At 53.9% G+C, this 50,727-nt stretch carries 52 protein-coding genes; 17 read left to right on the top strand and 35 right to left on the bottom strand.

Annotated elements, in window-relative coordinates:
* Nucleotides 1-1,393 (bottom strand): 1,4-alpha-glucan branching enzyme (gene glgB, locus NG42_RS23375; RefSeq protein WP_420911301.1); only part of this gene is annotated, 1,393 nt, incomplete at its 3' end.
* 392 nt (nucleotides 1,394-1,785) lie between these two features.
* Nucleotides 1,786-2,895 carry an aspartate-semialdehyde dehydrogenase gene (asd, locus tag NG42_RS06480; protein ID WP_052898457.1) on the bottom strand — a complete coding sequence of 370 codons (1,110 nt, stop codon included), beginning with the start codon at nucleotides 2,893-2,895 and terminating at the stop codon, nucleotides 1,786-1,788.
* A 189-nt stretch (nucleotides 2,896-3,084) separates the two neighbouring features.
* On the opposite strand from asd, the gene NG42_RS06475 reads away from it, so the two are divergent.
* Both NG42_RS06475 and NG42_RS06470 read left to right on the top strand, forming a co-directional pair.
* On the top strand, nucleotides 3,085-3,678 hold the full coding sequence (locus NG42_RS06475; protein WP_052898456.1) for a YhgN family NAAT transporter: 594 nt from the start codon (nucleotides 3,085-3,087) through the stop codon (nucleotides 3,676-3,678).
* Nucleotides 3,679-3,824: 146 nt separating this feature from the next.
* Nucleotides 3,825-4,205 (top strand): hypothetical protein, encoded by a 381-nt coding sequence (locus NG42_RS06470; protein ID WP_052898455.1) that lies wholly within the window; start codon nucleotides 3,825-3,827, stop codon nucleotides 4,203-4,205.
* Here the strand turns inward: NG42_RS06470 and NG42_RS06465 are convergent.
* The 6 genes from NG42_RS06465 to NG42_RS06440 all read right to left on the bottom strand — a co-directional run bounded on the left by NG42_RS06465 (nucleotide 4,188) and on the right by NG42_RS06440 (nucleotide 9,620).
* A complete protein-coding gene (locus tag NG42_RS06465; protein ID WP_053115775.1) occupies nucleotides 4,188-5,036 on the bottom strand; it encodes a DUF4225 domain-containing protein in 849 nt (282 codons plus the stop codon). The genes NG42_RS06470 and NG42_RS06465 overlap by 18 nt on opposite strands.
* A gap of 20 nt (nucleotides 5,037-5,056) precedes the next feature.
* Entirely contained in the window at nucleotides 5,057-5,518 is a 462-nt protein-coding gene (locus tag NG42_RS06460) for an Hcp family type VI secretion system effector (protein ID WP_052898454.1), read from the bottom strand.
* A gap of 265 nt (nucleotides 5,519-5,783) precedes the next feature.
* Entirely contained in the window at nucleotides 5,784-7,124 is a 1,341-nt protein-coding gene (gene gntU, locus NG42_RS06455; protein WP_052898453.1) for a gluconate transporter, read from the bottom strand.
* A gap of 5 nt (nucleotides 7,125-7,129) precedes the next feature.
* Nucleotides 7,130-7,666, bottom strand: coding sequence for a gluconokinase (gene gntK, locus NG42_RS06450; RefSeq protein WP_052898452.1), 537 nt, complete (start codon nucleotides 7,664-7,666; stop codon nucleotides 7,130-7,132).
* A gap of 139 nt (nucleotides 7,667-7,805) precedes the next feature.
* On the bottom strand, nucleotides 7,806-8,801 hold the full coding sequence (gene gntR / locus NG42_RS06445; RefSeq protein ID WP_052898451.1) for a gluconate operon transcriptional repressor GntR: 996 nt from the start codon (nucleotides 8,799-8,801) through the stop codon (nucleotides 7,806-7,808).
* 123 nt (nucleotides 8,802-8,924) lie between these two features.
* Nucleotides 8,925-9,620 (bottom strand): pirin family protein, encoded by a 696-nt coding sequence (locus NG42_RS06440; protein WP_052898450.1) that lies wholly within the window; start codon nucleotides 9,618-9,620, stop codon nucleotides 8,925-8,927.
* 228 nt (nucleotides 9,621-9,848) lie between these two features.
* On the opposite strand from NG42_RS06440, the gene NG42_RS06435 reads away from it, so the two are divergent.
* The 3 genes from NG42_RS06435 to NG42_RS06425 all read left to right on the top strand — a co-directional run bounded on the left by NG42_RS06435 (nucleotide 9,849) and on the right by NG42_RS06425 (nucleotide 12,357).
* A complete protein-coding gene (locus tag NG42_RS06435) occupies nucleotides 9,849-10,028 on the top strand; it encodes a hypothetical protein (RefSeq protein ID WP_052898449.1) in 180 nt (59 codons plus the stop codon).
* 21 nt (nucleotides 10,029-10,049) lie between these two features.
* Nucleotides 10,050-11,621 carry an AbgT family transporter gene (locus tag NG42_RS06430; RefSeq protein ID WP_052898448.1) on the top strand — a complete coding sequence of 524 codons (1,572 nt, stop codon included), beginning with the start codon at nucleotides 10,050-10,052 and terminating at the stop codon, nucleotides 11,619-11,621.
* Nucleotides 11,622-11,862: 241 nt separating this feature from the next.
* The gene (locus tag NG42_RS06425) at nucleotides 11,863-12,357 is read left to right on the top strand and encodes a GNAT family N-acetyltransferase (RefSeq protein ID WP_052898447.1); all 495 of its coding nucleotides are present in this window, start codon (nucleotides 11,863-11,865) and stop codon (nucleotides 12,355-12,357) included.
* 36 nt (nucleotides 12,358-12,393) lie between these two features.
* Here the strand turns inward: NG42_RS06425 and ggt are convergent, their stop codons facing one another.
* Entirely contained in the window at nucleotides 12,394-14,142 is a 1,749-nt protein-coding gene (ggt, locus tag NG42_RS06420; protein ID WP_052898446.1) for a gamma-glutamyltransferase, read from the bottom strand.
* Nucleotides 14,143-14,364: 222 nt separating this feature from the next.
* On the opposite strand from ggt, the gene NG42_RS06415 reads away from it, so the two are divergent.
* Nucleotides 14,365-14,646, top strand: a complete 282-nt coding sequence (locus NG42_RS06415) for a DUF2756 domain-containing protein (RefSeq protein WP_052898445.1) — start codon at nucleotides 14,365-14,367, stop codon at nucleotides 14,644-14,646.
* Here NG42_RS06415 and ugpQ read toward each other — a convergent pair.
* The 11 genes from ugpQ to NG42_RS06360 all read right to left on the bottom strand — a co-directional run bounded on the left by ugpQ (nucleotide 14,643) and on the right by NG42_RS06360 (nucleotide 24,970).
* Nucleotides 14,643-15,386, bottom strand: a complete 744-nt coding sequence (gene ugpQ / locus NG42_RS06410; protein WP_173581487.1) for a glycerophosphodiester phosphodiesterase — start codon at nucleotides 15,384-15,386, stop codon at nucleotides 14,643-14,645. The two genes, NG42_RS06415 and ugpQ, sit on opposite strands and share 4 nt — an antisense overlap.
* Nucleotides 15,383-16,456, bottom strand: a complete 1,074-nt coding sequence (locus NG42_RS06405) for a sn-glycerol-3-phosphate import ATP-binding protein UgpC (RefSeq protein WP_052898444.1) — start codon at nucleotides 16,454-16,456, stop codon at nucleotides 15,383-15,385. Before NG42_RS06405 ends, ugpQ begins: the two co-directional genes overlap by 4 nt.
* A 3-nt stretch (nucleotides 16,457-16,459) precedes the next feature.
* Complete coding sequence (gene ugpE / locus NG42_RS06400) at nucleotides 16,460-17,305, bottom strand: sn-glycerol-3-phosphate ABC transporter permease UgpE (RefSeq protein ID WP_052898443.1); 846 nt, start codon at nucleotides 17,303-17,305, stop codon at nucleotides 16,460-16,462.
* Nucleotides 17,302-18,189: a sn-glycerol-3-phosphate ABC transporter permease UgpA gene (ugpA, locus tag NG42_RS06395; protein ID WP_052898442.1), complete on the bottom strand. Its 888-nt coding sequence runs from the start codon at nucleotides 18,187-18,189 to the stop codon at nucleotides 17,302-17,304. Before ugpA ends, ugpE begins: the two co-directional genes overlap by 4 nt.
* 55 nt (nucleotides 18,190-18,244) lie before the next feature.
* A complete protein-coding gene (gene ugpB / locus NG42_RS06390; RefSeq protein ID WP_052898441.1) occupies nucleotides 18,245-19,564 on the bottom strand; it encodes a sn-glycerol-3-phosphate ABC transporter substrate-binding protein UgpB in 1,320 nt (439 codons plus the stop codon).
* Nucleotides 19,565-19,840: 276 nt separating this feature from the next.
* The gene (gene livF, locus NG42_RS06385) at nucleotides 19,841-20,554 is read right to left on the bottom strand and encodes a high-affinity branched-chain amino acid ABC transporter ATP-binding protein LivF (protein WP_052898440.1); all 714 of its coding nucleotides are present in this window, start codon (nucleotides 20,552-20,554) and stop codon (nucleotides 19,841-19,843) included.
* A 1-nt stretch (nucleotide 20,555) separates the two neighbouring features.
* Entirely contained in the window at nucleotides 20,556-21,323 is a 768-nt protein-coding gene (livG, locus tag NG42_RS06380) for a high-affinity branched-chain amino acid ABC transporter ATP-binding protein LivG (RefSeq protein ID WP_052898439.1), read from the bottom strand.
* On the bottom strand, nucleotides 21,320-22,594 hold the full coding sequence (locus NG42_RS06375) for a high-affinity branched-chain amino acid ABC transporter permease LivM (protein ID WP_052898438.1): 1,275 nt from the start codon (nucleotides 22,592-22,594) through the stop codon (nucleotides 21,320-21,322). The genes livG and NG42_RS06375 overlap by 4 nt, the downstream gene beginning before the upstream one ends.
* A complete protein-coding gene (gene livH / locus NG42_RS06370; protein ID WP_052898437.1) occupies nucleotides 22,591-23,517 on the bottom strand; it encodes a high-affinity branched-chain amino acid ABC transporter permease LivH in 927 nt (308 codons plus the stop codon). The genes NG42_RS06375 and livH overlap by 4 nt, the downstream gene beginning before the upstream one ends.
* Nucleotides 23,518-23,627: 110 nt before the next feature.
* Nucleotides 23,628-24,743 carry a branched-chain amino acid ABC transporter substrate-binding protein gene (locus NG42_RS06365; RefSeq protein ID WP_052898436.1) on the bottom strand — a complete coding sequence of 372 codons (1,116 nt, stop codon included), beginning with the start codon at nucleotides 24,741-24,743 and terminating at the stop codon, nucleotides 23,628-23,630.
* Entirely contained in the window at nucleotides 24,740-24,970 is a 231-nt protein-coding gene (locus tag NG42_RS06360) for a hypothetical protein (protein ID WP_052898435.1), read from the bottom strand. Before NG42_RS06360 ends, NG42_RS06365 begins: the two co-directional genes overlap by 4 nt.
* A gap of 174 nt (nucleotides 24,971-25,144) precedes the next feature.
* Here NG42_RS06360 and panM point away from each other — a divergent pair, with 174 nt between their 5' ends.
* Complete coding sequence (gene panM, locus NG42_RS06355; protein ID WP_052898434.1) at nucleotides 25,145-25,546, top strand: aspartate 1-decarboxylase autocleavage activator PanM; 402 nt, start codon at nucleotides 25,145-25,147, stop codon at nucleotides 25,544-25,546.
* Nucleotides 25,547-25,564: 18 nt separating this feature from the next.
* Here the strand turns inward: panM and NG42_RS06350 are convergent, their stop codons facing one another.
* The 5 genes from NG42_RS06350 to NG42_RS06330 all read right to left on the bottom strand — a co-directional run bounded on the left by NG42_RS06350 (nucleotide 25,565) and on the right by NG42_RS06330 (nucleotide 31,589).
* Nucleotides 25,565-26,371 (bottom strand): ABC transporter ATP-binding protein, encoded by an 807-nt coding sequence (locus tag NG42_RS06350; RefSeq protein WP_052898433.1) that lies wholly within the window; start codon nucleotides 26,369-26,371, stop codon nucleotides 25,565-25,567.
* Nucleotides 26,368-27,366 (bottom strand): FecCD family ABC transporter permease, encoded by a 999-nt coding sequence (locus tag NG42_RS06345; RefSeq protein WP_052898432.1) that lies wholly within the window; start codon nucleotides 27,364-27,366, stop codon nucleotides 26,368-26,370. The genes NG42_RS06350 and NG42_RS06345 overlap by 4 nt, the downstream gene beginning before the upstream one ends.
* On the bottom strand, nucleotides 27,350-28,375 hold the full coding sequence (locus NG42_RS06340; protein WP_052898431.1) for a FecCD family ABC transporter permease: 1,026 nt from the start codon (nucleotides 28,373-28,375) through the stop codon (nucleotides 27,350-27,352). Before NG42_RS06340 ends, NG42_RS06345 begins: the two co-directional genes overlap by 17 nt.
* Nucleotides 28,353-29,336 carry an ABC transporter substrate-binding protein gene (locus NG42_RS06335; protein WP_052898430.1) on the bottom strand — a complete coding sequence of 328 codons (984 nt, stop codon included), beginning with the start codon at nucleotides 29,334-29,336 and terminating at the stop codon, nucleotides 28,353-28,355. Before NG42_RS06335 ends, NG42_RS06340 begins: the two co-directional genes overlap by 23 nt.
* Before the next feature lie 66 nt (nucleotides 29,337-29,402).
* Nucleotides 29,403-31,589, bottom strand: coding sequence for a TonB-dependent siderophore receptor (locus NG42_RS06330; protein WP_082203839.1), 2,187 nt, complete (start codon nucleotides 31,587-31,589; stop codon nucleotides 29,403-29,405).
* 360 nt (nucleotides 31,590-31,949) lie between these two features.
* Here NG42_RS06330 and NG42_RS06325 point away from each other — a divergent pair, with 360 nt between their 5' ends.
* Nucleotides 31,950-32,591: a hypothetical protein gene (locus tag NG42_RS06325; RefSeq protein WP_052898429.1), complete on the top strand. Its 642-nt coding sequence runs from the start codon at nucleotides 31,950-31,952 to the stop codon at nucleotides 32,589-32,591.
* A 52-nt stretch (nucleotides 32,592-32,643) separates the two neighbouring features.
* Here the strand turns inward: NG42_RS06325 and rpoH are convergent, their stop codons facing one another.
* The 4 genes from rpoH to ftsY all read right to left on the bottom strand — a co-directional run bounded on the left by rpoH (nucleotide 32,644) and on the right by ftsY (nucleotide 37,058).
* Nucleotides 32,644-33,501 (bottom strand): RNA polymerase sigma factor RpoH, encoded by an 858-nt coding sequence (rpoH, locus tag NG42_RS06320; protein WP_052898428.1) that lies wholly within the window; start codon nucleotides 33,499-33,501, stop codon nucleotides 32,644-32,646.
* Nucleotides 33,502-33,773: 272 nt separating this feature from the next.
* Nucleotides 33,774-34,757: a permease-like cell division protein FtsX gene (gene ftsX / locus NG42_RS06315; RefSeq protein ID WP_052898427.1), complete on the bottom strand. Its 984-nt coding sequence runs from the start codon at nucleotides 34,755-34,757 to the stop codon at nucleotides 33,774-33,776.
* Nucleotides 34,747-35,415 carry a cell division ATP-binding protein FtsE gene (gene ftsE, locus NG42_RS06310; protein WP_052898426.1) on the bottom strand — a complete coding sequence of 223 codons (669 nt, stop codon included), beginning with the start codon at nucleotides 35,413-35,415 and terminating at the stop codon, nucleotides 34,747-34,749. The genes ftsX and ftsE overlap by 11 nt, the downstream gene beginning before the upstream one ends.
* Before the next feature lie 5 nt (nucleotides 35,416-35,420).
* Nucleotides 35,421-37,058, bottom strand: coding sequence for a signal recognition particle-docking protein FtsY (gene ftsY / locus NG42_RS06305; protein ID WP_052898425.1), 1,638 nt, complete (start codon nucleotides 37,056-37,058; stop codon nucleotides 35,421-35,423).
* Nucleotides 37,059-37,247: 189 nt separating this feature from the next.
* Between ftsY and rsmD the strand changes: the two genes are divergently transcribed.
* Nucleotides 37,248-37,853, top strand: a complete 606-nt coding sequence (gene rsmD, locus NG42_RS06300; RefSeq protein ID WP_052898424.1) for a 16S rRNA (guanine(966)-N(2))-methyltransferase — start codon at nucleotides 37,248-37,250, stop codon at nucleotides 37,851-37,853.
* A complete protein-coding gene (locus tag NG42_RS06295; RefSeq protein WP_052898423.1) occupies nucleotides 37,843-38,112 on the top strand; it encodes a DUF1145 family protein in 270 nt (89 codons plus the stop codon). Before rsmD ends, NG42_RS06295 begins: the two co-directional genes overlap by 11 nt.
* A gap of 46 nt (nucleotides 38,113-38,158) precedes the next feature.
* On the opposite strand, the gene NG42_RS06290 is transcribed toward NG42_RS06295, so the two are convergent.
* Nucleotides 38,159-38,518, bottom strand: a complete 360-nt coding sequence (locus NG42_RS06290) for a DUF2500 domain-containing protein (protein ID WP_052898422.1) — start codon at nucleotides 38,516-38,518, stop codon at nucleotides 38,159-38,161.
* Between the two features lie 174 nt (nucleotides 38,519-38,692).
* Here NG42_RS06290 and NG42_RS06285 point away from each other — a divergent pair, with 174 nt between their 5' ends.
* From NG42_RS06285 to NG42_RS06270, 4 genes are all read left to right on the top strand, one after another.
* The gene (locus NG42_RS06285) at nucleotides 38,693-39,319 is read left to right on the top strand and encodes a lysoplasmalogenase (RefSeq protein ID WP_052898421.1); all 627 of its coding nucleotides are present in this window, start codon (nucleotides 38,693-38,695) and stop codon (nucleotides 39,317-39,319) included.
* A gap of 126 nt (nucleotides 39,320-39,445) precedes the next feature.
* Nucleotides 39,446-41,701 carry a zinc/cadmium/mercury/lead-transporting ATPase gene (locus NG42_RS06280; protein WP_052898420.1) on the top strand — a complete coding sequence of 752 codons (2,256 nt, stop codon included), beginning with the start codon at nucleotides 39,446-39,448 and terminating at the stop codon, nucleotides 41,699-41,701.
* A gap of 78 nt (nucleotides 41,702-41,779) precedes the next feature.
* Nucleotides 41,780-42,070 (top strand): type II toxin-antitoxin system TacA family antitoxin, encoded by a 291-nt coding sequence (locus NG42_RS06275; RefSeq protein WP_052898532.1) that lies wholly within the window; start codon nucleotides 41,780-41,782, stop codon nucleotides 42,068-42,070.
* Nucleotides 42,058-42,594, top strand: a complete 537-nt coding sequence (locus NG42_RS06270; protein WP_052898419.1) for a GNAT family N-acetyltransferase — start codon at nucleotides 42,058-42,060, stop codon at nucleotides 42,592-42,594. Before NG42_RS06275 ends, NG42_RS06270 begins: the two co-directional genes overlap by 13 nt.
* Before the next feature lies 1 nt (nucleotide 42,595).
* Here the strand turns inward: NG42_RS06270 and tusA are convergent, their stop codons facing one another.
* A complete protein-coding gene (gene tusA / locus NG42_RS06265; protein ID WP_052898418.1) occupies nucleotides 42,596-42,841 on the bottom strand; it encodes a sulfurtransferase TusA in 246 nt (81 codons plus the stop codon).
* Between the two features lie 218 nt (nucleotides 42,842-43,059).
* Between tusA and NG42_RS06260 the strand changes: the two genes are divergently transcribed.
* Both NG42_RS06260 and NG42_RS06255 read left to right on the top strand, forming a co-directional pair.
* Nucleotides 43,060-43,725, top strand: a complete 666-nt coding sequence (locus NG42_RS06260) for a 7-cyano-7-deazaguanine/7-aminomethyl-7-deazaguanine transporter (RefSeq protein WP_052898417.1) — start codon at nucleotides 43,060-43,062, stop codon at nucleotides 43,723-43,725.
* A 165-nt stretch (nucleotides 43,726-43,890) separates the two neighbouring features.
* Nucleotides 43,891-44,445 (top strand): DcrB family lipoprotein, encoded by a 555-nt coding sequence (locus NG42_RS06255; RefSeq protein ID WP_052898416.1) that lies wholly within the window; start codon nucleotides 43,891-43,893, stop codon nucleotides 44,443-44,445.
* A 53-nt stretch (nucleotides 44,446-44,498) separates the two neighbouring features.
* Here the strand turns inward: NG42_RS06255 and iolE are convergent, their stop codons facing one another.
* The 4 genes from iolE to iolD form a co-directional block, all read right to left on the bottom strand.
* Nucleotides 44,499-45,395 (bottom strand): myo-inosose-2 dehydratase, encoded by an 897-nt coding sequence (gene iolE / locus NG42_RS06250; RefSeq protein ID WP_052898531.1) that lies wholly within the window; start codon nucleotides 45,393-45,395, stop codon nucleotides 44,499-44,501.
* A gap of 46 nt (nucleotides 45,396-45,441) precedes the next feature.
* The gene (locus tag NG42_RS06245) at nucleotides 45,442-46,326 is read right to left on the bottom strand and encodes a sugar phosphate isomerase/epimerase family protein (RefSeq protein ID WP_052898415.1); all 885 of its coding nucleotides are present in this window, start codon (nucleotides 46,324-46,326) and stop codon (nucleotides 45,442-45,444) included.
* 77 nt (nucleotides 46,327-46,403) lie between these two features.
* Complete coding sequence (iolG, locus tag NG42_RS06240) at nucleotides 46,404-47,417, bottom strand: bifunctional inositol 2-dehydrogenase/D-chiro-inositol 1-dehydrogenase (RefSeq protein ID WP_052898414.1); 1,014 nt, start codon at nucleotides 47,415-47,417, stop codon at nucleotides 46,404-46,406.
* An 82-nt stretch (nucleotides 47,418-47,499) separates the two neighbouring features.
* Nucleotides 47,500-49,440 (bottom strand): 3D-(3,5/4)-trihydroxycyclohexane-1,2-dione acylhydrolase (decyclizing), encoded by a 1,941-nt coding sequence (gene iolD / locus NG42_RS06235; protein WP_052898413.1) that lies wholly within the window; start codon nucleotides 49,438-49,440, stop codon nucleotides 47,500-47,502.
* A gap of 588 nt (nucleotides 49,441-50,028) precedes the next feature.
* Between iolD and NG42_RS23370 the strand changes: the two genes are divergently transcribed.
* A partial coding sequence (locus NG42_RS23370; protein WP_052898538.1) for a PfkB family carbohydrate kinase occupies nucleotides 50,029-50,727 on the top strand: 699 nt, incomplete at its 3' end.

Genomic DNA, 50,727 nt, shown 5'->3' with positions numbered 1-50,727 from the left:
CGGGATAGTCCGTCGACTCTTCGGCAACGGTAATACTGCCCGGTGCCGCATTGCCCAGCGTCCGGTTGGTGTAGCGCAGAAACGACACCGCTTCGAGGTTTTCGCGCCCCCCATAAGCATTGGGAATCCACTCGCCCTCTTTACGGCTGTAATCGCGATAAATCATCGACGCAACCGCATCTACCCGCAGGCCGTCGATGCCAAAGCGCTCCATCCAGTAGAGCGCATTGCCCGCCAGATAGTTACTCACTTCACGGCGGCCAAAGTTGTAAATCAGCGTATTCCAGTCCTGATGATAGCCCTCGCGCGGATCGCCGTGCTCATACAGCTCCGTGCCATCAAACTTTGCCAGCCCAAACTCATCGGAAGGAAAATGGCCCGGCACCCAGTCGAGCAGCACATTCAGCCCGGCGGCATGCGCGGCAGCGATAAAATAGCGGAAGTCATCACGGGTGCCGAAACGGCGGGTCGGGGCGTACATACCCAGCGGCTGATAGCCCCAGCTGCCGTCAAACGGGTGTTCATTAATCGGCAGCAGCTCAATGTGGGTAAAGCCCATCTCTTTAACATAGGGAACCAGCTGTTCGGCCAGCTCGCGATAACTGAGCCAGAAGTGATTATCGGTATGGCGACGCCAGGAACCGAGATGCACTTCATAGATGGAGATCGGTGCGTCAAAGGCATTCGCCGTTTTACGCTCCGGTTTCATTTCCACTTTTTCCGGCAGACCACAAATCATCGAGGCGGTTTGCGGTCGCATCTGCGCTTCAAAGGCGTAAGGGTCGGCTTTCAGCCGCAGCTGGCCGTAAACATCAATGATTTCGAATTTATACAACTGTCCCTGCCGCGCGCCCGGAATAAACAGTTCCCACATACCGCTTTCACGCCGAAAGCGCATCGGATGGCGGCGACCGTCCCAGTAGTTAAATTCACCCACGACCGAGACGCGCCGGGCATTCGGTGCCCAGACGGAAAAACGCGTGCCGGTAACGCCATCAATCACGTCGGCATGGGCACCCATGGTTTCATACGGACGCAGATGGGTACCTTCCGCCAGCAGCCAGCTGTCCAGCTCGGCCAGTAGCGGACCGAAACGGTAGGCGTCATCAATTAAATTCTGTTCACCATGCCAGATCACCGCCAGTTGATAGCGAAACGGGTTTTTACGCCGTGGCACCACCGCACTGAAAAAGCCGCGTGAATCGAGGCACTTCAGTTGCACACACTTACGACCGGTTTTGGTCTCAATCACCCAGACTTCTGAAGCATCAGGCAATAAAGCACGCACCTCCAGCCCGGCGTCGGTTTGATGCATACCGAGCAGCGCAAAAGGGTCGGCGTAATGACCAGAAATAATCGCATTGATCGCGTGGCGATCGGGAAGCTCAGACATGACATTCTTCCTGTGACATTTGGCAAGCGAATCAATGACGCATCGACAAACGGTGCATCAGCTGAGTGCTGCTCTTCGTTGAGCCATCAGCTCGCAGGCAAGGTGAGTATCCATCCGCTGGAACAGAAAACCATTGCCGCGAACAAATTCAATTCAGTTGGAAAGCAAAAACAGTCAAAAATCAGAACATCTGTTCTAAGCATAGCTAAGGGCGACAATTAGCCTGGTAAGAATGCATAAAATAATTTTTGTCAGTGCTAAAAAGGAGAAGCATAAAGGGCTTAGTGGGCGCAGGAACACAGGTCAGTTGTTCCGAAATGGACAGAATTTTCCTCGGTCAGTTAAGAATTATCGATTAACAGGCCCGGTTAGCCGGGCCCGTCAGTACAGGATTAATCCACCAGCAGACGCAGCATGCGGCGCAGCGGTTCAGCCGCGCCCCACAACAGCTGATCGCCCACGGTAAAGGCCGAGAGATAATCCGGGCCCATATTGAGTTTACGCAGACGGCCAACCGGCGTGTTCAGCGTGCCGGTCACTGCCGCAGGAGTCAGTTCACGCATAGTGATTTCGCGGTCATTCGGCACCACTTTAACCCAGTCGTTATGCGCTGCCAGCAGCTGTTCAATTTCACTCAGCGGCACATCTTTTTTCAGTTTCAGGGTGAATGCCTGGCTGTGGCAGCGCAGTGCGCCGACGCGAACACACAGACCATCAACCGGAATGGTGCTGGCAGGTTGCAGAATCTTGTTGGTTTCCGCCTGGCCTTTCCACTCTTCGCGGCTCTGGCCATTTTCCAGCTGTTTGTCGATCCATGGGATCAGGCTACCCGCCAGTGGCACACCAAAGTTATCGACCGGCAGCACGCCAGCGCGGCTCATTTCGGTCACTTTGCGTTCGATATCCAGAATCGCAGAAGCCGGGTTTTCCAGCTCTTTTGCCACATGGTTATGCAGCATCCCCATCTGGCTCAGCAGCTCACGCATATGGCGCGCGCCGCCGCCGGAAGCCGCCTGATAAGTCGCCACCGAGGCCCACTCCACCAGATCGTTAGCAAACAGGCCGCCAAGTGACATCAGCATCAGGCTGACGGTACAGTTGCCGCCAACAAAGGTTTTGATGCCGTTATCCAGCCCCTGACGAATCACATGATGGTTAACCGGATCGAGAATAATGATCGCATCATCATTCATACGCAGCGAAGAAGCCGCATCAATCCAGTATCCCTGCCAGCCGCTGGCGCGCAGTTTCGGATACACCTCATTGGTGTAATCGCCGCCCTGACAGGTAATAATGATATCCAGCGCCTTCAGTGCTTCAATATCGAAAGCGTCCTGTAGCGTACCTGCGGACTGACCGGCAAACTCCGGCGCGGCCTGGCCGTGCTGTGAAGTGGAGAAGAACACCGGACGCACCACATCAAAGTCGCGCTCTTCAATCATACGCTGCATTAATACTGACCCGACCATGCCGCGCCAGCCTACTAGTCCTACATTTTTCATGTCCTGGTACCTGCTTCAGGCTGCGCCAACATCGCCTGACCTGTTAGAGTAAGTAAAACAAAAGAAAGATACCTACCACCTTACAAAATGCAGCAAAACAGGCAAGTGAATTAAATCGATGGTCCGCATTTTTTCAGCAGTGCGGCTTATAACCGATGATTTTGGTGATGGAAAAAGAGAACCACAACGATGACTGAGATGATCTCCGCAACAATATTATTGTTGCTTATTATGGATCCACTGGGCAATTTGCCGATTTTTATGTCGGTTTTAAAGCATCTGGAGCCGAAACGTCGACGAGTGGTGTTAATCCGCGAAATGTTGATCGCGCTGGTTATCATGCTGCTGTTTCTGTTTGCTGGCGAAAAAATTCTGACTTTCCTTAATCTGCGTACCGAGACGGTATCGATTTCCGGCGGCATCATTTTGTTTCTGATCGCGATTAAAATGATTTTCCCCTCGAATGAGAGCAACAGCAGCGGCTTATCAGCCGGGGAAGAGCCGTTTCTGGTGCCGCTGGCCATTCCGCTGGTCGCCGGGCCGTCGCTGCTGGCGACCCTGATGCTGTTATCACATCAGTATCCAAATCAGATGGGGTATCTGGTGGCGGCACTGATGATTGCCTGGGGCGCGACGGTGGTGATCTTGCTGCTTTCCGGTCTGTTTCTGCGTCTGCTGGGCGATAAAGGCGTTAACGCGCTGGAACGTCTGATGGGATTGATTCTGATTATGCTGGCAACGCAGATGTTTCTGGATGGGATTCGGGCATATTTAAAAATATGACAAGCGGGTGGCGAAAAGTTAACCCTGCAAAAAAATCATAGTGTTATGAAAGGGCTGCGTTCTGATTCGGGATTTCAGCAGCCACTTTCAATCTGATTAGCTTCATGTTAAATTTTAAAAAAGTAAGTTCATTATAAGGGAAGATAATGAAAATAACTGATCACCAAACTAAAGTAATTCGAACAAAAATACTGAATAATGGATTTCAATTAGAAGAATTATTATCTCTGAAAAAAACACACAAATATTTCAAAGAAATACACAATAAAAAATTAACCCGTGAAACCAATTTTCAGCACTCAATAACGCTTATCGCATATAATGCCCTAAAATCATTACGCGATGTCACGCTGATAACGCTAATTCTCTTAGTGCTGGCTATTTATTTCCATAAGGCATTCATTTTAACATTTACAATTTCATTTTCTATTATTGCATTATCAACTCTGTTAAATGCCAGAGAAAAAGGCTGCAAACTCATTACGGAATTAAAACTTATTAAGTTAGCATTAAGGCTCATCTTCTGATTCATTAAAGCGATAGTTACCTTCTACAAATGACATTCTGAATTTATTAGCAGCATAACCAAATTGAAATATCCTCATTGGCCTGTTCATTCTGGATATTTTAGAGGAAAAATCCTGACTTACATTTCTGAACAGCTTTCCTGTTCCCGGTTTCTCAAACTTGCCTTTTTTCAATATGCTTTTATGACTTTCCGTTAGTACGGGCATTTTGAATGCAGAATAGGCTGTAAGTGTAAAATCAATTGCGCTATAGGAAAAATCCCCTGCGGAGTCTGAACCACCCAGATTCCCTGAGATTGAGCGATATAAGTCTCTTAACGGACCAGAATCCATACCTTTATAGAAAACAGGGTATAAAGTCTCATATAAATTATTCCCCCCGTGAGCGATAAGAATCACCCCCATTCCTTTCATTCTTTTACTGTTCAGCACCCCACTTAACCTGAAAATCTGTAAACCAGATGCTACCTGAATACCACCAGACAACACACCACCGCCAATTTTCGCATACTTAACCACCCCCTGATCTTCAAAAATATCCGTTACAATATAGGTGGTGTAATCCTTCATCCGAAGTATCTGATACTCTTTTTCTGTCAGTTTTGTTTCTGCTTTTAGCTCCTCAATTATCGCTATCTTCTTTTGTGGATAAAGCTCACTTTTAAATCGTTGTTCAATGGATAAGATGAAATCTTCAACCTCGGTAAGATACCCCTTGCGGATTAGAGAGTCCGATATCAGAAACGTTGCCGCGAGACTGGAAACTCTGCGCAAAGCATTAATATAATTATCCAGATCATATTTCAGATGTGCGATAGCACCGGTCGCCATGTTTCATCATCCTTGCCGGCTTAAAAATATGAGGTTGAGTTTTTAATATCCCATCCCATTCTGGTTTCCGCACCTTTACCGCCGATGGCATCCTGCCCCCAATGCTGAAACTTCACTTTATCTGCCTGAAACTCATATTCAACATCCGTAGTCGTGCCGCTGTCTCGCAGAATAACCTCCATAATAATAGCATTTTCAAGAGTAATCCGGTAAAACTCCATCTGACCATCGCTGGCTTTACAGGCTGACAGCTCAACGGTTTTTACATTCTTCCCATTGGATGAGAAAAGCAAAGCACTTGCCGTTGCCTTATCTACAACACAGTGAACCGAAAGATTATGATAATTCGCTACTCCCGTCCCTGAACCGCCGCCATTTCTTTTCGTCCCCCATGCATAAGCCTCCACATCAATCCATCCCGGATAGAGTGAGTTTTTAGACTCTCCTTTTACGCCATCTATTTTAAGGAAGATATTATTCATATTTTTCTATCCAATAAACATTTCCTTCATTCCTGATCTCAGCAGGAATGAGTAATTCAGCCATAATTAAATCCTTTTAATAGACCCAGTAACTCTATAGAAAATGAAGTAATAAAATAAAGCCCGGCCATCGTACGATAGTTAAACAAGGGGTTCAATAGCAGATCAGTTAATGATATCTGGCAGGAAGAGGCAGGTTTTTGGGGCAGAATGCGGAAGTTTTTAAAAATCTGAAAGGCGGGCGGCGAAAACGCCGCCCAAAATATTACGACAACAACTCAAACGCGATCATCCCGACCACCGCACCAACAGTACCGAGAATGGTTTCCATCAGCGTCCAGGTTTTCAGCGTCTGCGCTTCGGTCGCACCGGTAAAGCGGCCAAACAGCCAGAATCCGGCATCATTGACGTGGCTCAGCACAATTGACCCACCGGCAATACAGATCGACAGCGCCGCCATCTGCGCACCCGAGTAGTTAAGCACCTCAATCACCGGCATCACCAGACCGACGGTGGTCAGGCAGGCAACCGTTGCTGACCCCTGAATCACGCGTACCGCGGCAGAGAGGATAAAGCAGGCCAGCGCAATCGGCAGCCCGGCACCGGTCAGGGCATTGCCCAACGCCGGTCCGACGCCGGAATCCACCAGCACCTGCTTAAATACGCCACCGGCACCAATTACCAGCAGAATAATCCCCGCCGGTTGCAGCGCGCTGCCGCAAATCTCCATCACCCGCTCTTTATCCATCCCCTGACGATACGCCAGGCCATAAATCGCCACCAGGCATGCCAGCAGAATCGCGGTAAACGGATGGCCGATAAACTCGAGCCACTGATACAGCGTGCTGCCTTCGGTGGTAAAACGCGCCCCGATGGTTTTCAGCCCAACCAGCACCAGCGGGAACAAAATCAGCGCCAGGCTAAAGCCAAATGATGGCAGTTTGCTGCTGTCATACTCCGGCTGCGAAACGTCATCCGGCACGCGAAATTCGACATAGCGACTGATAAAGTTACCAAACAGCGGACCGGCAATAATCATGCTGGGTATCGCCGCACACAGGCCGAGCAGAATCATCCAGCCAAAATCGACATGCATCTGCGAGGCCAGCAGCATCGGAGCCGGGCCAGGCAGCAGAAACGCCGCCGCCGCTGCCACACCGGCAAACAGCGGGATCACCAGCTTCACCAGATTATCGTGGGTGCGACGCGCTACCGCAAAAGCAATGCTGATCAGCAACACAATCGCCACTTCAAAAAACAGCGGCAGCGCACAAATCAGGCCAGCAATCCCCATTGCATAGTGCGCACGGTTTTCACCAAATGCCTTTAGCATGCGAATGGCTATCTGATCTACCGCGCCGGTTTCATGCAGGATTTTACCGAACATCGCGCCCAGCGCGACCACAATGGCGAGAAAACCGAGGGTGCCGCCCATGCCTTTTTGCATGGTGTCAGCAATTTTGTCGAGTGGCATGCCGGAGAAAATTCCGGCACCGATTGAGACTAACATCAGCGCCACGAAGGCGTGCATGCGCGCTTTCATCACAAGAAACAGCAGCAGTAATACCGAACCTGCTGCGGTCAGAACCAGTGTTGCGGTACTCATTACAACTAATCCTTTTTGATCGCACCTTCGATGGTCGCAACGGTGGCGGCAACAACCTCTTCCAGCGAATGATTAATATCAACCACTAACACGTCCTGCTCATCTGAACCCGGCTCTTCCAGCGTGGCAAACTGGGTAACCAGCATTTGCGGCTTAAAGAAATGGCCTTTACGCGCTTTCAGGCGGGATACGATGGTGTCGAAATCGCCCTGCAGATAGACGAATGACAGGTTGCTGTTGTCCTTACGCAGGATATCGCGATAGCTTTTTTTCAGCGCTGAGCAGACGATAATCGAGATATCGTTAGTGCGCTGCATGGCGAAAGCAGCATCGTTCAGCGACTGTAACCACGGGCGACGGTCATCATCATTCAGCGGGTGACCTTCGGCCATTTTCTCGATATTGGCGCGTGGGTGCAGGAAATCGCCATCCAGGAACGCGGTTTTTAACTGGTAAGAGACCTGGTTAGCAACGGCGGATTTACCGCTGCCAGATACGCCCATCAGGATAAACACATGATGTGACGAGGAATTCGTTTTCATTATTTTAACTCCGGCAGATGAGTATTCGCATGTTACCGATAACAATCGTTAATCACATTCTCAGTACGTGCGTTGGTAATGGCAACCGTTATGCCGGGAAAAGGTGGTAAATGTGAGATACCTCAAAAAAATGAAAGAATCAGATGCTACCGCCTTCAGAAATCTCAAACCCGACATTCACCGGCGTTACAGCAGTTTTATCACCGCCAATGCGCGCCAGCAGCATTGAGGCGGCTTTACGGCCCATCTGTTCGCGCGGCGTCAGCACCGTTGCCAGCTGCGGATTCACTACCTGAGAAATATCATGGCCGTGGAAACCGGCAATGGCGAGATCGTCTGGCACGCGAAGTCCCTGGCGCTGGCACTCAAACATCGCCCCGACCGCCAGGTCATCGTTTGTACAAAACAGGCTGTCGACGGCCGGAAAACGGCGTTGCGCTTCGCGCAGCAGATCGGCACCGGCGGTAAACGAGGAGGCTTCTTCCATCATCACGCTCTGCGGCTGTAAACCGGCCTCGCACATCGCGATTTCATAGCCGCGCTGTTTCAGCAAGGTTCGTTCATCCAGACGCGCCCCCAGATAGACAGTATGACGATGGCCTTTGGCAATAATCGCCCGCGTCATCTGCCGTGCCGCCTCGGCGTTATCAAATCCGACCGCCATATCCAGACAGGGCGATACGCAATCCATCATCTCAATAACCGGAATACCGGCTGTTTCGATCATCCGCAGGCTGGCCGCAGTATGGCTACGCTCGGTGAGGATCAGGCCATCAATATTCCAGCCAAGCAGCGAACGCAGCTGCAACTCCTCTTTCTCCTGATTGTAACCAAAGTGGCTGAGCATGGTCTGGTAGCCAGCCGCATCAGTGACGGTTTCAATACCGCGCAATACATCGGCGAAAACCTGGTTGGTCAGCGAAGGGAGCAGCACGCCAATGGCGCGGCTGGTGGCGTTGGATAACATATCCGGCGCACGATTGGGAATGTAGCCCAGTTCATCCAGCGCGACGGCGATTTTTTCACGCAGTGCGGCAGAGACCTGCTCGGGATTACGCAGGTAGCGGCTGACGGTCATTTTGGTGATGCCAATTCGGTCGGCAACATCCTGCAGGACGGGTCTTCTTTTTTTCATCGTTATCAGACTGTGTAGTGAGGTTACGATGAGTCTATCAAAAAATATCGCGGTAACATCGTGGTGATACCACAGGATAAAAAAATGGCCAGAATAATCTGGCCATCATTTATCACAGATAAATCAGACGGGTGGCAGATCAAACAGCAGGATTTCGGCATCGCTGTCGGCCTGAACTGACAGCACACTTTCGTCCCAGATTGCCAGCGCGTCGCTGGTGGTCACTGGCTGACCATTAACCTGCACATCACCTTTCACCACCTGAATCCAGATACGACGTGCGGCATCCACGTCGATCGCTGACTGCTGGCCTTTTTTCAGCGCCCAGCGCGACAGCGTCATATCCTGATGCACTTTCAGTGAACCCTCACGGGCGTCCGGCGACAGCACTAACTGACGCCCTTCAACATCATCGAAGCGGCGCTGCTCGTAACGCGGCGCAATACCGGCAGTATCCGGAATAATCCAGATCTGATACAGATGCAGCGGCTGGTCTTTGCTGCCGTTGTACTCCGAATGACGCACGCCGGTGCCCGCACTCATAATCTGGAACTCACCCGCCGGAATCTGTTCTTTGTTACCCATGCTGTCCTGGTGTTCAACCACCCCGGACAACACATAGGTCAGAATTTCCATATCTTTATGCGGATGGGTACCAAAACCCTGACCCGCGTCGATAACGTCTTCGTTAATCACCCGCAGTGCGGAAAAGCCCATAAAGTCCGCATCATAGTAATTAGCAAAGGAGAAAGTATGCCAGCTGTCCAGCCAGCCATGGTTTGCGTGACCGCGATCTTCAGCCTTACGTACATAAATCATATTCAACTCTCCTCAACGTTTTGACCTAGTCTGGACCTGATTCGAGCCGGATGATAGCTGAAAAACTTCACTCCTCTGTTCAAAAAAAATGAACGATTACTGGCACCGTTATTCGGTCAGTTCGACCGACGATAACGGCGATATCAGCAAAGACTATCTCAATGAGTTTTTTTAAGACATATCACACTATTTGAAACCCAAAGCTCATTCAGAACAGGATAAACCCTGTTGAAACAGAGCGTCGGCAGCGCGGGAAATGCTGCAAAATCATCGATTAACGCAGCCATTCGCATCGAATCGTTGCAGATTAGTTCGGTTTTTCCTTGGTATTTGCTCGGCTTTGCTGCCTTGGTAACTTTTTTTACCGACGTAAGATGGCCTGACATTGGTACGCAACTGCCGGATTAGCAGCAATTCCAGGGAATGAATATGACAGACACTACAACAGTAAAACCCAACAGCCCGATTACCCGCTTTCTTAATACCGTTGAGTGGCTGGGAAACCTGCTTCCTCATCCCATCACCCTGTTTGCCATACTGTGCGCGTTAATCATCGTTGCGTCAGGCATTGCGGCCGGATTTAACCTCAGCGTGATCGATCCGCGGCCCGAAGGGGTAAGCGGTCGCGCCGCCGATGGGGTGATTCATGTGGTAAGTCTGTTCAGCGCCGAGGGTTTACAACGCATTATCAGCAACCTGGTCAGCAACTTTACCAGCTTCGCACCGCTGGGGACGGTACTGGTCGCCATGCTGGGCGTGGGGATTGCCGAGAACTCCGGGCTGCTGTCAGCCGCAATGCGTGCACTGGTGTTCAGCGCGCCTAAAAAGCTGATCACTTTTACCCTGGTGTTCGCCGGGATTATTTCCAACAGCGCCTCCGAACTCGGTTATGTGGTGTTAATTCCGCTGGCGGCGATGCTGTTCCACTCTTTAGGACGTCACCCGCTGGCCGGGCTGGCTGCCGCTTTTGCGGGCGTTTCGGGTGGCTACAGCGCCAACCTGCTGCTCGGCACCGTTGACCCGCTACTGTCAGGCATTACGCAAAACGCCGCGCAAATTATTGATCCCAGCTATACCGTCGGGCCGGAAGTAAACTGGTACTTTATGGCGATCAGTACCTTTGTGATTTCGCTACTGGGCACCTGGATTACCACCCGCATCGTCGAGCCTAAGCTGGGTAAATATCGTGACAGCGACGGTGATGCGCCAAAAGGGGATATGGGTAAAGTGACGCCGCAGGAGAAACGGGCGCTGAAAGGCGCGGGGATCACCTTCCTGCTGCTAAGCATGCTGGTGGCGCTGACGCTGATTCCGGGTTACGGCATCCTGCTCAATCCGCAAACCGGCGGCTTTGCTGGCTCGCCTTTCCTGCATGGCATCGTGGTATTTATTATGCTGTTTTTCGCCATTCCGGGTTACGTCTATGGCCGGATGCTGGGCACCATGCGCAGCGATCGCGACGTGATTGCCGCGATGTCGAAAAGTATCAGTATGCTGAGTATGTATATCGTGCTGGTGTTCTTCGCCGCCCAGTTTGTCTCACTGTTTAACTGGAGTAACTTCGGTACGGTGATTGCAGTGAAAGGTGCCAGCCTGCTGTCAGCCATAGATATCAGCGCCCCACTGCTGTTTTTCTGCTTTATCCTGATCTGCGGCTTTATCAATCTGATGATTGGTTCATCATCGGCACAATGGGCCGTCACCGCACCGATTTTCGTGCCGATGCTGATGCTGGTAGGTTTTGCGCCCGAGGTGATCCAGGCGGCTTATCGCATTGGTGATTCCGTGACCAATCTGATTACGCCGATGATGAGTTATTTCGGTCTGATTATGGCGGTAGCGGCGCGTTATCAGCGCAATCTCGGTATCGGCACGCTGGTGGCGATGATGCTGCCTTACTCCGTCATCTTTATGATCGGCTGGAGCTTACTGTTTGTGATTTGGGTATTTGGCTTTGGTCTGCCGGTCGGGCCGGGTGCAGCCACTTACTATACGATGTAGTTCGCGCCGGAAAACAGGCAAAAAAAAGCCAGCACCCGAGCTGGCTAAGAAACACTGAAGCAATGTGAGCAATGTCGTGCCTTCACAGCAGGTCCAGGGTGGACTTCCTGAGAACGCACGACAATAATAATCATTATCATTCGCATCTGTAAAGATCTTTTTGCGATTAATTTTCAGTTGACCTTTTGCACAAAGCCCCTGATCTTCAAGAGGAATAACCCACCAGCAAAGGAGCAGCACCATGAGTCAGATTGAGATTCGCCATGTCACTATTGATGATGCACCGGCCCTTCAGCAGCTCTACAGCCAGCCAGATACGCAGGCGAATACGCTACAGGTGCCGTATCCGTCATTAAAGCTCTGGCAGGATCGTCTGAAGGATCTCCGTGCTGGTGTGCATTCCCTGGTGGCCTGTCTTGACGGTCAGATAGTGGGACAAATTACGCTGGAGGTGCATCCGGCATCACGCCGCCGCCATACCGCCAGCTTTGGTATGGGCGTCGACGTTAACCATCGCGGTAAAGGGATCGCGACAGCATTGCTGGCGGCGATTGTCGATCTTTGCGATAACTGGCTGGGAATCGAGCGCATTGAACTGACGGTATTTACCGATAATGCAGCGGCCATTGCGGTCTATCGCAAGTTTGGTTTTGAAGTGGAAGGCACCGCGCGCCGTTATGGTTTACGCAACGGTGAGAAAATTGACGCGCATTTTATGGCGCGTCTGCGTGATTAACATTGAACGGGCGGCGAGAACGTCGCCCGATTTAACTCAATAACCGGCGGTTAAATCATCCACCGAACGTGGATCGGATGCACCGTATAACATGCCATCCGGCCCAATCATAATGCTCTGCGTGCTGCCCATCGCCGGCTGCACTTTCACATGCTGCCCTTTACTTTCCAGCAGTCGCAGGGTATCCGGGCTAAAGCCTTTCTCAACGCGCAGCTGATCCGGTAACCACTGATGATGGAAACGTGGCGCATTGGTCGCTTCGGCGACGTTCATGCCGAAATCGATGCTGTTAACCACCATTTGCAGCACCGTCGTGATAATCCGACTGCCGCCCGGACTGCCGGTCACTAACCAGGTTTTGCCATCTTTGGCAATAATGGTTGGCGACATGGAAGAGAGCGGACGCTTATAAGGCTGGACCGCATTGGCTTCTCCGCCGACCAGGCCGTAAACATTGGGCGTTCCCGGCTTGGCAGAAAAGTCATCCATCTGGTTATTCAGCAGAATGCCGCTGTTACCCGCCACAATACCGCTCCCGAAGTTGGTATTAAGGGTATAAGTCACCGCCACCGCGTTGCCGTCTTTATCCACCACCGAGAAGTGAGTGGTTTGATTACTTTCGTAAGGCGCGAGATTACCGGGTTTGATTTCCGCCGACGGACGCGCCTTCGCCACATCAATCTGATTTGCCAGTGTTTTGGCGTAGGCTTTACTGGTCAGTGCCTGCCACGGCACTTTGACAAACTCCGGATCGCCAAGATATTCAGAACGGTCAGCATAGGCATATTTTTCCGCTTCCGCCATCACCTGGATAGCATCCGCGCTGCCAAAACCCATTTTCGCCAGATCAAAGTTTTCGAGGATATTCAGGATTTGTACAATATGAATACCACCGGATGACGGTGGTGGCATCGAAAACACCTCGTAGCCACGATAGCTGCCGCTGATCGGCTGACGTTCCACCGCGCGATAAGCCGCCAGATCGGCCTTGCTGATCAGTCCACCATGCTGAGCCATTTCACCAGCAATATCGTCAGCAATTGCGCCCTTATAAAAGGCGTCCGGCCCCTCTTTCGCAATCAGCGTCAGGCTATGTGCCAGATTACGCTGCACCAGGCGTTCACCTTTCTGATAAGGCGTGCCGTCGGCTTTGAAGAAGATCGCTTTGCTGTTGGGGTGATTAACCAGCACTTCAGTGCCGTAGGTTTTCAGGTCGTCCGCCAGTGAATCGTTAACCACAATGCCGTTGCGCGCCAGCTCAATGGCGGGTTGCAGCAAACGGCTAAGGGGCAGCGTGCCGTATTTCTGCGCCGCTAAGGCAAAACCAGCCACGGTGCCCGGCGTGCCGGAGGCGAGATGGGACGTGAGGGATAATTTGCTGTCGGCGTTGCCCTGCGCATCAAGAAACATATTCCGGCTGGCTTTAACCGGTGCCATTTCACGGAAATCAATCGAGGTGGTGCGGCCTGAGGCGGTGCGCAGCAGCATAAAACCGCCGCCGCCAATATTACCGGCCTGCGGGTGCGTCACCGCCAGCGCGAAACCGACCGCGACCGCCGCGTCGACCGCATTACCGCCCTGCTTCAGAATATCGACGCCAACCTGCGTCGCCATCGCATCCACCGAGGCCACCATCCCGTGCCGATCTTTTACCGGATGAAAGGTATCTGCATCGACACCGTAAGAGACCGGAGGAGCGGGTTGTGCCGCATTAGCACCCTGCCAGAAACAAAAACATACCATCAGCGACCAGGAAACGCGTCGCATATTGCCGGTTTTGATCATCCTGCCACACCTTTTTATGATTGTTTACAATGGTTTTACATCTGGTAAGTCAGTACCAGATAAGCAAAAAGGCCAATGCAAAGTCAAATTCGGATCACTCCTGAATTCAGAAACTGTGGGGTGCGTTAGACTTGTACGAGGCGACAACAGGTTCTGGCGGATTTCTGCCTGACCGGCAAAACACACAGCATCCGTCGCCAGCCTGATGGAGGAACAACAACGATGAAAAGATGGTTAATGATTTTTGCTGCGCTGGTTCCGCTGAGCGGGATGGCCAATACGCTAAACAATAACACGACTCAGCAGCAGCCGGGCTATAACCCGAGCCAGCAACGCATGCAGCAGCAGATGAAAACTCAGCAACAGCAGCAACAGCTAAAACTGAAGCAGGATCAACAGCGTCAGAGTCAGGATACCCAGCGTAAAATGCAGGAGCAGCGGGACAGTGCCCAGCAGCGCGTGATTCAGTCGCAGCCGGGCAATAACACTAAGCAGACGCCTTAAACGAAGTCCGGCCCGAGGGTGTCGATGCGGTCGGTACAGATGGCATCGACGCCCCAGCTCAGCAGCTCACGCGCCCGCTGCGGCTGATTAACGGTATACACCAGGATACGCAGCCCGGCGGCTTTCAGCGCCGCCGTGCGCTCAGGGGTAAGTAATTTATAATTAAGATGAATCGAGGTGCAGGCCAGTCCGTCAGTCATCTGCTGCCAGTTATCATCCCACTCATCCAGCAATAAACCGCGTGGCAGCTCAGGCGCAGCCTGCATCGCTGCGTCCAGCGCATCATAAGAAAATGACGACAGCAATGGCGCAGTCTGTCCATGCCACAGTTCGCGTGCCGCCAGCGCCACTGTCGCGCCGGTTTCCCGTTCGGTTCCGCGGGTCGGTTTAATTTCGATATTCGCCATCATGCCGTGTTGCGCACAGCGCTGCGCCACGTCGCTCAGCAGTGGCAGCGGTTCATGCTGAAACTGATTGCTGAACCAGCTTCCCGCATCCAGCTGCTGCAACTTATCCCACGACAGTTCACCGGCCACGCCCCAGCCGTTACTGGTACGATCCAGCGTGTCGTCGTGCAGCAGAAAAATCTGCTGGTCCTGCGACAATTTGGCATCAAATTCAATCATGGTATGACCATATTTCGCCCCGACATCAATCGCTGCCAGCGTATTTTCCGGTGCCAGTTTTCCGCCGCCGCGATGGGCGACAATGGTCGGATAAGGCCATGCTGTAGTTATCATTCCAGACGCATTCCCGTAGTCGAATCGAAAAAGTGTAGCGCGTGAGCCGGCAGATGCAGCCACAGGGTCTCCCCCATCGCCGGTCGCTCAGTATGCGACAGGCGGGCAACGACATTATTGCCGCCCCATTTGCCGTGCGCCAGGTTGTCTGCACCCAGCATCTCCAGGGTTTCAACCACCAGCGGGATGCCGCCGGCTTCAGGCGTCGACAGCTGAATATGCTCCGGGCGCACGCCCAGCGTCAAGGATCGGTTGGCCCATTTCGGTCTCGCCTCGGTCAGTGGCAACGCAAATCCCGGTGACAGCTCAAAGCGCGAGCCGTCTCTGCTGACGCTACCTTCCAGCAGATTCATTGACGGCGCACCAATAAAGCTGGCGACAAAGCGCGTCGCCGGCCGCTCATAGACTTCAACCGGCGTGCCGAGCTGCTCGACCACGCCTTTATTCATTACCATCACCCGCTGCGCCAGCGTCATCGCCTCAACCTGATCGTGCGTGACATATAAACTGGTGGTATTCAGGCGACGGTGCAGCTGTTGCAGCTCAAGGCGCATCTGCACCCGCAGGCGCGCATCGAGGTTAGACAGCGGCTCATCAAATAAGAATACCGCCGGTTCACGGACAATCGCCCGTCCCATCGCCACGCGCTGGCGCTGACCGCCGGAAAGCTCGCGCGGACGGCGTTGCAGCAGCGCATCCAGTTCGAGGCTGCGCGCCGCTTCCAGCACCCGCAGACGAATCTGCTCTTTGCCCATGCCGCGAATTTTCAGCCCCCAGGCAATATTCTCTTCCACCGTCATATGCGGATAGAGCGCGTAGTTCTGAAACACCATCGCGATGCCGCGATCCTTCGGCTCCATCTCGGTGACGCGCTGAGTATCAATATAGATATCGCCGGAGGTGACGCGTTCGAGTCCGGCCACCATACGCAATAACGTCGATTTACCGCAGCCGGATGGCCCGACCATCACCATAAATTCGCCGTCGTTCACCGTGACATCCAGCGGCTTGATCACCGCATTTTTGCCATCGTAAGATTTGGTCACCGCCTGAAGTTTTACGCCTGCCATCTGCTATTTCTCACTCTCAACCAGACCACGCACAAAGGCGCGCTGCATTACCATTACCACCACCACCGGTGGCATCAACGTCATTAACATCGCAGCCATTACCAGGTTCCACTGCGTTGATCCATCACCACTGGAAATCATGGTTCTGATTCCCGCCACCGCGGTGCCCATACTGCTGTCACTGGTGACCAGAATCGGCCAGAGATACTGGTTCCAGCCGTAGATAAAGGTGATAACAAACAGCGCCGCCAGATTGGTTTTCGACAGCGGTAATACAATGTCCCAGAAGAAGCGCATTGCGCTGGCACCATCAATCCGCGCCGCCTCAATCAGTTCATCGGGTAATGACATAAAGAACTGTCGGAACAGGAAGGTCGCGGTGGCCGAGGCCATCAGCGGTAACGTCAGGCCGGTGTAACTGTCCAGCAGTTGCAGGTTGGCGATGACTTCCACCGTCGGGAAAATACGCACTTCAACCGGCAGCATCAGGGTGATAAAAATCAGCCAGAAACAGAGATTACGCAGCGGAAAGCGAAACCACACCAGCGCAAAAGCCGAGAGGATCGAGACGCTGATTTTTCCAACGGTAATGCCGAGCGCCATAATGGTGCTGTTCAGCAACAGGATGCTGACTGGCGCACTGTTACTGCTGACGCCTTCCTGCCAGATGGTGCGAATGTTTTCCCATAAATGGGTGCCGGGAATCAGCGTCATCGGCACCTGATAAACCTGCACGTTATCCAGCGTGGCGGTGACAAACGCCACATACAGCGGAAACAGAATGGTCAGAATGCCGAGAACCAGCATGATATGGCTGAAAATCGTCAGCCCGCGTCGATTCTCAATCATTGGTAGCGCACCTTTCGCTCGACATAACGGAACTGAATCACCGTCAGGCCAATCACTAACAACATCAGCACCACTGACTGCGCGGCCGAAGCGGAGAGATCGAGTCCGGCAAAGCCTTCGCGATAAATTTTATAGATCAGAGTGGTGGTCGACTGCATCGGCCCACCGCCGGTGGCGGCATCAATAACCGGGAAGGTATCAAAGAAGGCGTAAACCAGATTAACCACCAGCAGGAAGAAGCTCACCGGGGCGATCAGCGGCAGCGACAAATAGAAGAAGCGACGCACCGGGCCAGCACCATCAATCGCCGCCGCTTCAACCAGCGAACGCGGAATCGATTGTAAGGCGGCAAAGAAGAACAGAAAATTGTAGCTAATCTGCTGCCAGACCGAGGCGAGCACCACCAGAAACATCGCCTGACCACTGTTCTGCGCATGGTTCCAGTTATAACCCAGTAGATCAAGGAAATGGGTAATCAGACCAAGGCCAGGGTTAAACAGAAACATCCACAGCACGGCGGCAATCGCGGGTGCAACCGCATAAGGCAGCAGCAGCAGCGTCTGATAGAAACCCTTCATCCGCAGCACATAATCCACCAGTGCGGCGAAAAACAGCGAGATCAGCAGGCCACAGCCAGTCACCAGACCGCTGAAAATCAGCGTGGTCCAGAATGAGGCCAGATAATATTGATCGTCAAACAGTCGGGTAAAGTTTTCCAGCCCGACAAACTGGCTGGACATCCCGAACGGATCGACGCTTTGCACTGAATACCACAGTGCTTCTCCGGCGGGCCAGATAAAAAAGATGGCGGTAATCAGCAGCTGTGGCAGAACCAGGAGATACGGCAGCCAGCTGGAGCGAAAACCGGGACGAACTGAGGACATAGTTTAGCTCGGAGATCAGAAAGGGTTGCGAGCGGCGCGCACGCCGCCCGTACGGTTACTTGGTTTGCTGCTCAAAGCGGCGCAGCAGCAAGTTGCCACGCTCAACGGCGGTATCCAGCGCGGCCTGCGGCGTTTTCTTACCGGTCCAGACGCCCTCCAGTTCTTCATCCACAATGGTACGAATCTGCGGCATATTGCCCAAACGCATCCCTTTGGTGAACGGCAACGGCGGCTTATTCAGCATCTGGCGGGTAGCGATATCTGCCCCTGGGTTTTTATCGTAGAAGCCCTGCTTACGCGTCAGCTCATAGGCTGCGGTAGTGATCGGCAGATAACCGGTTTTCTGGTGCCATTCGGCGGCATTCTCCGGCTGGGCGAGGAACTGCATAAACTCCGCGACGCCTTTGTAGGTGGCCGCATCTTTATCTTTCATCACCCACAGGCTGGCACCGCCGATAATGGCGTTCTGCGGCGCATCGGGAACGGTAGCGTCGTAAGGCATCATGCCGACGCCGTAGTTAAATTTGGCGTAGTGGCGAATATCGGCCAGTGAACCGGAGGATGCGGTGGTAATGGCGCAGTCTCCGTTATAGAACTTCTCGGTAGACTCATCCTTGCGGCCAAAGTAGGTGAATGTCCCTTTCTTATTCATCTCTTCCAGCAGCTGAATATGACGCACCTGCACCGGCTTGTTAAATTCCAGCACCGCATCGGTACCACTGAAGCCGTTATTTTGTGTTGCAACCGGCAGAGCATGCCAGGCGCTGAAGTTTTCAATCTGAATCCAGCCCTGCCAGCCGCTGGCGTAGCCACACTTCATCCCGGCTTCACGCAGTTTGGCGCTGTAAGCGGCCAGATCCTGCCAGGTTTTCGGTGGCTGCTCCGGGTCCAGTCCGGCTTTCTTAAACGCATCTTTGTTGTAATACAGCACCGGCGTGGAGCTGTTAAACGGCTGGGAGAGCAGTTTGCCCGTTTTGGCATCGGTGTAGTAACCGGCTACCGTTGGCACAAACTGTGACTCATCAAAACTGATGCCTGCATCCTTAAACACTTCGTACACTGGCTTGATGGCTTGAGACGACATCATGGTGGCAGTGCCGACCTCATACACCTGCAAAATAGCCGGTGCGCGGCCAGTTCGTACCGCAGCAATACCGGCGGCAAGACTCTGTTCGTAGTTGCCCTTATAAACCGGGACAATTTTGTAATCAGGGTGCGTCTGGTTAAAGCGCTGAGCCAGTGATTCGACCTCTTTCCCTAATTCACCTTCCATGGAGTGCCAGAATGGGATATCGGTTGCGGCCAGCGCGTTGCCGGTGAAAGCGAAACCCAGCACGATGCTCAGTGCGGTATGACGAAATGTGAAGGATGACATATCAGTTTCCCATGACATGATTGTTACGCGCGATTTCACGCATTTTATGTTCGGGATGTAACATGACATGCAAAAATGACAGAGAGATAAACGTCTTATGACGACAATGTGACAGGCGGGTTACGGGATTACACGGGAATAAAGCGCGCCTAATCCTGGCACGGGAGCCGTTTTCGGCTCCCGTGCTGATGATATGCCGCGTGCCAACCCCCGGCACGGGCGGCGAGAACGCCGCCCCTACGGGTAAGTGTTTGATATTATTCGAGAACGCCCCTGTTACCCGCCCAGATAAGCACTTCGCACGGCTTCGTTAGCCAGTAGCGCTTCGCCGCTGTCTTCCAGCACCACATGACCGTTTTCCAGCACATAGCCACGGTCAGCCAGCTTCAGCGCCTGATTGGCGTTTTGCTCGACCAGGAAGATCGTCATCCCCTCCTTTCGCAGCTGCTCAATGGTGTCGAAAATCTGCTGAATGATAATCGGGGCCAGCCCAAGCGATGGCTCATCCAGCAGCAGCAAACGCGGCTGACTCATCAGCGCACGACCAATCGCCAGCATCTGCTGCTCGCCGCCAGACATGGTTCCTGCCCGCTGCACACGGCGCTCCAGTAAGCGAGGAAACAGCTCGTAAACGCGTTGAATACGCTGCTGATATTGCTGCCGCTCAGCGAAAAATCCGCCCATCGCCAGGTTCTCATCCACCGTCATACGCGAAAACACCCGACGACCTTCCGGCACAATCGCAATAGCCTCGCGCATAATGCGTGCGGTTTGCCAGTCGGTAATGATTTTACCGTCGAAAGTGATGGAACCCTCGGTAGCACGCGGTTCACCGCACAGCGTACCGAGCAGCGTGGTTTTCCCCGCGCCATTAGCACCAATCAGGGTGACAATTTCTCCCTGATTAATATGCAGACTCACCCCGTGCAGCGCCTGGATTTTGCCATAATGCGCACTGACGTTATTCAGAGTTAAAATCGGGTTCGCCATTTTACGCCTCACCTAAATATGCGCGGATAACATCCGGGTTATTGCGGATCTCTTCCGGTTTGCCATTCGCCAGCGGCGTTCCCTGATTCACCACGTAAATACGGTCGGAAATTCCCATCACCAGCTTCATATCATGTTCAATTAACAGCACCGAGACCTGATGCTGACCACGCAGTTCGGCAATCAGCTCATCCAGCTCATGGGTTTCACGCGGATTCAGTCCGGCCGCCGGTTCATCCAGCATCAGAATTTCCGGCCGCGTCACCATGCAGCGGGCGATCTCCAGCCGACGCTGCTGGCCGTAGGCCAGATTCCCCGCCTGGCGGTTCGCCATCTCCAGCAATCCCACGCGCTTCAGCCAGGTCGCGGCGCGATCCAGCGCTTCACTTTCGCTGTTACGAAATGCCGGGGTTTTCAGCAATCCGGCAAACACGCCGCTTTTCAGATGCTGATGCTGCGCCACCAGCAGATTCTCAATCACCGTCATTTCGCGGAACAATCGCACATGCTGGAAAGTTCGCACGATGCCCATCCGGGCAATTTTCTGCCCCGGCAAGCCTTCGAGATGCTGGTCACGCAGTTTGATGGTGCCGCCCGTCGGACGATAAAAACCGGTCAGGCAGTTAAATACCGTGGTTTTCCCCGCGCCGTTCGGGCCAATCAGCGAGACAATTTCTTGCGGGTGCAGCTCAAGTTTTACATTGTTGACCGCCAGCAGGCCGCCAAAGCGCATCATCAGGCCATCTACCGCTAACAAAGGCTGACTCATGCCTGCTCTCCTTTCCCGTCACGCTTTAACTTCAACTGCGGGCGCTGCATCGGTAACAATCCTTGCGGACGCCAGATCATCATCAGCACCATCAAGCCACCCAGCACTAACATGCTGTATTCATTCAGATCACGCATCAGTTCACGGGAAACCACCAGCAGAATTGCCGCGAGGATCACCGCAAACTGCGACCCCATACCGCCCAGCACCACAATCGCCAGCACAAACGCCGACTCGGCAAAGGTAAAGGATTCCGGGCTGACAAAGCCCTGACGCGCGGCAAACAGCGTACCGGCAAAACCGGCAAAGGCCGCACTGATGGTGAAGGCGGTCAGCTTGATACGACGCGGACTTAAACCCAGCGAACGACAGGCGATTTCATCTTCACGCAGCGCTTCCCACGCTCGCCCCAGCGGCATACGCAGCAAGCGATTGATAACAAACAGCGTCAGCACCACCAGCAGTATCGCCACCAGATAAAGGAAGATAATGCGGTCACCCGGGTCATATTTCAGACCAAAGAAATTATGGAAGGTATCCCAGCCACCGTCGCGCACGCTGCGGTTAAACTCAAGCCCGAAGAAGGTCGGTTTCGGGATCTGGCTGATGCCATTCGGCCCACCGGTGATTTCGGTGTTATTCAGCAGCAGAATACGCACGATTTCGCCGAAGCCGAGGGTCACAATCGCCAGATAGTCGCCGCGCAGGCGCAATACCGGAAAGCCCAGCAGCAGGCCGAACATCGCCGAGACCAGACCCGCCAGCGGCAGACACTGCCAGAAGCCGAGGCCGAAATGTTGATTCAGCAGCGCAAAGGTATAAGCGCCAATCGCATAGAAACCGCCGTAGCCGAGTACCAGCAGGCCGGATAAACCGACCACCACGTTAAGACCGAGACCCAGCATCACGTAGATCAGCGTCAGGGTGGCGATATCCACCGTGCCGCGCGAGACGAAAAACGGCCAGACTACCGCCGCAATAATCAGCGCCGCCGCCAGCAGTTTCTGCGGCGTCGTGGTGCCGTCAAAGCTCGGTAAGACAAAAGCCGGGCCGGAAATTTTTTTCAGGCCGCTCTGAAACATCGGACGCAATAGCTGGAAGAAAAACACCACCGCACAACCGACGGCGATCCAGTTCCAGCGCACGCTACCGGCGTTATTCACCACCAGCTGCGTGCCGTCAAGGTTCAGGCGCATCCCCATAAAGAAGGAGGCCAGAATCAGCAGCATCAACGCCGACACAATGGCGTTAACCAGATTAAGCTGTTTCATACTTTTTCTACCTCCGGACGACCAAGGATTCCGGTAGGCATCACCAGCAGCACCACGATCAACAGCGCGAAGGAGACCACATCTTTATATTCTGTACTGAAATAGGCCGAGGTCAGCGCTTCAGCAATGCCGAGGATCAGGCCGCCGATCATTGCGCCAGGAATACTGCCGATGCCGCCCAGAACCGCCGCGGTAAAGGCCTTCATTCCGGCCATAAAGCCAATGTAAGGGTTAATCACGCCGTAGAACTGGCCGAGCAATACGCCCGCCACTGCCGCCATCGCCGCACCAATTACAAAGGTCAGTGAAATCACGCGGTCGGTGTTAATCCCCAGCAGGCTCGCCATTTTCAGGTCTTCGGCACAGGCACGGCAGGCGCGGCCCATACGCGAATAGCGGATAAACAGCGTCAGTGCCAGCATCGCAAGGAAAGTTACCGACCAGATAACAATCTGCATGGTGGAGAGGGTGGCGGCAAAGCCGTTGCTTTCACCCAGCGTCCACTGACCGGTGATCAGGCTCGGCAACGCCAGATCGCGTGAACCTTGCGTCAGGCTGACGTAGTTTTGCAGGAAGATCGACATCCCGATGGCGGAGATCAGCGCGATCAGACGTTTTGACGATCGCACCGGGCGATAAGCCACGCGTTCGATACTCCAGCCGTAAGCGCTGGCAATCACAATCGCCATAATGAAACCACCGGCAATCAGCATCCAGCCAACATCAATGCCCATCATCATCAGGGCGGCAATCACGATAAAAGAGACATAGCTGCCGATCATATACACTTCGCCGTGGGCAAAGTTGATCATGCCAATAATGCCGTACACCATGGTGTAACCAATGGCGATCAGCGCGTAGGTGCTGCCCAACGTAACACCGTTGAACATTTGTTGCAGGAAATAGAGAAACTGCTCGGACATACCTGATTACCTTACTGATCCGTCCGTTAACGGAAGGTACAAAAAACGCCTGGCATCATTACCAGGCGTTATTATTACCGGCCTGCTGGCCGTGGAAGTATCGCCTGGGGCTACTTCACCGCTGTTGAGGTGCCGTCTGCATGCCATTTGAAGACGCCGAACTCAAAGCCTTTCAGATCGCCTTTCGCATCCCAGCTCAGGTCGCCCATTACGGTCGGCACCGGCTGGCCTTCTTTCAGATTTTTCACGATATCTTCTGGCTCTTCACTCTTGCTGCGTTCCATACCGGTAGTCAGCGCCTGCAACGCGGCGTAGGTGGTCCAGACAAACGGCCCGGTTGGGTCCAGTTTTTTCGCTTTCAGCGCATCAACAATCGGCTGGTTGGCGGGCACCTGGTCATAACGCTTCGGCAGCGTCACCAGCATGCCTTCGGAAGCGGCACCGGCAATATTGGACAGCGAAGAGTTACCCACGCCTTCCGGCCCCATAAACTGGGTTTTCAGACCCGCGGCACGTGCCTGGCGCAGGATTTGCCCCATTTCCGGGTAGTAACCACCGAAGTAGACGAAATCGATATTCTCTTTCTTCAGACGCGCCACCAGGGTGGAGAAATCTTTATCACCGGCAGTGACACCCTGGAACAGCACCACATTACCGCCGGATTTTTTCAGGTTGTCCTGCACTGAACGCGCCAGACCTTCACCGTACTGCTGCTTGTCATGCACCACGGCGATACGCTGCGGTTTGATTTCATCAAGAATATATTTCGCCGCGGTTGGCCCCTGGTCAGAGTCCAGACCGGTGGTACGCATAATCATTTTATAACCACGGGTGGTCAGATCGGCATTGGTCGCCGCCGGGGTGATCATAATAAGGCCTTCATCTTCATAGATATCAGAAGCCGGCTGGGTAGAAGAGGAGCACAGGTGACCAATAACGTAACGAATGCCATCGTTAATCACTTTGTTCGCCACTGCCACCGCTTGTTTCGGGTCACAGGCATCGTCGTATTCCACGCCGACCAGTTTGTTGCCATTCACGCCGCCTTTGGCATTGATATCAGCAATGGCCTGTTTTGCACCGGTAAATTCCATATCGCCATACTGAGCCACTGGACCAGACATCGCCCCAACGATGGCGATTTTAATGTCTTTTGCCATTGCCGCGTGGCTCATCGCCAGCGCAACGCAACCCGCCAGAAACGCGCTACCTTTACTGATTTTCATCCGGACTTCCCCATCTGTTTGGTCTGTTGTGTGATTGCAGTTATTTTTTCGCCAGATTTAAGCAGAAACTCGTTAGCTAATAACGGGTTATCAGAAAAACCGGCTTTTTCTTGTAATAAGGCTTTATTTTTCAGTTTATTAAACAGGAATTTTATTCTGTAAATCAACTGACATATGTAGAAACTCGCGGTCTGAACAGCATAATCACCTGGAGTTTCCGGTGGCATAATCAGCAATTTACCAGCGCGTTATGCTGACAATATAGTCACTAGTTGATTTTTTGCTCGGACAATAAGCCAGATAAAAAACAGATCGCATCGTTTTGGCAGGATAAAAGTTACGCGCCCCGCGCTGCACATATTCGCTACAATATGCCTTTGCCAGCATTTCAGGTGAGATGGATGAAACTGACTATTATTCGGCTACAGCAACTTAGCGCGCAGGACCGGCAGGACCTGAGCAAAGTGTGGCCAGAAAAAGATATCGCTGCGACAGAAAAGCAGCTGGATGATCGGCATCAGCTGTATGCCGCGCGTTTTAACGATCGACTGCTGGGCGCATTGCGTCTTGAAATCGTCGGCACCGAGGGCAAACTTTATGATTTGCAGGTGCGGGAAGTGACCCGCCGTCGCGGTGTCGGTCACTATTTACTGGCCGAAACTCTGGCGCAGAATCCGTCGATTAGCCACTGGTGGATAGCCAAAGATGGCAGCGAACAGCCGCAGGTGATTGCGGCATTTATGCAGGCATCCGGTTTTCAGGCTGAGGCCAGCGGCTGGACGAAAAACCGGCCAACGGAGTAACCTCACCTGCCAGCAAACTTACGGCGTTCTGGAGAAACGGGGAATAATCAGCGGTTTACCCGACTCCGGATCGTCGATAATCCGGCAATCGAGGCCAAACACCTGCGCCATACTGTCCTCAGTGACCACCGCTTGCGGCGCGCCCTGTGCGACAATTTTTCCCTCTTTCATCATAATCAGATGCGTGGCATAGCGCAGCGCCTGGTTAATATCATGCAGCACCATTACCAGCGTTTTCCCCTGCTGATGCATGCCACGGCACAGTTCCAGTAGCTCAATCTGATGGGCAATATCCAGCCAGGTGGTCGGCTCATCCAGCAGAATAATCGGCGTTTGCTGCGCCAGCGTCATGGCAAACCAGGCGCGCTGCCGCTGTCCACCGGAAAGCGCCTGCACCGGAGTCTGCGCCATCGCGCTCAGATCGACCGCCGACAGCGCCTCGTTGACCACCTGCTCATCCTGCGCTGACCACGGGCGCAAAAAACTCTGATGTGGATAACGCCCGCGTGAGACCAGATCAAACACCGACAGCGTATCGGTCAGCAGCGAGCTTTGGCTGAGCAGCGCCAGCTCACGCGCCACCTGCCGGGGTTTATGCTGATGCAGGTTGATATCATCCAGCAAAACCTCGCCGGACTGCGGCATCATGCCGCGACTGAAAGCGCGCAACAGCGTGGATTTGCCACAGCCGTTAGGGCCGATAATCACGCTGAATTCCCCTTCGCGCAGCGCCAAATCCACTTGCTCAACAATCGGCTTAGCGCCGTAACTCAGGGTCAGTTGACGCGCCTGTAAACGTGACGAGGAGTGGGTGGCTGACGTCATGCGGGCGATCTCCGTAATTCAGTATAAAGTAATAGCATCAGATAGCTGCCGCCCAGCGCGGCGGTAATCACCCCGACCGGCAGACGCCCGGCAGTGGGCAATAACAGCGTAATCAGATCGGCGAGCAGCATCAGCAGTGCGCCGATCAGTGCGGCACTAAACAGACCCGCGCCCTGCACCGCCATCAGCCGACGAGCGATATGCGGTGCCGCCAGCGCAACAAACGCCACCGGCCCGACCACCAGCACCGCGGCACTGGCCAGTACCACTGCGCAGAGAATGCTGAGGATATTTGTCAGCCGCACCGGCACGCCAAGCGTATTGGCGACCACCTGCCCGACCATAACAAATGCCAGTTCGCGTCGTAGCCAGAGCAGCGGCGGTATCAGCACCAACAGCACTCCGCCAATTAGCCAGACATCACGCCAGCGTTTGTTCGCCAGACTGCCACTCAGCAACGCCGCCAGCTGCTGCGCCACTTCAATTCGCAGCTGCGATACGGCAAAGTTCACCAGCGCCAGACAAACCGCCGCCACGGCGATACCGGCGATCACGATCTGCGTAGTCTGTAACTGACCAAAGCGCCCCATGCTGCCGCTATAGACCAGTACCACGGCAGTCAGCGCACCGAGTAAAGCCCCCAGCGGCACCGGCAATACCCCCGGCCAGACAGTCAGGGTGGTGACAATGCCCGCCGCCGCACCGGCATTCACACCAATAATATCCGGGCTACCCAGCGCATTGGCGGTGGTACGCTGAAACAGCGCACCGGAGAGTGCCAGTGCCGCGCCAGCACCGATAGCGACCAGCGCACGCGGGGCGCGAAGCTGCCATAACACATAATCCTGCCAGGGCGTGACTGACTGCGGCCACCAGGCACCCGGCTGTTGTAGCGGCAGCAACAGCGTCAGCCACACCAGCAGTAGCATTAATATGATCAGCCCGCCGCTGATCATTCGGGCGCGTTGACGTAGCGGGTTATGACGCGACATCATTAAACCTCCGGCTGCGTTTCGCCACCAGCCACAGCAACATACCGCCGAGGCTGGCGGTGACAATCCCGACCATAATTTCAGCCGGCGCGACGATCCAGCGCGCGACAATATCGGCCAGCAGTAACAAGCAAGCCCCCGCCAGTGCGCTGTACGGCAGCAGCCAGCGAAAATCGCTGCCCACCAGCGCGCGCATCAGGTGCGGTGCCGCCAGGCCAATAAAGGCTATCGGGCCAGCCATCGCCGTGGCGGTCGCCGCCAGCACCGTCGCCACGATCAACGTCTGCAAGCGCACACGTCTGATATTGACCCCCAGCGCGCTGGCGCTGGCCTCGCCAAACGCCAGCACATTGAGTGATGAACCCAGCAGCGGGGTCAGCAGCAGCACGGGCATCATCCACGACAGCATCGACAAACTCTGGCTCAGGCTTTGCTCACTGAGTGAGCCAATGGTCCAGAAGCGATAGCTGTCCATAACGCGCGCATTCAGCAACACCACGCTCTGCACATACGCAAACAGGCAGGCGTTGATCGCCGCGCCAGTCAGTACCAGCCGCGCCGCAGAAGTGTGACGCTGCCCGCCGCCCAGCATAAAAAACACCAGGGTTGCCAGCGCCGCGCCGCCGAGTGCTGGCCAGAAGCGCGGCAATGCTTCAAGTAGCGGAAAAAAGGAGAAGGTCACCACCATTGCCGCCGCACCGGCATTTACGCCAAGAATGCCCGGGTCGGCCAGTGGGTTACGCAATAGTCCCTGCGTCAGCGCGCCGGAAAGCGCCAGCGCCGCGCCCACCAGCAGTCCGGTCAGGGTGCGTGACTCGCGCAGATTGATCACCAAATCGTTATAACCGGTTTCCTGCGCCAGCCAGTAGTGCCGCCAGACATCACTGAGCGGCAGAGGTTTCGAACCCATCGCCAGGCTCAGCATCACGCACAACAGCGTGATCAGCAGCAGCAGAATCAGCCCGATACTCCGGCGACGGCGACGCCGCTTAATCAGTTCGGCGTTTAACATGGGCAATCGCCTCCTGCAACATCGGCATAAAACGGTGAATGCCCCAGCGAACGCTAAGCGGCGTGCCGTAACCCATCGCCACCACCAGTGCCTGATCCATCATCGGGATATAACCGCCTTGCTGATAGGCGCGAATCGACCGAAACAGTGGCTGCGCTTCAACGCTGTTGCGGTCGCGCTGATTCAGATACCAGCTGATAACAATATCGGCGTCGTTCAGCCGCTCGGCATTTTCCAGCCCGATAAAGCTGGTAAAACTGCCAAAGCGCGGTGTTTGCTGCGCCAGACTCGGCAGCAGCGTCAGGCCAAGGTGCGTCAGGGTATCGACACGCGGATCGCCACTGGCATAGGCCGTCAGCGTACCGCCGGATGCGCCACCGCGAATATAAGCAAAGGTGTAGCGATGGATATCAGGAATCGTCGCAGCCGCTTGTTTTAGCGTTAGATCGAGATCATTGAGTAAAGGCTGAGGATCACGGTTTAACGCCTGCGCAATCAGCTTAATTTGCTGCGACGGCGTGGTCAGCCACGGGCTTTTCGGCCAGGCGACTACCGGCACAAACCAGGAGAGATGATCAAACACTTCCTGCGTCATACCCGACTGGGTTGCTACCACCAGATCCGGCTGCAACCGTAATATCGCCTCAATATCGGTTTCCGGGTAAAGATTCAGGATCGCCGGCAACGCGGCATTGCGCCGCTCCACCTCTTCGCGAAACCATGGCAGGTATCCTTGTTTATCGCCGCCCCAGTAATGGGCTTCGATACCCACCGGGACGGTCCCCAGTTGCAGCACAATATCCTCGGCACCGGCACCCAGCGCCACAATACGTTTGGGTGCGGCTTTAATCTCTGCTTTGCCCAGTCCGGTGACCAGCGTCAGAGGATAGCCCGGCGACTGCGCCGAGCTCAGCAGCGGGGTCAGTATCAGCAGCAATAAAAATCGTTGTCGCCACAGCATGTTATTCACTCACCAAAAGAAAAAACTCCCCTTCCGCGCCGGGAAAGGGAGTCGGGTTACTGCCCGTCAGAAACGATAGCGCAGCGTGGCTTCGACGTTACGCGGAGTACCATAGTAGTACTGGGTATACTGTCCAAACTGGGAATAGTATTCCTTATCAAACACATTATTCAGGTTAAGCGTCAGCGACAGATCCGGCGTGAACTGATAACGCCCCATCAGGTTAACCACCGCGAAGCTCTTCTGTTCCGCCAGCGTGCTGCCTTGCGGACCCGCGACCGTCAGCCAGGTTTTATCCTGCCAGTTAACACCGCCGCCGAGCGTCAGATTGCTGAACGCACCCGGCAAGGTGTAAGTGGTAAACAGTTTGAACAGTTTATTCGGCGCACTGGTATTGATACGCACGCCATCCGGATCGACCGCACGGAACTGGGTATAGCCGGTATAGACACGCCAGTTGTCGGTAATCTGACCGCTCACCTCGGCCTCAAAGCCACGGGTTTTGGTGCCATCAACGGCGCGATACGGCGAGCTGTTATCCGGCAGGCGCGGCGCTTCCGCATCCAGAACCGACAAATTGTCCTGACGGATCTCAAAGACCGCCAGTGAGTAATCAAGGCCGTTATCCAGCGCAACGCCCTTAATTCCCAGCTCATAGTTCTGGCCGGAAACTGGATCGATCAACTGATTGTTACGATTGCGGCGATATTCCGGGTTAAAGATGCCGGTATAGCTGGCGTAGGTGGAGAAGTCATCGGTAATGTTCCACACCAGACCGCCGTAAGGGACAAATTCATCGCTGTAGCTGGCGTTTTGCGCGGTGCCGAAGTTATCACCACGGGTTTTCCAGCTGGTCATGCGCCCACCGACAATCAGCGTCAGCGGATCCGCCAGTGAAATCTGCGTGACCGCATAGCCTGCGGTCTGTTCATTGCGCCCTTCTGAGCCGTAACTGCGCTCGCTACTCCAGGACGGTTCGGGATAGCTCCAGCCCGGCGCGGTGAAATCACCCAGTCCGGCGCAGCTTCTTGTCAGCATACATTCGGCGTTGAAATAGTCGTTCTGAAAATCCTGGCGCTGATGGTTGAAGCCAAATGCCACGCGATGGGTGCGCCCCAGCAAATCGTAGCTGCCGTTAACCTGCAAATCATAGTTCTGCTGACGGCGCTCCCCTTCGATGCGCGTCATGCTGCCCGGCATCATGCCGATGTTGCTGGCACGATCCGGGAAGCCGGTGGCCCAGAGAACATGCTCATCCAGCGTGTTGTTGTCGTATGTAAAGCTGCCTTTTATGTTCCAGCCATTATCGAACTGGTGTTCAAGGCTGGTGAAGGTGGTAAAGGTGCGGGTTTTCGAGAAGGCCCAGTCCGGGGCAAAGCTGTCGCTGCGGTCATAGTCGGTTTTGCTGCCATCGGCGTAATAGATCGGTAAACCGCCAAACATACCGCCGTGAGTATTAGAGCGCTGATAATCCACGCCGACGGTAAACAGGGTGTTGTCCGTCAGATCCGCTTCCAGAATGCCGTAGATCGGGTATTTATTGGCGCTGAGGCGGTCGATATGACTGTTGCTGTCCTGATAAGCGGTCACAAAGCGGCCACGCACGCTGCCGGTATCATTCAGCGGCCCGGAGAGATCCAGCCCGGTGCGCCATTTATCCCAGGAGCCAACGCCAGCGGTCACTTCACCGCGGAAGTCGCGGGTCGGCTTTTTACGCACCAGGTTAACCGCCGCTGACGGATTACCCGGCCCGACCATCAGACCTGCCGCGCCGCGCAACACTTCGATACGGTCGAGGGTGACGGTATCCACCAGGTTGTCGCCGTAGTTAAAACGCGTGTCATAAAAGGTGGTCACGCTGTCGCGCAGAATATTATTCACCCCCATTCCACGCGAACTGAAACTGAAACGGTCAGCATCCAGTTGGCGCACAAACATCCCGGTGGTGTTGTTGACCACGCTGGCGGCATTGTCGAGATTCTGATCAATCATGCGCTGTTTCGTCACCACGCTGACACTTTGCGGCGTTTCCCGCGCCGACAAACTCAGTCCGGTTCCTGTCACCATGGTGGTGGTGTTATAGGCACCGGTATCTTCGGTCACGCCTTCGTCACTCGCCACGGCGTTTACCGTCATGGTTTGTTCGGCAGCGAAAACCGGCCCGGATAGCGTGACAGAAACCAATAATGCCAGTGTAGTTTTCTGACTCATTCCCTTACCGACGCTGCCGGTTGCGCACTGCTTTTGCTTCATCTTCTTCATCCACTTTGCGCTTCTGCGCTTTTTTGTTATTCCCGGAGAGTATTGAGACGTCAGTTTTTTATCAGGCTACGGATGCAGCAGATTCTCCCGCGTCCCGGCGAAAAAAGAGGTTATTAATCATTCAGATAAGCACAATAAAATCAGGGTTAACGACCCTTGAATTATTGCAATATATATCATCGGAATAATAAGAATACAAATAGTTATCATTAGCAAAATCATTAACAACATTGTTGAATTAACAACGAAATGCCGCATGCAGTAAACCCTTAAGGCGTTATTAATCACTGGCCGGAACCTGCGCCCGTTTTCATACACTCATTACATTTAAGGCTTAACAGGAGAACAAAGATGGGTTTATGTGGATCAAGTCAGCGGCTGGGCACGGTGGATTCCCCCACCCAGTCCGCCCGCGTTCATCAGCATGAAGTGCAGCCGCAACAGCGCATGACCATCGCCGATTTAATTGCCAGAGGTGCCAACCAGAACGATCGCGCCGTCGGCCATACCGGATTCAGCCATATTTCCGATCTGACCGCTTTCAATCAACGCTATCCGTTGCCGCGCTACGCCTATCGCGCGCACTTTGGTGACACTGAAGAAATTCAGCAATATGGTCTGGAGCGTTCGGGGATCAATCAGCAACGCGGCGATGATTATCTGGTGCAGATTCTTAAGCATTCCGCCAGTACCGGTGGCAGCGGAGGGGAAGTGTTGTCATTATCGGGTTCGCAACGCGTCGCCAGCGGTTTCGCTGAAGGCAGAACCTTAGCGCGGGTGGATACCCAGGCCGATCCCGGTAAGTTTATGACGCTGGCGCAGATCCTGTTGCAGCATGGCGACAGGCTGATGGCAGAAAATAAAGTTACGCCGAGTATCGTACTGAAAGCATTGCAGAATATGGTCAGTGAAGGGGAATATGAGATTTTTCATCTCGATGGCGACGTTCCGCGCCATGCGGTAGTCGATTTTCCATCGCGGTTGCAGCGCTAATAAAAAAAGCCCCGTGTGCAGCACAACGGGGCTTTTTAACTGGGTGAGCGGCTTAGGCTTCAATCGCCATGCGCAGTTTCTTCATCGCATTTTTTTCCAGCTGACGAACACGCTCTGCGGAAACACCGTACTGATCGGCCAGTTCCTGCAACGTGGTTTTGTTATCGTCGTCCAGCCAGCGAGCGCGGATAATATGCTGGCTGCGTTCGTCCAGCCCCTGCATCGCGTCACTCAGCTTGTCGGCTGCGTGGTTTTCCCAGTTATCCTCTTCAATGCCATCGGCAAAGTCAGAGGTTTTATCCTGCAGATAAAGCACCGGTGCCATGGATTTGCCTTCGCTGGATTCATCATCCGACGACAGGTCAAACGTCATATCCTGCGCTGCCATACGCGATTCCATTTCACGCACGTCTTTACTGCTTACGCCCAGCTCGCGCGCCACCATTTCGACTTCATCCTGGTTAAACCAGCCCAGACGCTGCTTGGTTTTACGCAGATTAAAGAACAGCTTACGCTGAGCTTTAGTGGTAGCGACCTTAACGATACGCCAGTTGCGCAGCACGTATTCGTGAATCTCGGCTTTAATCCAGTGCACGGCAAAAGAAACCAGGCGTACGCCCACTTCCGGGTTGAAGCGACGCACCGCTTTCATCAGGCCGATATTCCCTTCCTGAATCAGGTCCGCCTGCGGCAAGCCGTAACCAGAATAATTACGAGCGACATGAACAACAAAGCGTAGGTGAGACAGGATCAGCGTCTTAGCCGCATCCAGATCGCCCTGGTAATGCAGCCGTTCAGCCAGCGCCTTCTCTTCTTCTGCCGACAGCATCGGCCAGACGTTGGCAGCCCGAATATAGGATTCCAGGTTACCTAAAGGTGCGATAGCTAAAGTTTGCATTTCTTTGGTCATTCAAACCCTCTCAATTAAAATTGCCCGTTGCCACGCGATTCCTTCGCGCCATTCACACACTACGTGAATTACTTGCAGAAATCGAAAGCAATCTGTGCTGGTTCGACGGCAAAGTTATCCACAAGTTCAATTTACCGGTGCGTATTTTACACACAATGCGGCGATGAGTGAAGATGGCTGGGTGACACAGAAGGAACTAAAGAGGAGCACTTCCTCTGCGGCACAAACTCTCGCAGCAGAGGAAGATTATAGCAAAAAAACGTTGCTATGGGTTACTGGGGCGTAAATCGACGTAAATGTTGTACCGTCGCCAGCCACGCAGCAATCCAGCCAATCATCGCGGCAATCAGCAGTAACAGCAGGCTCTCATCCCAGGATAAACCGCTCAGGGTAAAGCTGGTGCCGAATACCGAGGCCACCTGCGTCACCACCGATTCCAGGCGCAATACCAGTACTTCCGACAGCACCAGTGACAGCAGCGCACCCGCCAGACCTAACAGCGCACCGCCATACAGGAACGGACGCAGGATAAAGCCATCGGTGGCACCAATCAGTTTCTGCACATTAATGGTATCGCGGCGGGCGAAAATACTCAGCCGCACACTGTTACCAATCACCAGGAATACCGCGACAATCATCAGAATCCCGATCATCGCCGCTACCTGGCCAACCAACCCGGTAAGCGCCGCCAGACGGGCAAACCAGCTGTCATCCATGCGCACTTCATCCACACCGTTCACCGCTGCCACCCGATCGCGCAGGGTTTGCATAGTGTCCGAACTCTGGAAATTCAGTTTTGGCGTAATGATGGCCACCGCCGGCAGTGGATTCTGCTCCAGCATATCCAGCGCGCCGCCAAAGCCCGACCAGTTGCGGAACTCGCCCATTGCCTCTTCTCGCGACAGGTAGTTCACCTTGTCGACGCCATCTTCTTGCTTCAGCTGCGCAATGACGTTCTCAGCCGCGCTGTCATCCAGCGTTTTACTGAGATAAACCGTCAGTTGCGGTGCCGGATACCACTGGTCGGCAGCCTGGCTGACGTTTTTCCACACCATATAACAGACGCTTGGCAGCGTCAGCGAGATGGCAATTACCATCACGGTTAACAGCGTTGCCAGCGGCTGACGCCACATATCCGACAGCGAGCCGTGCAACGCATAACGCCACTGTTCCTGCCAGCCGCCTTTCAGCGCCTTGGTTTTCGACGGCTGTTTCGCCTTCGGTGCCGGCGCGCGTTTATTACGTTTATTCACCATCATGGCCTCCGTACATCCGTCCCTGATTCAGCGACATCACGCGGTAATTACGCCGCGCAATCAGCCCCATATCATGAGTCGCCATCAGTACGGTCACGCCGACACGGTTAAACTCCTCAAACAGACGCAAAATATCTTCCGACAAGGCGTCATCAAGGTTACCGGTCGGTTCATCGGCCAGTAATACCGCAGGTTTGTTCACCACCGCACGGGCGATGCCGACACGTTGCTGCTCACCGCCGGAGAGTTGAATCGGGAAACTCTTCGCTTTGTCGAGCAGGCCGACTTTATCCAGCGCGGCCGACACGCGGCGGCGGATATCTTCACCGCTGGCACCCGCAATAATCAGCGGAATCGCTACGTTGTCATATACCGAACGATCCATCAGCAGATGGTGGTCCTGGAAAATCATGCCAATCTGACGACGCAGGAACGGCACTTCGCGGCTTTTCAGGCGGCTGATATCATGCCCGCCAAACCAGATATGCCCGGCGCTGGGCCGTTCAATGCCACAAATCAGCTTCAGCAAGGTACTTTTCCCTGCCCCGGAGTGCCCGGTCAGGAACGACATCTCTCCCGGACGCAGATGGAAATCTACCCCCTGAAGCGCTTGCCGACCGCCGAGATAAGCCTTACTGACCTCTTCAAAGCGAATCATCCTAATTAGTCCTCTCGGGCAAACAGTGCCTCAATAAAATCGTCGGCCTTAAACGACCGCAAATCTTCGATACCTTCACCGACACCAATGTAACGAATCGGAATACCAAACTGATCGGCCACCGAGAAAATCACCCCCCCTTTCGCGGTACCATCCAGTTTGGTCAGCGTAATACCGGTCAGCCCAACGGCTTCATGAAACAGCTTAGCCTGGCTGATGGCATTCTGGCCGGTGCTGGCATCAATGGTCAGCATCACTTCATGTGGCGCAGCATCATCCAGCTTCTTCATCACACGGGTGATCTTTTTCAGCTCTTCCATCAGGTGCGCTTTGTTCTGCAGACGACCGGCGGTATCCGCAATCAGTACATCCGCGCCACGTGCTTTCGCGGCCTGAATCGCATCGAAAATCACCGAAGCGGAATCAGCACCGGTTTGCTGGGCAATCACCGGAATGCTGTTGCGCTGACCCCATACTTGCAACTGCTCAACCGCCGCAGCACGGAAGGTATCACCCGCCGCCAGCATCACCGATTTGCCTTCCGCCTGATACTGACGCGCCAGCTTACCGATGGTGGTGGTTTTACCGACGCCGTTTACGCCAACCATCAGGATAACAAATGGCGTTTTGCCACTGACATCCAGCGGCGCTTCCACTTTCGCCAGAATCTGCGACATCTCGGTTTTCAGCAAGCCATACAGCGCTTCCGCATCGCGCAGCTGTTTGCGGTTAGCTTGCTGAGTCAGGCTGGCAATGATGCGACGCGTGGTATCCACACCGACATCGGCAATCAGTAACTGCTCTTCCAGCTCTTCAAACAGATCGTCGTCGATCTTCTTGCCGCGGAACAATCCGATAAATCCTGAACCCAGATTCTGTCGCGTTTTGACCAGGCTGCGTTTCAGGCGGGCAAAGAAGCCCTCTTTGGTCGGGCGCTGCTGTTCAGCCAGCGCCGGAATCACTTCAGTGGCTTCTGGCTCTTCCGTTTTGCTCAGCTGCGGCTCGATATCGGCCACCTGATCAGGCGTTAACTCTGGCTCAGCTTCCGGCCCGGCGACAACCTCTGGCTGTGCGGCGACTTCCGGTTCAGGTTCAATAACCACTTCCGGTTCAGGTTCAATAACCCCTGCCGGTTCAGGCTCAATAACCCCTGCCGGTTCAGGCTCAATAACAACTTCTGGCTCAGGCTCAATAACCACTTCTGGCTCAGCAACCTGCAATGGTTCAACCGGTGCATCTTCCGGCAGCCACTCTTCAGCAACCGGCGACAGTTCAGTCGGCTGAATCTCTTCAACCGGCGGCTGTTCTTCAACTGGCGCAGCGTCGGCCACTACCGCAGGCAGTTCTTCCGGCAGCAACTCTTCTTCAATAACGGGCGCAACGGGCTCGGATTCTTCAGTCGCTTCTGGCGCGGCGCGCTCTTCTTCAGCGACCGTTTCGGTAACGGCCACAATCTCTTGGGCAAGTTGCTCAGGGGTTTGCGCGTCAGCGTCAGACGGCGGGAGCGTTGCGGCATCCGATGCATTTTCAGCAGCAGGCTGTTGTTCCTTTAACGTCTCTTTTTGTTCCTCCTGCGGTGATGACGGCTCATCACGTCCAAAGCCCAGCCAGGAAAAAAAGCCACGTTTTTTATCTTTTGCCATTGTGCAACTACACTCCTCGATGGCTAAAACCCGGTCGACTGCGCGTCCTGGGTTATGAGAAATAACCTGATAATGAATCTCTTAGTCTAACACTTTCCATGCAACGCAACACCAGCACCCTTTTTAACGTTTCCACCGCCCAATTAGCCCGTTAAACTACGCAACAAATTATGACGAGTTGTGAGCAAGATGAATAAAAAACCCCGCAGCAATGCCGCCGGACAGATTCGTATTATCGGCGGCCAGTGGCGTGGCCGGAAGCTGCCAGTGCCGGACAGCGCTGGCTTGCGCCCGACAACCGACCGGGTACGCGAAACCCTATTTAACTGGCTGGCGCCGGATATTCAGCAGGCGCGCTGCCTCGATTGCTTCGCCGGAAGCGGTGCGCTTGGGCTGGAAGCGCTGTCGCGTCACGCCGCGTCTGCTACGTTATTAGAGCTGGAACGACCGGTAGCACAACAGCTGGAAAAAAATCTGGCCACGCTGGGAGCCGCTAATGGGCGGGTGATTAACACCAACACCCTGAGCTGGCTGGCGCAAGCGGGCGAGCCACACGACCTGGTGTTTATCGATCCGCCGTTCCGTAAAGGGCTGCTGGAGCAAACCCTCAGCTTACTGGAAAGCCAACACTGGCTGGCCGATGGCGCACTGATTTATGTTGAAAGCGAAGTGGAAAACGGCATGCCGCCAGTGCCGGTAAACTGGCAACTGCACCGCGAGAAAATCGCCGGTCAGGTAGCTTACCGTTTGTATGTGCGTCACACCATCAACAAGGAGAATGATGATGCTGCTTAATCTGGGACGTTTAGTGATGCTGTGCGTTTGGGCGTTTCTGCTGCTCAATGTGGTGCAGCCGTTTCCGAAACCGTTAAAGTATTTCGTTGATATCGCGCTATTTTTTATGGTGATTATGCACGGTTTACAGCTGGTGCTGCTGCGCGCCACCCAGCCAAAGGACGGGCCGAAACTGAGCAAACTGACGCAGACGAAAATCTTCTTCTTTGGCGTGTTTGAGCTGCTGGCCTGGCAGAAAAAACATTATCCAAAACAGTAATCTATTTACAGGAGCGGCGTTTTCGCCGCCCTCTGCCAACGCGTAGCTACTGCATCACCGGGCTAAAACTGACAAAACGCGAACCTTTTACCTGCAATTGCCCTTTCACACCTTTATCAATCTGGTGATAGTCATTCGCCGTCAGCACCAGCTTAAAATCTCCCGCACCATTCAGCGGATGAAACCAGGCTTCATAGCGCATCTCCTCAACCGGGATCACTTCGCGCTGACGTGAGCGGCGATTAGACGCCGGGAATTCGCGTTTGGTTTTCACTTCAACCGGTATCACCCGTAGCGGTGAGGCGTCATTAACCGCCACTTCGCGCCGCTGCTTAATAAACTGGCGGGTGGCAAGAATGGCAATAATCGCCAGGACGATGAAAAAGATTAGCGGTGGCTTGCCCATATTTTTTCTCGTGCTCCTCAGGTCTGCGGTTGAAAACATTTAGCCGGGCAAAAGCATACAACCAGATCGCTACCATTGTCACATTCAGAGCGCGTAACCTAAACTGAGATCGACATTACGGGAAATGAACACTCATTATTTAAGGACATAAGTCCGCAAAAAAGGAATAAAATTATGCTTTGGTCCTTTTTAGCCGTGCTCTTTTCGGGCTGGTTGTATGTTGATGCTTCATATCGTGGTCCACAGTGGCAACGCTGGGTATTTAAGCCGGTCACGCTGTTGCTGCTGGTCGCCTGGGCATGGCAAGCGCCAGTGCTGAATGCCACTGACTATCTGATTATGCTCGGCCTGCTGGCGACCCTGATCGGTGATGCCCTGACGCTGCTGCCGCAACAGCGCATGCTGTACGCTATTGGCGCGTTTTTCCTCTCTCACCTGCTGTACACCATCAGCTTTGCCGGTCATATGACGCTGAGCTTCTTCTGGCCAATCCCGCTGGTGATGCTGTTAATCGGTGTGGTGCTGATTGCCATCCTGTGGACGCGACTGGATGAGTTACGCTGGCCGGTCTGTACCTTTATTGGCATGACGCTGGTGATGGTGTGGCTGAGCGCAGAGCAATACTACTTCCGCCCTGATGATTACAGCTTCTCGCTGCTGGTCGGTGCCATTTTCCTGCTGCTGGCGAGTAGCGTCTGGTTTATCAGCCATTATCGCCGCCGCTTCAGTGCCGATCGGGCCATTGTCGCCGCCTGCTACTTCGCTGGTCACTTTATGATTGTGCGCTCACTGTATCTGTAAGCCAGCAGACGCCACGCGATAAGAAAAATTCGCCGCTGGATACTTGACTCTGGAGTTAGCTCCAGAGTGTAGGATAAGCCAACAGTCGGGCAGCCTCGCCCGCAGCCTGACTTTTCGGGAGGCTTTATGCACCAGCACTCTTCCTGCGGTTGTGGCTCACGCCACGCCGCGAAAAAACCGGCCTGTCCCCCTGCGGCACGCCCGGTTATCCAGAAAATCACCCGCCTTTCCAGCGCCACCCGCGACGATTCCTGCTGCCACGATAGCGGCGGTGGTTCGGGCGAAAACGCCGACGACGAAGGCGACAGCGCCCCCGACGGCAAAGGCTATAGCTGGCTAATTAACGGCATGGATTGCCCCAGCTGCGCGCGAAAAATCGAAACCGCGGTGCAACGGGTCGATGGCGTCAGCCACGCGCGTGTGCTGTTTGCCACGGAAAAACTGGTGGTTATCAGCAAAACCGATCTCAGTAAACAGGTCGAACAGGCAGTTAAACAGGCGGGATTTAGCCTGAAAACCAACAAAAAAGCGCCAGAACCCGGCTTCTGGCTACAGAATCGCGCCATTATCTTGCTGAGCCTGCTGATGCTGGCCAGCTGGCTGCTGAGCAGCGTGGATGAAACCAGCGGGCGCATCGCCTTTATCGCCACCACGCTGGCGGGGATCTGGCCGGTGGGTCGCAAAGCGCTGCAACTGATCCGCAGCGGCACGCCTTTTGCCATTGAAACCCTGATGTCCGTAGCCGCTATCGGCGCGCTGTTTATTGATGCCAGCGCTGAAGCGGCGATGGTGCTGTTACTGTTTTTGCTGGGCGAACGTCTGGAAGCTTTTGCCGCCGGTCGCGCCAGGCAGGGCGTCACCGCGCTGATGGCGTTGAAGCCCGACGAAGCGGTGCGAATTCGTGGCGATCGGCGTGAAAGCGTAGCCATCGACGATCTGCGCCCCGGCGATATTATCGAAGTCGCGGCAGGCGCCCGTTTACCGGCCGATGCCCGATTACTCATTCCCTTTGCCAGCTTTGATGAAAGTGCACTGACTGGCGAATCGGTGCCGGTTGAACGCCAGCAGGGTGAAACGGTCGCCGCCGGCTGCACCAGCGTTGACCGCCAGGTGCGGATGGAAGTGGTGTCTCGCAGTGGCGAAAGCGCTATTGACCGCATTCTGCATCTGATTGAACAGGCCGAAGAGCGCCGCGCGCCGATAGAACGCTTCCTTGACCGCTTTAGCCGCTACTACACCCCGGCGATTATGGCGCTGGCGCTGCTGATCACCGTGGTGCCGCCGCTGTTGTTCGCTGCTGAATGGCAACCGTGGATCTACAAAGGGCTGACTCTGCTGCTGATTGGCTGCCCTTGTGCGCTGGTGATCTCGACGCCAGCCGCCATCACCTCCGGCTTAGCGGCGGCCACCCGACGCGGCGCTTTGATTAAAGGCGGCGCGGCGCTGGAAAATCTGGGCGCAGTACGCACTATCGCTTTTGATAAAACCGGCACGCTGACCGAAGGAAAACCGCAGGTTACGGATGTGGTGCTGCTGAACGGTGAAGATAAAACTGCGCTGTTACTGAAAGCGGCGGCAGTTGAGAGCGGTTCGTCACATCCGCTGGCACGCGCCATCGTCGCGCACGCCGCCACACTGAATCAGGCGATTCCCGTCGCCGAAGGGCAACGTGTTCTGGCAGGCAGCGGTATTGAAGCCTGGGTCAACGGGCGTCATCTGCTGCTTAGCGCACCGGCAAAACTGACCCGGCTTACAGAAGCGCAGCAGAAGCTGATTGCTATGCTGGAATCGGCGGGCAAAACCACCGTGGTGGTGCTGGAAGAGCAGCAGCCCATTGGCCTGATTGCCCTGCGTGACAGCTTACGTAGCGATGCCCGCCAGGCGATTAACCAGTTGAAAGCACTCGGCATCAGCTGTGTGATGCTGACCGGCGATAACCCACGTGCTGCGGCGGCGATTGCTGGCGAACTGGATATCGACTATCACGCCAGCCTGCTACCGGAAGATAAAGTCCAGCTGGTGGATAAACTCAATCAGCAGCAGCCGCTGGCGATGGTCGGCGACGGCATTAACGATGCGCCAGCGATGAAAGCCGCCACTATTGGCATTGCGATGGGCGGCGGCACTGACGTGGCGCTGGAAACCGCCGATGCGGCGCTGACGCATAACCGCCTGACCGGTCTGGTGGCAATGATACGTTTGTCACGCGCTACACATGCCAATATCCGGCAAAATATTGCGATTGCACTTGGCCTGAAGGGGATTTTTCTGCTGACCACCTTGTTGGGCATTACTGGATTGTGGCTGGCGGTACTGGCCGATTCAGGCGCGACAGCACTGGTCACGGCGAATGCTTTGCGGTTACTGCGTAAAGAGAATTGATAAAACATCGGCAGGGGTGCATACTTTTTGTACGGCATAGCGCCGTACAAATTTATAAATATATTGAAGGTGAATATCATGTCAGCTTTGGCTAAAAAAGAGCGCCTTGAACTCCGGGTAAGCTCGGAATCGAAGGCCAATATTGAAGCTGCCGCTCAAATCAGTTGTATCAGCGTTTCACAGTTTATTGCCGAGTCAGCACTTGAGCGTGCAGAGAACATCATTAATGAACACCGTCGCATACAACTCACGGAAGACGCGTGGCAAAAGGTTGCACAGGCTTTAGATAATCCGCCAGCGCCTAATCAACGCTTTCGCCGTGCAGTTGAGCGCATGAGCGAGGATGACGTCTGGAAATGGGACAACTAAAAAAAGGCATTTTTCCTTTTGACCACTCCGCTGATTACCACACTGAAAACTTCGACTGTGGCAGCGAGGAACTGAATCGCTTTCTCAAAACGCAACTGGCGCGGCAGCATAAGCTAAATGTGCTGCGCGCCAATGTGCTTCTCACCGATGAGCCAGTGCCTGAAATCATGGGCTACTACACCCTTTCAGGTGGCTGTTATGAAAAAGCGGGTATGAGCAGCAAACGACGCCGGGAAGTCCCTTACGAAAATGCGCCCTGTATTCTTCTTGGCCGTCTGGCTGTCGATCGGCGTATTGCAGGTAGAGGTTTCGGCTCAATGCTGGTGGCACATGCGGCAAAACGGGTATATCAAGCCGCCCAGTCGGTGGGAGTTTACTCACTCTACACCGAAGCGAAAGATGAACAAGCCGCCGGATTTTACCAGCAGCTGGGATTTACTCGACTGACAACCACCGATGGCAAGCTGATGTACTTCTGTCCGGTAAACGCGATTGAACCGCTCATCGATCTCTACCCTTTTTGACTCACAGCCCTTTCTTCAACAGATACTTATATGGCGTCTGTTCAACAGACTGCGCCAGCAAGGTGTGTTCCATAAAGCGGCAAAAACCGGGAATATCGCGGGTGGTAGCCGGATCGTCAGCAATAATCAGCAGCGTTTCGCCCGGTTGCATATGTCGCACGGTTTTACGCACCATCATCACTGGCTCAGGGCAGCGCAGACCCAGCGCATCTAAGGTCTGGTCAGCATCGGCGAAGATATCGCTCATAACACTCTCATCAACGGAAAGACAACATTGCGGCTTATTTTACCCCTGAGCGCTAAGCACGCAAGTAAGATACCGGACGTTAACGTTTGCGCTAAAATTAACCATTGCATTGAAAAGTGAAATCGGTAAGATTCCGGCCGATTGTAAGCATTAGCTTGCTATCGATAAGGCTTCCGAATTCGCTGGGTTCCCTCACCCCACTGTTAAAAAGGCTACATATGATTTCGTTTACCCCGCGTCAGCGCACTTATGCGCTGGTATGGCTCGCGCTATTTCACCTGCTGGTGATCACTTCCAGTAACTATCTGGTTCAGTTGCCGATCTCTGTTTTCGGTTTGCACACCACCTGGGGCGCGTTTAGCTTTCCGTTTATCTTTCTCGCTACCGATCTGACCGTGCGTATTTTTGGCGCGCCGCTGGCACGACGCATCATTCTGATGGTAATGATTCCGGCACTGTTTATCTCTTACGCGCTTTCTTCACTGTTTTATCAGGGAGAGTGGCAAGGCCCAGAGGCTCTACGCCAGATGAACCTGTTTGTGGCCCGTATTGCCTGCGCCAGCTTTATGGCTTATGCGTTGGGGCAAATCCTTGATGTGCATGTGTTTAATCGTCTGCGCCGCAATGCCAAATGGTGGATTGCTCCGGCGGCGGCGATGTTCCTTGGCAATATCAGCGATACCCTCGCCTTCTTCTTTATCGCTTTCTATAAAAGTACCGACCCGTTTATGGCGCAAAACTGGATGGAAATCGCCCTGGTGGATTACAGCTTCAAGGTGCTGATCTGCATGGTGTTCTTCCTGCCAGCCTATGGCCTGTTGCTTAACGCCGCGTTAAAGCGTCTGGCCGAACGCAGCAGTAACGCCGGGCTGAATTTCGGATAACACCGCAGCCGCTTTATCGGCAAAGGAGTTAATCTGTCACAGTAAGTTTGTTGCATTTAGTGACTGATTTAGTTTGTATATACCCTGATAAATTCGATCTGCCGATTGAAGTATGGCGGGTATCAATGCCTGAACATCCGTACGCGAATAGATAAAGGGAACCTGATGCGTCATTTAGCGAAATATGTGGGAATAGGTTTACTGGTGATGGGCTTAGCGGCCTGTGACGGAAAAGATGAGAAGGCCGCCGCCGACAATGGCGTCAGCAGCAGCCAGTCCGCTCAAACTATCAGCCTGCTGGACGGCAAGCTGAGCTTTAATCTGCCAGCAGATATGTCAGACAAGAGCGGTAAGCTGGGTACTCAGGCCAATAACATGCATGTGTATGCCGACGAATCGGGCCAGAAAGCGATTATCGTTATTGCCGGTGATACCACCAATGAAGGGCTGGATGTGCTGGCGAAGCGCCTGGAAACCCAACAGCGTAACCGCGATGCGCAGTTGCAGGTAGTGACCAATAAATCCGTTGAACTGAAAGGCCAGACGGTGCAGCAGCTAAACACCGTGATCTCAGCGAATAACCAGTCAGCCTGGTCTTCGGTGATTCTGGCAAAAGTGGATGGCAAACTGTTGACGCTGCAAATTTCCCTGCCAGCGGATAATCAGCAGCAGGCGCAGACCGAAGCGGAAAATATTATTAATACCATTACGCTGAAGTAAGCCGAAAACCTCCGGTATGGGCGGCGATAACGCCGCCCGTACGGTACAGATGATCAAATCCCCGCCGTCTCACGGATATATTTACGCGCTTTCACCGCATATTCGAACGGATTCGCCAGCGCCGGATCCTGCTCCGCCTCTACCACCATCCAGCCTTTATAGCCGTAATCGTCGAGAATTTTAAACACCGGTTTAAAATCGATGACGCCATCGCCTGGCACAGTAAAGGTGCCTTTTTTAACGCCATCAAGGAATGACAGCCTCTCACTGCGCACCTGCGCAACAATCTCATCACGCACATCTTTCAGATGGACATGATTGATACGCGGCAGATACTTCTGCAATAACGCCAGCATCTCCTGCTGCGAACCTTCCGAATAGTAAGCATGGCCGGTATCAAACAGCAGGAACACATCATCATTGGTCAGCGACATAAAGCGATCAACTTCCGCATTGGTCTGAATCGCCGTCCCCATATGGTGATGCAGACAGACCTGCATGCCCTTTTCAGCGGCGATTTTTGCCAGTTCGTTATAGCCTTCTGCCGTCCGCTGCCACTCTTCATCGGTAAAATGCGGCTTCTGCTCCAGCACCGCCAGCTCAGTACCCTGAATGCTTTTGCTCTGCTCGGAACAACCGATCACTCGGGCACCCATCGCATGCAGGAAGTTCATATGGTTAACGAACTCGTCGATGGTTTTCGCTTTATCGCCCTGGGCAAAAAAGGTACTAAACCAGGCGTTACAAATCTGGATACCGCGGATTTCCAGCATCGGCTTTAACACCGCCGGATCGCGCGGGTATTTACTGCCCACTTCACTGCCGGTAAAACCGGCCAGCGCCATTTCACTGACGGTCTGCTGAAAGGTATTCTCTTTACCCAGCTCCGGCATATCATCGTTGGTCCAGCCAATCGGGGCGATCGCCAGTTTTACATTATCTTTGTTCATCATCATGTCTCCATGAGCGGCGATCCCGCCGCCCCTGCGGGTACGGTTATCTGACCAATAATTCGCGCTCAATCAGCTCGCGGGTTTCCACTGCCTGATACTTCATTTTTTCCGGATAACCAAACAGTGAAGAGGCGATAATCGGTTCGCCGCCCACTTTGTAGCTGCGGGTCGCAAAATTGGTCTCGCGCAGGGTCTGGAACAGGGTGTCAAAATCGACCTCCCCTTCACCGACACCCACGTGCTGGTGAATGGTGGCATCCACGCCCGGCGGGTTAACGATATAACGGCAATGCTTGGTATGGTTCATGGTATCGGCAATTAGCACGTGCGCCAGATCGTCACCGGCGTACTCCAGCATGCTTTTCACATCGCCCTTTCCTTTGTCATAAAAGAACGTGTGCGGCACGCTGTAGAGGTATTTGACGTTCTCACTGCGGAACGACTTCACCAGATCGACGGTTTCATTGTTCTCTTCGCAGAAGTCCCACGGATGCGACTGAATTTCGATACGAATGCCTTCACGCTCAACAATCGGCAGCAGCTCTTCCATCGAGCGATAGAACATCTCTTCACAGATTTCCGGCTCGTTCGGCGTACCGGACAGCTCGGTATTAATCACCTGCACGCCCATTTCTACCGCGATCTCAATCATGCGCTTCCAGTTGCGCACTGCCGCCTGACGACGGGCTTCATCCGGGCCTGACCAGCGGTACACCACGATAAACGAGGAAAGCTCGACACCCGTGGCTCTGAGCGCGTTTTTATATTCCGTCATAATTTCGCGGCTGGCTTTCGGATGTTTATAGAACGGGTTGATTTGCGGATGCGGCGACTGCTCAATATATTTGTAGCCCCAGTCAGCAACCTGGTGAACCATTTTAGTGATGCCTAAATCTTTAATGACATCAACATCAAAAGCAATTTTCATCAGTCTCTCCCTGGATGAACAACAGAAGATAAAGTGGAGATAATCCCCGCCCGCACAAAGCGGGGATTTTTCGGCAATTACTTGTCGTAGAAGGTCGGACGCGTCGGCAATTCAACCGGCTCAATGGCGCCGCTGTTCTGCGCTTTGATGCAGGCATCTGCCGCGACGGAGGCTGCATAACCATCCCACGCTGATGGGCCTTTCAGCTGACCTGCGGTGGCATCGTTGATAAACGCCTGTAACTCAACGTCATACGCATCGATAAAGCGATCTTTCCAGTCGGTCAGAATGGTTTCAGACAGTTTGGCCTCTTTACGCATCAGCACGGATGAAGGCTCTGGCAGTTTAGCAATACCGGTTTCACCAACCACTTCGCACTGGATATCGTAGCCATAAGCACAGTTCACAAAGATTTCGACGTCGATACGAATGCCTTTGTGGGTTTCAAACAGCACAATTTGCGGATCTCTCAGTTTGGCGTGTGCCTTTGAGGTGGTACGCGGGAAGACCACCTGCACTGATTTGTAGTCATCTTCCGTCAGCCAACGCAGCACATCCAGCTCGTGGATCAGGGTGTTGGTGATCGCCATATCGGTGGTGTAGTTCTCCGGCACCGTCGGATTGCGGTGCGCGCAGTGCAGCATTAGCGGCTCGCCAATTTCGCCCGCGGTGATCACTTTTTTCAGCGCCACATAGCCCGCGTCATACGGGCGCATAAAGCCAACCTGCACCAGACGCTTTCCGAATTTGATTTCAGCATCAACAATACGGCGGCAGCCTTCGGCAGACATCGCCAGCGGCTTTTCACAAAATACCGGTTTACCGGCGGCAATCGCGGCGAGAGTGAACTCTTCATGGGTTGGATCCCACGAGGTCACCAGCAGCGCATCAACGTCACCCGATTTCACTACTTCATGACCGTCGGCATACACTTCTGCATTGAGGCCGAGCTTCGCAATCGCCGCGCGCGCGCCCTCAACATTGATATCAGATACCGCCACCACTTCTGCCCCTTGCAGCACTTTACTGCAGCGACGGATATGTTCTTGTCCGATGGCACCTGTGCCGATAACACCTAAACGTAGCGTCATGATAACTCCGGAATTTTGTAGGGTTGAGGCTGATTTTTTTATGTCAGGTGCAGGTTATCCCACACCCAATAATGTCGATAAATCAGTACTTACGCGCCTGGTCGACATGTTCGTTTAGCATCTGAGCGACAGCATCAACGCGCTCTGAGGTCGACACCTGCGCGCCACCGACGTGCCACCAGCTGAAGTATTTATGCACCATGGTTTTTGGCAGCACTTTAATGTCGATCAGCGTGGAAACGGTTTGTTTGCGTGCATCTTCCAGCGCCTGTTTCAGCTCCGTCAGCGTGGTGACGCGATACGTTTTACAGCCGTATCCGGCGGCAATCGCCGCGAAGTCCACCGGCACAAACCCGCCATTCAGCTTGCCGCCTTCGGCATTACGGAAGCGGAACTCGGTGGTGAAGCTGTCCATCCCGTGTTCCATCTGCAAATTGTTAATACAGCCGTTGGTCATATTGTCGAACAGCACTACGTTGATTTTTGCGCCTTCCTGGATTGAGGTCACCAGCTCGGAGTGCAGCATCATAAAAGAGCCGTCGCCAACCAGCGTATAGACCTCACGATCCGGCTCGGCCAGCTTGACGCCGAGCGACGCGTTCACTTCATACCCCATACAGGAGTAGCCATATTCGACGTGGTAGCTGTTGTAATCTTTGGTGCGCCAGACGCGTTGCAGATCGCCAGGTAAACTACCCGCAGCGGCGACGATCACTGAATTCTTTGGGAGCTGCTCATTAAGCGTGCCGAGGACGCTGCTCTGCGTCAGGAAAGAGTCAGTCAGACGATTAAATTCCTCGAACAGCGCTTCACGGTCGATATGATCGGCGATTTCCGGAATAAAATCGGCACCGCTGTACTCCACCTGGTAAACGCGTTGGGTCTCTTTTAACAACTTACTCTGCGCCTGGTTAACCTGCTCGCCCCAGCCGCTGGTAAAGCCCTGTGCAGCCAGGCGACCATCCAGTGCCGTCAGCGCTTCACGCGCATCGGCCACCAGCTGAACGCCGTCCAGCTTATAACTGTCGAAATTACTGACGTTAATATTCAGGAAGCTGACATCCGGGTTCTGGAAGATCCATTTAGATGCGGTGGTGAAATCGGTATAACGGGTGCCGACACCAATCACCAGATCGGCCTCTTTCGCCAGCAGGTTGGCCGCCAGACACCCGGTTTCACCCACACCGCCGACATTCAACGGATGATCGGAAACGATCGTGCCTTTACCGGCCTGCGTTTCAGCAAACGGGATATTGTGGCGCTCGGCAAACTGGCGCAGCGCTTCACCGGCTTCGGAATACTTCACCCCGCCACCGCAAATAATCAGCGGCTTACGTTTGCCAGCCAGCAGTTTCAGCGCATCATTCAGCTGGGCTAAGGTCGGCAGGCGGCGATCAAGACGGTGCACACGTTTCTGGAAGAAGTAGTCCGGGAAGTCCCAGGCTTCGCCCTGCACATCCTGCGGCAGCGACAGGGTGACGGCACCGGTTTCCGCCGGATCGGTCAGCACGCGCATTGCATTAATGCAGGCGGTCATCAGCTGTTCAGGACGGTTAATCCGGTCCCAGTATTTGCTGACCGCACGGAAGGCATCATTGGTGCTGATGCTCAGATCATAACTCTGCTCAATCTGTTGCAATACCGGGTCGGGCTGGCGCGTGGCAAACACATCGCCCGGCAGCAATAACAGCGGGATACGGTTAGCGCTGGCGGTACCGGCTGCGGTAATCATATTCGCCGCGCCGGGTCCGACAGACGAGGTACAGGCGATGATTTCACGGCGCAGCTTCTGTTTGGCGTAGCCAATTGCCGCATGGGCCATCCCCTGCTCATTACGCCCCTGATGCACCACCAGATCGCCGCTATCCTGCTCCAGCGCCTGACCGAGGCCGAGCACATTTCCGTGGCCGAAAATGGCGAAAATCCCTTTCACGAATTTAGTTTCCACACCGTCTACCGACAGATACTGGTTATCCAGAAATCTCACCAGCGCCTGTGCCGTGGTTAATCTAATGTTGCCCATGTGCTCATCCTTTACGTATCGGGTGCTGCCTGAGCAGGCACGCCGCGGTTCGCATTTTGTGGCCGCCCGCGTGAGAAGAAACTGAGGCGACAGCTGATAAGTGAAACGTGAGGCGATTATAAACAAATATTTTTTCCACTAAATACAATTACAGAAAAAACATTTCATTTTGCGAGAGAGATCAAATTCTGTGATGAAACGGCATTTCAGCTGCTGTCAGCACCGCTTAATTGCAACATCTCACTTTCACTGTGGCATAAAAAGGAAATTTCATTCCACTTCAACACCTTCCTTTATATGGCAGTCCGGTGTTGCGATATGGCTGACCGCTTTTTGGCGGGCGGGAAATAGCCTGAAAATCCATGACAGGACACGGCGGTTAGCCAGAGTTTTATCTACCTCACAATTTTGGGGTGATAATTTCATTTCATATTGAATTTGGAATTTTTATTCCTCATACTAAAAAACATGTTAAATCCGGTTCGATCGGCTTTCGAATTTATCCGCCTGGCCACTATCAGCGTGATGATGGGGTGATGTGGCGCAAAGCCCGACAGAGTCTGCTTTTCACAGAAGGAAAACACAGGTATGAGTACACAACAGAAGCGGCTTGATGTGATTTGTATCGGGCGCATCGCCGTTGATCTTTATGGTCAGCAAATTGGTGCGCGACTGGAAGATATGAGCACCTTTTCCAAATATCTCGGCGGCTCGTCCGGCAACGTCGCTTACGGCACCGCGATTCAGGGGCTGAAATCAGCGATGCTGGCGCGCGTCGGGGATGAGCACAATGGCCGTTTCCTGCGTGAAGAGCTGCAACGCGTTGGTGTGGATACCGAATCGCTGATCACCGACGAGTCGCGGCTGACCGGGCTGGTGATACTTGGGATTAAAGATGAAGATACCTTCCCGCTGATTTTCTACCGTGATAACTGTGCGGATATGGGGCTGAAGCCCGAAGATATTCGTGAAGAGTACATTGCTTCTTCACGTGCGGTGGCGGTCACCGGCACGCATCTGTCACACCCGGATACCCGCGCGGCAGTTTTGAAAGCGCTGGAGTTCGCCAAACGTCACGGTCTGCGCACCGCGCTGGATATCGACTACCGTCCGGTACTCTGGGGTCTGACCTCACTGGGCGATGGTGAAACCCGCTTTATTGAATCACAGCATGTCACGCAGCAACTACAGGAAGTACTGCACTACTTTGATCTGGTGGTGGGTACCGAAGAAGAGTTCCATATCGCCGGTGGCAGCACCGATACCCTGACCGCGCTGAAAAATGTG

The organism is Winslowiella iniecta, from assembly GCF_001267535.1.
In the GTDB taxonomy this organism is placed as follows: Bacteria; Pseudomonadota; Gammaproteobacteria; order Enterobacterales; family Enterobacteriaceae; genus Erwinia; species Erwinia iniecta.
The sequence above is the reverse complement of the archived record's forward strand: the minus strand, read 5'-3'. Positions and strand labels throughout refer to the sequence as shown.

Bases quoted from the DNA above. Each gene is read 5' to 3' on its own strand.
- NG42_RS06255 (WP_052898416.1), top strand. From the start codon at position 43,891: ATGCGTCATTTAGCGAAATATGTGGGAATAGGTTTACTGGTGATGGGC.
- iolD (WP_052898413.1), bottom strand. From the start codon at position 49,440: ATGGGCAACATTAGATTAACCACGGCACAGGCGCTGGTGAGATTTCTG.
- ggt (WP_052898446.1), bottom strand. From the start codon at position 14,142: ATGATCAAAACCGGCAATATGCGACGCGTTTCCTGGTCGCTGATGGTA.
- ugpE (WP_052898443.1), bottom strand. From the start codon at position 17,305: ATGATTGAGAATCGACGCGGGCTGACGATTTTCAGCCATATCATGCTG.
- NG42_RS06440 (WP_052898450.1), bottom strand. From the start codon at position 9,620: ATGATTTATGTACGTAAGGCTGAAGATCGCGGTCACGCAAACCATGGC.
- NG42_RS06475 (WP_052898456.1), top strand. From the start codon at position 3,085: ATGACTGAGATGATCTCCGCAACAATATTATTGTTGCTTATTATGGAT.
- gntK (WP_052898452.1), bottom strand. From the start codon at position 7,666: ATGAAAACGAATTCCTCGTCACATCATGTGTTTATCCTGATGGGCGTA.
- NG42_RS06325 (WP_052898429.1), top strand. From the start codon at position 31,950: ATGGGTTTATGTGGATCAAGTCAGCGGCTGGGCACGGTGGATTCCCCC.
- ftsE (WP_052898426.1), bottom strand. From the start codon at position 35,415: ATGATTCGCTTTGAAGAGGTCAGTAAGGCTTATCTCGGCGGTCGGCAA.
- NG42_RS06275 (WP_052898532.1), top strand. From the start codon at position 41,780: ATGTCAGCTTTGGCTAAAAAAGAGCGCCTTGAACTCCGGGTAAGCTCG.
- NG42_RS06415 (WP_052898445.1), top strand. From the start codon at position 14,365: ATGAAAAGATGGTTAATGATTTTTGCTGCGCTGGTTCCGCTGAGCGGG.
- NG42_RS06350 (WP_052898433.1), bottom strand. From the start codon at position 26,371: ATGACGTCAGCCACCCACTCCTCGTCACGTTTACAGGCGCGTCAACTG.
- NG42_RS06290 (WP_052898422.1), bottom strand. From the start codon at position 38,518: ATGGGCAAGCCACCGCTAATCTTTTTCATCGTCCTGGCGATTATTGCC.
- NG42_RS06280 (WP_052898420.1), top strand. From the start codon at position 39,446: ATGCACCAGCACTCTTCCTGCGGTTGTGGCTCACGCCACGCCGCGAAA.
- NG42_RS06245 (WP_052898415.1), bottom strand. From the start codon at position 46,326: ATGAAAATTGCTTTTGATGTTGATGTCATTAAAGATTTAGGCATCACT.
- livF (WP_052898440.1), bottom strand. From the start codon at position 20,554: ATGGCGAACCCGATTTTAACTCTGAATAACGTCAGTGCGCATTATGGC.
- NG42_RS06260 (WP_052898417.1), top strand. From the start codon at position 43,060: ATGATTTCGTTTACCCCGCGTCAGCGCACTTATGCGCTGGTATGGCTC.
- ftsY (WP_052898425.1), bottom strand. From the start codon at position 37,058: ATGGCAAAAGATAAAAAACGTGGCTTTTTTTCCTGGCTGGGCTTTGGA.
- NG42_RS06430 (WP_052898448.1), top strand. From the start codon at position 10,050: ATGACAGACACTACAACAGTAAAACCCAACAGCCCGATTACCCGCTTT.
- NG42_RS06270 (WP_052898419.1), top strand. From the start codon at position 42,058: ATGGGACAACTAAAAAAAGGCATTTTTCCTTTTGACCACTCCGCTGAT.
- livG (WP_052898439.1), bottom strand. From the start codon at position 21,323: ATGAGTCAGCCTTTGTTAGCGGTAGATGGCCTGATGATGCGCTTTGGC.
- NG42_RS06425 (WP_052898447.1), top strand. From the start codon at position 11,863: ATGAGTCAGATTGAGATTCGCCATGTCACTATTGATGATGCACCGGCC.
- iolG (WP_052898414.1), bottom strand. From the start codon at position 47,417: ATGACGCTACGTTTAGGTGTTATCGGCACAGGTGCCATCGGACAAGAA.
- ftsX (WP_052898427.1), bottom strand. From the start codon at position 34,757: ATGGTGAATAAACGTAATAAACGCGCGCCGGCACCGAAGGCGAAACAG.
- livH (WP_052898437.1), bottom strand. From the start codon at position 23,517: ATGTCCGAGCAGTTTCTCTATTTCCTGCAACAAATGTTCAACGGTGTT.
- ugpQ (WP_173581487.1), bottom strand. From the start codon at position 15,386: ATGATAACTACAGCATGGCCTTATCCGACCATTGTCGCCCATCGCGGC.
- asd (WP_052898457.1), bottom strand. From the start codon at position 2,895: ATGAAAAATGTAGGACTAGTAGGCTGGCGCGGCATGGTCGGGTCAGTA.
- tusA (WP_052898418.1), bottom strand. From the start codon at position 42,841: ATGAGCGATATCTTCGCCGATGCTGACCAGACCTTAGATGCGCTGGGT.
- NG42_RS06330 (WP_082203839.1), bottom strand. From the start codon at position 31,589: ATGAAGCAAAAGCAGTGCGCAACCGGCAGCGTCGGTAAGGGAATGAGT.
- NG42_RS06360 (WP_052898435.1), bottom strand. From the start codon at position 24,970: ATGCCACCGGAAACTCCAGGTGATTATGCTGTTCAGACCGCGAGTTTC.
- NG42_RS06375 (WP_052898438.1), bottom strand. From the start codon at position 22,594: ATGAAACAGCTTAATCTGGTTAACGCCATTGTGTCGGCGTTGATGCTG.
- NG42_RS06465 (WP_053115775.1), bottom strand. From the start codon at position 5,036: ATGGCGACCGGTGCTATCGCACATCTGAAATATGATCTGGATAATTAT.
- NG42_RS06285 (WP_052898421.1), top strand. From the start codon at position 38,693: ATGCTTTGGTCCTTTTTAGCCGTGCTCTTTTCGGGCTGGTTGTATGTT.
- gntU (WP_052898453.1), bottom strand. From the start codon at position 7,124: ATGAGTACCGCAACACTGGTTCTGACCGCAGCAGGTTCGGTATTACTG.
- panM (WP_052898434.1), top strand. From the start codon at position 25,145: ATGAAACTGACTATTATTCGGCTACAGCAACTTAGCGCGCAGGACCGG.
- gntR (WP_052898451.1), bottom strand. From the start codon at position 8,801: ATGAAAAAAAGAAGACCCGTCCTGCAGGATGTTGCCGACCGAATTGGC.
- ugpB (WP_052898441.1), bottom strand. From the start codon at position 19,564: ATGTCATCCTTCACATTTCGTCATACCGCACTGAGCATCGTGCTGGGT.
- NG42_RS06335 (WP_052898430.1), bottom strand. From the start codon at position 29,336: ATGCTGTGGCGACAACGATTTTTATTGCTGCTGATACTGACCCCGCTG.
- NG42_RS06470 (WP_052898455.1), top strand. From the start codon at position 3,825: ATGAAAATAACTGATCACCAAACTAAAGTAATTCGAACAAAAATACTG.
- NG42_RS06460 (WP_052898454.1), bottom strand. From the start codon at position 5,518: ATGAATAATATCTTCCTTAAAATAGATGGCGTAAAAGGAGAGTCTAAA.
- NG42_RS06295 (WP_052898423.1), top strand. From the start codon at position 37,843: ATGCTGCTTAATCTGGGACGTTTAGTGATGCTGTGCGTTTGGGCGTTT.
- ugpA (WP_052898442.1), bottom strand. From the start codon at position 18,189: ATGTCCTCAGTTCGTCCCGGTTTTCGCTCCAGCTGGCTGCCGTATCTC.
- NG42_RS06365 (WP_052898436.1), bottom strand. From the start codon at position 24,743: ATGAAAATCAGTAAAGGTAGCGCGTTTCTGGCGGGTTGCGTTGCGCTG.
- NG42_RS06345 (WP_052898432.1), bottom strand. From the start codon at position 27,366: ATGATGTCGCGTCATAACCCGCTACGTCAACGCGCCCGAATGATCAGC.
- rsmD (WP_052898424.1), top strand. From the start codon at position 37,248: ATGAATAAAAAACCCCGCAGCAATGCCGCCGGACAGATTCGTATTATC.
- NG42_RS06340 (WP_052898431.1), bottom strand. From the start codon at position 28,375: ATGTTAAACGCCGAACTGATTAAGCGGCGTCGCCGTCGCCGGAGTATC.
- iolE (WP_052898531.1), bottom strand. From the start codon at position 45,395: ATGAACAAAGATAATGTAAAACTGGCGATCGCCCCGATTGGCTGGACC.
- NG42_RS06405 (WP_052898444.1), bottom strand. From the start codon at position 16,456: ATGGCAGGCGTAAAACTTCAGGCGGTGACCAAATCTTACGATGGCAAA.
- rpoH (WP_052898428.1), bottom strand. From the start codon at position 33,501: ATGACCAAAGAAATGCAAACTTTAGCTATCGCACCTTTAGGTAACCTG.